At 32.9% G+C, this 57,671-nt stretch carries 50 protein-coding genes (2 of these 50 cut by a window edge); 18 read left to right on the forward strand and 32 right to left on the reverse strand.

Features of this window, described 5'->3' with window-relative positions; genetic code table 11:
• The 9 genes from ACFSX9_RS06740 to uvrC all read right to left on the reverse strand — a co-directional run.
• Positions 1-2,628, reverse strand: the 5' portion of a protein-coding gene (locus ACFSX9_RS06740) for a TonB-dependent receptor (protein ID WP_379805947.1). Its footprint begins 225 nt before the window's first position; only the first 2,628 of its 2,853 coding nucleotides appear in the window; its start codon is at positions 2,626-2,628; the stop codon falls past the left edge of the window.
• Between the two features lie 210 nt (positions 2,629-2,838).
• Complete coding sequence (pgi, locus tag ACFSX9_RS06745; RefSeq protein ID WP_379805949.1) at positions 2,839-4,476, reverse strand: glucose-6-phosphate isomerase; 1,638 nt, start codon at positions 4,474-4,476, stop codon at positions 2,839-2,841.
• Positions 4,476-5,720: a M23 family metallopeptidase gene (locus ACFSX9_RS06750; protein WP_379805951.1), complete on the reverse strand. Its 1,245-nt coding sequence runs from the start codon at positions 5,718-5,720 to the stop codon at positions 4,476-4,478. Before ACFSX9_RS06750 ends, pgi begins: the two co-directional genes overlap by 1 nt.
• Positions 5,721-5,744: 24 nt before the next feature.
• Entirely contained in the window at positions 5,745-6,671 is a 927-nt protein-coding gene (locus ACFSX9_RS06755; protein ID WP_379805953.1) for a tryptophan 2,3-dioxygenase family protein, read from the reverse strand.
• On the reverse strand, positions 6,671-7,447 hold the full coding sequence (locus tag ACFSX9_RS06760; protein ID WP_379805955.1) for a DUF3108 domain-containing protein: 777 nt from the start codon (positions 7,445-7,447) through the stop codon (positions 6,671-6,673). Before ACFSX9_RS06760 ends, ACFSX9_RS06755 begins: the two co-directional genes overlap by 1 nt.
• Before the next feature lie 287 nt (positions 7,448-7,734).
• Positions 7,735-8,895: a 4-hydroxyphenylpyruvate dioxygenase gene (gene hppD, locus ACFSX9_RS06765; RefSeq protein ID WP_379805957.1), complete on the reverse strand. Its 1,161-nt coding sequence runs from the start codon at positions 8,893-8,895 to the stop codon at positions 7,735-7,737.
• Between the two features lie 79 nt (positions 8,896-8,974).
• Entirely contained in the window at positions 8,975-10,135 is a 1,161-nt protein-coding gene (locus ACFSX9_RS06770; RefSeq protein ID WP_379805959.1) for a homogentisate 1,2-dioxygenase, read from the reverse strand.
• A gap of 176 nt (positions 10,136-10,311) precedes the next feature.
• The gene (locus ACFSX9_RS06775; RefSeq protein ID WP_379805961.1) at positions 10,312-12,513 is read right to left on the reverse strand and encodes a patatin-like phospholipase family protein; all 2,202 of its coding nucleotides are present in this window, start codon (positions 12,511-12,513) and stop codon (positions 10,312-10,314) included.
• Complete coding sequence (gene uvrC, locus ACFSX9_RS06780) at positions 12,513-14,318, reverse strand: excinuclease ABC subunit UvrC (RefSeq protein WP_379805963.1); 1,806 nt, start codon at positions 14,316-14,318, stop codon at positions 12,513-12,515. The genes ACFSX9_RS06775 and uvrC overlap by 1 nt, the downstream gene beginning before the upstream one ends.
• 229 nt (positions 14,319-14,547) lie before the next feature.
• On the opposite strand from uvrC, the gene ACFSX9_RS06785 reads away from it, so the two are divergent.
• From ACFSX9_RS06785 to ACFSX9_RS06800, 4 genes are all read left to right on the forward strand, one after another.
• Positions 14,548-15,522, forward strand: a complete 975-nt coding sequence (locus ACFSX9_RS06785) for a succinylglutamate desuccinylase/aspartoacylase family protein (protein WP_379805965.1) — start codon at positions 14,548-14,550, stop codon at positions 15,520-15,522.
• Between the two features lie 55 nt (positions 15,523-15,577).
• Positions 15,578-16,816, forward strand: a complete 1,239-nt coding sequence (locus tag ACFSX9_RS06790) for an aminotransferase class I/II-fold pyridoxal phosphate-dependent enzyme (protein WP_379805967.1) — start codon at positions 15,578-15,580, stop codon at positions 16,814-16,816.
• A 108-nt stretch (positions 16,817-16,924) separates the two neighbouring features.
• A complete protein-coding gene (locus tag ACFSX9_RS06795) occupies positions 16,925-17,503 on the forward strand; it encodes a chalcone isomerase family protein (RefSeq protein WP_379805969.1) in 579 nt (192 codons plus the stop codon).
• 113 nt (positions 17,504-17,616) lie between these two features.
• Complete coding sequence (locus ACFSX9_RS06800; RefSeq protein ID WP_379805971.1) at positions 17,617-18,180, forward strand: 5-formyltetrahydrofolate cyclo-ligase; 564 nt, start codon at positions 17,617-17,619, stop codon at positions 18,178-18,180.
• Here ACFSX9_RS06800 and ACFSX9_RS06805 read toward each other — a convergent pair whose 3' ends face one another.
• The 9 genes from ACFSX9_RS06805 to gdhA form a co-directional block, all read right to left on the reverse strand.
• A complete protein-coding gene (locus ACFSX9_RS06805; protein WP_379805973.1) occupies positions 18,181-18,804 on the reverse strand; it encodes a lipoprotein signal peptidase in 624 nt (207 codons plus the stop codon).
• A gap of 548 nt (positions 18,805-19,352) precedes the next feature.
• Positions 19,353-19,916: a LemA family protein gene (locus ACFSX9_RS06810; RefSeq protein ID WP_379805974.1), complete on the reverse strand. Its 564-nt coding sequence runs from the start codon at positions 19,914-19,916 to the stop codon at positions 19,353-19,355.
• Between the two features lie 6 nt (positions 19,917-19,922).
• The gene (locus ACFSX9_RS06815) at positions 19,923-20,456 is read right to left on the reverse strand and encodes a hypothetical protein (protein ID WP_379805976.1); all 534 of its coding nucleotides are present in this window, start codon (positions 20,454-20,456) and stop codon (positions 19,923-19,925) included.
• Positions 20,457-20,659: 203 nt separating this feature from the next.
• Positions 20,660-21,454, reverse strand: coding sequence for a leucine-rich repeat domain-containing protein (locus ACFSX9_RS06820; protein WP_379805978.1), 795 nt, complete (start codon positions 21,452-21,454; stop codon positions 20,660-20,662).
• A 45-nt stretch (positions 21,455-21,499) separates the two neighbouring features.
• A complete protein-coding gene (locus ACFSX9_RS06825) occupies positions 21,500-21,880 on the reverse strand; it encodes a TraR/DksA family transcriptional regulator (RefSeq protein WP_379805980.1) in 381 nt (126 codons plus the stop codon).
• Positions 21,881-21,887: 7 nt separating this feature from the next.
• Positions 21,888-25,289 (reverse strand): isoleucine--tRNA ligase, encoded by a 3,402-nt coding sequence (gene ileS, locus ACFSX9_RS06830; RefSeq protein WP_379805982.1) that lies wholly within the window; start codon positions 25,287-25,289, stop codon positions 21,888-21,890.
• Between the two features lie 110 nt (positions 25,290-25,399).
• Positions 25,400-26,113, reverse strand: a complete 714-nt coding sequence (recO, locus tag ACFSX9_RS06835; protein ID WP_379805984.1) for a DNA repair protein RecO — start codon at positions 26,111-26,113, stop codon at positions 25,400-25,402.
• Positions 26,114-26,138: 25 nt separating this feature from the next.
• Positions 26,139-28,421 (reverse strand): type IX secretion system anionic LPS delivery protein PorZ, encoded by a 2,283-nt coding sequence (gene porZ, locus ACFSX9_RS06840; RefSeq protein WP_379805986.1) that lies wholly within the window; start codon positions 28,419-28,421, stop codon positions 26,139-26,141.
• A 118-nt stretch (positions 28,422-28,539) separates the two neighbouring features.
• The gene (gdhA, locus tag ACFSX9_RS06845; protein ID WP_379807047.1) at positions 28,540-29,883 is read right to left on the reverse strand and encodes an NADP-specific glutamate dehydrogenase; all 1,344 of its coding nucleotides are present in this window, start codon (positions 29,881-29,883) and stop codon (positions 28,540-28,542) included.
• Between the two features lie 249 nt (positions 29,884-30,132).
• On the opposite strand from gdhA, the gene ACFSX9_RS06850 reads away from it, so the two are divergent.
• Positions 30,133-30,909 carry a THC0290_0291 family protein gene (locus ACFSX9_RS06850; RefSeq protein ID WP_379805988.1) on the forward strand — a complete coding sequence of 259 codons (777 nt, stop codon included), beginning with the start codon at positions 30,133-30,135 and terminating at the stop codon, positions 30,907-30,909.
• 71 nt (positions 30,910-30,980) lie between these two features.
• Here the strand turns inward: ACFSX9_RS06850 and ACFSX9_RS06855 are convergent, their stop codons facing one another.
• Complete coding sequence (locus ACFSX9_RS06855) at positions 30,981-32,123, reverse strand: cystathionine gamma-synthase (RefSeq protein WP_379805990.1); 1,143 nt, start codon at positions 32,121-32,123, stop codon at positions 30,981-30,983.
• A gap of 198 nt (positions 32,124-32,321) precedes the next feature.
• On the opposite strand from ACFSX9_RS06855, the gene ACFSX9_RS06860 reads away from it, so the two are divergent.
• The 5 genes from ACFSX9_RS06860 (at position 32,322) to nadD (ending at position 35,723) form a co-directional block, all read left to right on the forward strand.
• Positions 32,322-32,672: an arsenate reductase family protein gene (locus ACFSX9_RS06860; RefSeq protein ID WP_379805992.1), complete on the forward strand. Its 351-nt coding sequence runs from the start codon at positions 32,322-32,324 to the stop codon at positions 32,670-32,672.
• Positions 32,672-33,565: a DMT family transporter gene (locus tag ACFSX9_RS06865; protein ID WP_379805994.1), complete on the forward strand. Its 894-nt coding sequence runs from the start codon at positions 32,672-32,674 to the stop codon at positions 33,563-33,565. The genes ACFSX9_RS06860 and ACFSX9_RS06865 overlap by 1 nt, the downstream gene beginning before the upstream one ends.
• A 57-nt stretch (positions 33,566-33,622) precedes the next feature.
• Entirely contained in the window at positions 33,623-34,483 is an 861-nt protein-coding gene (locus ACFSX9_RS06870; RefSeq protein WP_379805996.1) for a YicC/YloC family endoribonuclease, read from the forward strand.
• Positions 34,484-34,567: 84 nt separating this feature from the next.
• Positions 34,568-35,140 (forward strand): guanylate kinase, encoded by a 573-nt coding sequence (gmk, locus tag ACFSX9_RS06875; protein WP_379805998.1) that lies wholly within the window; start codon positions 34,568-34,570, stop codon positions 35,138-35,140.
• Position 35,141: 1 nt separating this feature from the next.
• Positions 35,142-35,723, forward strand: a complete 582-nt coding sequence (gene nadD / locus ACFSX9_RS06880) for a nicotinate (nicotinamide) nucleotide adenylyltransferase (protein WP_379806000.1) — start codon at positions 35,142-35,144, stop codon at positions 35,721-35,723.
• A gap of 497 nt (positions 35,724-36,220) precedes the next feature.
• On the opposite strand, the gene ACFSX9_RS06885 is transcribed toward nadD, so the two are convergent.
• The gene (locus ACFSX9_RS06885) at positions 36,221-37,141 is read right to left on the reverse strand and encodes a LysR family transcriptional regulator (RefSeq protein ID WP_379806002.1); all 921 of its coding nucleotides are present in this window, start codon (positions 37,139-37,141) and stop codon (positions 36,221-36,223) included.
• Positions 37,142-37,203: 62 nt separating this feature from the next.
• Between ACFSX9_RS06885 and ACFSX9_RS06890 the strand changes: the two genes are divergently transcribed.
• The 7 genes from ACFSX9_RS06890 to ACFSX9_RS06920 all read left to right on the forward strand — a co-directional run bounded on the left by ACFSX9_RS06890 (position 37,204) and on the right by ACFSX9_RS06920 (position 44,085).
• Positions 37,204-37,986: a type 1 glutamine amidotransferase domain-containing protein gene (locus ACFSX9_RS06890; RefSeq protein WP_379806004.1), complete on the forward strand. Its 783-nt coding sequence runs from the start codon at positions 37,204-37,206 to the stop codon at positions 37,984-37,986.
• Positions 37,987-37,989: 3 nt separating this feature from the next.
• Positions 37,990-39,153, forward strand: coding sequence for an iron-containing alcohol dehydrogenase (locus tag ACFSX9_RS06895; protein ID WP_379806006.1), 1,164 nt, complete (start codon positions 37,990-37,992; stop codon positions 39,151-39,153).
• A gap of 297 nt (positions 39,154-39,450) precedes the next feature.
• Positions 39,451-40,446 carry an NAD(P)H-dependent glycerol-3-phosphate dehydrogenase gene (locus ACFSX9_RS06900; RefSeq protein WP_379806008.1) on the forward strand — a complete coding sequence of 332 codons (996 nt, stop codon included), beginning with the start codon at positions 39,451-39,453 and terminating at the stop codon, positions 40,444-40,446.
• Between the two features lie 174 nt (positions 40,447-40,620).
• Positions 40,621-41,598: a TerC/Alx family metal homeostasis membrane protein gene (locus ACFSX9_RS06905; protein ID WP_379806010.1), complete on the forward strand. Its 978-nt coding sequence runs from the start codon at positions 40,621-40,623 to the stop codon at positions 41,596-41,598.
• An 11-nt stretch (positions 41,599-41,609) separates the two neighbouring features.
• Complete coding sequence (locus tag ACFSX9_RS06910) at positions 41,610-42,176, forward strand: hypothetical protein (RefSeq protein ID WP_379806012.1); 567 nt, start codon at positions 41,610-41,612, stop codon at positions 42,174-42,176.
• A gap of 176 nt (positions 42,177-42,352) precedes the next feature.
• The gene (locus tag ACFSX9_RS06915) at positions 42,353-42,646 is read left to right on the forward strand and encodes a hypothetical protein (RefSeq protein ID WP_379806014.1); all 294 of its coding nucleotides are present in this window, start codon (positions 42,353-42,355) and stop codon (positions 42,644-42,646) included.
• Positions 42,647-42,744: 98 nt separating this feature from the next.
• Positions 42,745-44,085, forward strand: coding sequence for a sigma-54-dependent transcriptional regulator (locus tag ACFSX9_RS06920; protein WP_379806016.1), 1,341 nt, complete (start codon positions 42,745-42,747; stop codon positions 44,083-44,085).
• Here the strand turns inward: ACFSX9_RS06920 and ACFSX9_RS06925 are convergent.
• From ACFSX9_RS06925 to ACFSX9_RS06945, 5 genes are all read right to left on the reverse strand, one after another.
• Positions 44,060-46,444: a hybrid sensor histidine kinase/response regulator gene (locus tag ACFSX9_RS06925; RefSeq protein ID WP_379806018.1), complete on the reverse strand. Its 2,385-nt coding sequence runs from the start codon at positions 46,442-46,444 to the stop codon at positions 44,060-44,062. The genes ACFSX9_RS06920 and ACFSX9_RS06925 overlap by 26 nt on opposite strands.
• A 90-nt stretch (positions 46,445-46,534) precedes the next feature.
• The gene (locus ACFSX9_RS06930; protein WP_379806019.1) at positions 46,535-47,374 is read right to left on the reverse strand and encodes a thioredoxin family protein; all 840 of its coding nucleotides are present in this window, start codon (positions 47,372-47,374) and stop codon (positions 46,535-46,537) included.
• A gap of 186 nt (positions 47,375-47,560) precedes the next feature.
• Positions 47,561-47,968 carry a hypothetical protein gene (locus ACFSX9_RS06935; RefSeq protein ID WP_379806021.1) on the reverse strand — a complete coding sequence of 136 codons (408 nt, stop codon included), beginning with the start codon at positions 47,966-47,968 and terminating at the stop codon, positions 47,561-47,563.
• A 78-nt stretch (positions 47,969-48,046) separates the two neighbouring features.
• A complete protein-coding gene (gene pheS / locus ACFSX9_RS06940) occupies positions 48,047-49,066 on the reverse strand; it encodes a phenylalanine--tRNA ligase subunit alpha (protein WP_379806023.1) in 1,020 nt (339 codons plus the stop codon).
• 74 nt (positions 49,067-49,140) lie between these two features.
• Positions 49,141-49,497: a hypothetical protein gene (locus tag ACFSX9_RS06945; RefSeq protein ID WP_379806025.1), complete on the reverse strand. Its 357-nt coding sequence runs from the start codon at positions 49,495-49,497 to the stop codon at positions 49,141-49,143.
• 136 nt (positions 49,498-49,633) lie between these two features.
• On the opposite strand from ACFSX9_RS06945, the gene ACFSX9_RS06950 reads away from it, so the two are divergent.
• Complete coding sequence (locus ACFSX9_RS06950) at positions 49,634-50,197, forward strand: CvpA family protein (protein ID WP_379806027.1); 564 nt, start codon at positions 49,634-49,636, stop codon at positions 50,195-50,197.
• A gap of 10 nt (positions 50,198-50,207) precedes the next feature.
• On the opposite strand, the gene ACFSX9_RS06955 is transcribed toward ACFSX9_RS06950, so the two are convergent.
• From ACFSX9_RS06955 to ACFSX9_RS06985, 7 genes are all read right to left on the reverse strand, one after another.
• The gene (locus ACFSX9_RS06955; RefSeq protein WP_379806029.1) at positions 50,208-50,966 is read right to left on the reverse strand and encodes a tetratricopeptide repeat protein; all 759 of its coding nucleotides are present in this window, start codon (positions 50,964-50,966) and stop codon (positions 50,208-50,210) included.
• Positions 50,967-51,102: 136 nt separating this feature from the next.
• A complete protein-coding gene (locus ACFSX9_RS06960; RefSeq protein ID WP_379806031.1) occupies positions 51,103-51,483 on the reverse strand; it encodes a GxxExxY protein in 381 nt (126 codons plus the stop codon).
• A 45-nt stretch (positions 51,484-51,528) separates the two neighbouring features.
• On the reverse strand, positions 51,529-53,349 hold the full coding sequence (locus ACFSX9_RS06965; RefSeq protein ID WP_379806033.1) for a BatD family protein: 1,821 nt from the start codon (positions 53,347-53,349) through the stop codon (positions 51,529-51,531).
• Positions 53,350-53,352: 3 nt separating this feature from the next.
• Positions 53,353-54,099 (reverse strand): BatC protein, encoded by a 747-nt coding sequence (locus ACFSX9_RS06970; RefSeq protein WP_379806035.1) that lies wholly within the window; start codon positions 54,097-54,099, stop codon positions 53,353-53,355.
• A complete protein-coding gene (locus tag ACFSX9_RS06975) occupies positions 54,092-55,135 on the reverse strand; it encodes a vWA domain-containing protein (RefSeq protein ID WP_379806037.1) in 1,044 nt (347 codons plus the stop codon). The genes ACFSX9_RS06970 and ACFSX9_RS06975 overlap by 8 nt, the downstream gene beginning before the upstream one ends.
• An 11-nt stretch (positions 55,136-55,146) precedes the next feature.
• A complete protein-coding gene (locus ACFSX9_RS06980) occupies positions 55,147-56,151 on the reverse strand; it encodes a vWA domain-containing protein (RefSeq protein WP_379807049.1) in 1,005 nt (334 codons plus the stop codon).
• A protein-coding gene (locus ACFSX9_RS06985; protein ID WP_379806039.1) for a hypothetical protein crosses the window boundary here: on the reverse strand, positions 56,151-57,671 show its 3' portion. It continues 96 nt past the right edge of the window; only the last 1,521 of its 1,617 coding nucleotides appear in the window; the start codon falls outside the window, past its right edge; the stop codon is at positions 56,151-56,153. The genes ACFSX9_RS06980 and ACFSX9_RS06985 overlap by 1 nt, the downstream gene beginning before the upstream one ends.

Here is a 57,671-nt window from a genome sequence, read left to right on the forward strand (position 1 = left end):
ATTCACATTTAATCTCAAATTAACTGAATTCATTTTATCTTTTCCAACTAACATTTTATATGAAATTCCAGCATCTAAAAGACCGTAACCAGGTAATTGTAAAGAACCTTTATCATTAGCAGCTTGGTTTTTGAAGCTTGTTGGATCGATACTTGCGAATAAATTATCCACATATCTATAGTTACCATCAATTTTAAATCTTTCTAAAATTTCATAAGTTGCCCCGATAGCTGCAGTTGTTTGTGCTGCATCTCCAACTTTAACGTCTTTAATATAAAGCGTTTCTGTAAAAGGAGTTCCTGAAGGGTTCGTAACAACTACGTTGTTGTCATCTTGATAGTTTGCGGTAACACTGCTTCCATATTTCCAATCTCCAACGGATACCATACCATTAATTTGAAGCTTTTGGAATGGTTTATAGTTGAAATCAACTTCCACACCTGTATGAATTTGTTCCACACCTTGTAAAAATGCAGTTCCACGAACAGTAGGAGTTGCAATATTTAAATCGTCATCTATTTCAGTTGAAAGTCTAATAAATCTATCATTCCAAGATGTTCTGTATAAGTTAACGTTTGCGTTAAAAGTTCTTGAACGGAAACCGTAACCTAATTCAACACCTATAATTTTCTCGTTTGTTAAATTTTCATTTAAAACCGATGCATTGTTAGGATAAACCGCATTGAAGAACGGTTGTTTTGAATAATATCCAGCATTTGCAAAAATATTGTGATTATCATCAATATTATAATTTGCTCCACCTTTAATATTACCTCCTAATAAATTTTCGTAATCTGTAGAATACAACGGATCTGATTCTAAGTATTTAAAAAAGTCATCTCTTCTGTATCCTTGATTAGAAAGAGCTCCTTGAACAAAAGCAGTTAAATTTTCACCTGCATATTCCAATTGTGTGAATGCTCCATACCAATTTACAAGACCATCATTGTTATAATTGATTTTTTCTTTTTGATAATCTAAACTAAAAAACGGATTAAGATGTGGTCTCGCAGTGTATTCATAGCTTACAACATTTCCTGGATTATTAATATTTGAATTATCATAAAAATTATCAGCACCCATCAAGTCTGTTAATGTATTATAGTGAATACCTCTATAAGTTCTAGCATCGACTCCAAAATCTATTGTTACTTTGTCATTTAACTTTTTATTCAAGTTAATTACGCCACCGTACCAGTTGTGCGAGTTGATCTGTGCGATTTTAGAAATACCAGTTGTCGCATTATTGCTTGTAGAAGAAGTGTTTTGGTAAAAACCACCTGTTTGAGTTCTGGTTTGAGGAATTCCGTTAATTAGTACAGTTTCTCCTGAATTATAAGCTTGAATTAAATCAATATCAACTAATCCATCAGCTGTTCTTAAGTTATCAGAATCATATCTATTTCCTCTAATTCCCCCTGCTCCAAGTGTTCCTGCACCACGTCCCCAAGAACCGTAGAAAACAGATGAAAGTTTGGTTGTTTCATTAATTTTAAAATCCCAATTCAAAGACATTACTGGTTTGTGATAGTAGTTAGTTCTCATGCTGAATTCTTTTCCATCTGCATAACCCCAGTCAGAATTGTATCTTACATTTGGTTCAACTCCACCACCATATTTAATATACTGAGCAATTGTTGGTGCATTAGATCTTTGATTGTGCCATTGTGGAGCACCCGTAAAAGTTAACTGTACATCATGTTTTTCATTAATTGCGTAACCTAATGCTATGAAATAATTCCCACCTTCAAACTTAGTTCCATCAACATATCCGTCTCCTCTTGTTTGACTAAAAAGAATAGATGTTGAGAGTCCGTTTTTCATTTTTCCGGTAGAATAAGAAACTTGTGTTTTTAAATAATCATCATTTGCAACACCTGCAGATACTGCTCCGCCTTGTTTCATATCAGCACTTCTTGTAACAACATTAACTGTTCCTCCAACAGAAGAAATTGCTAATTTTGAAGAACCTAGACCTCTTTGTACTTGCATCGCCGAAGTAACATCAGATAATCCAGCCCAGTTACTCCAATATACAGAACTATTTTCCATATCATTAACAGGAACACCGTTAATCATTACGGCAATATTTTTTTGATCAAAACCACGGATATTAATTCTTGAATCTCCAAATCCACCTCCAGATTTTGTTACATAAACAGACGGTGTATTAGCTAACATTTCAGGAAACTCTTGGTTCCCTAATTTCTCTTGAATTTCAGCGGCTTTAATCGTAGAAACAGCTACTGGCGTTTTACGATCTTTTGCAATGTCAAGAACTCCTTGCCCTACTAATACCACCTCTTGAAGCTGATTAGCGTCTGGAAATAAAGTTACTCTTCCTAAATCAATCGAACTTCCAGAAACAGTAAACTTAACAGTCTTAGTTTCGAAACCTAAGTAGGAAATAACTATTTCCCCAACTTTAAGCGCAGAAGAAATTTCAAATTTACCATCAAAATCGGTAACAGATCCTGTTGTTGTTCCCTTCACAAGAACACTAGCTCCTGCTAACGGTTGATTCAACTCTTCATCTATCACCACTCCCGTGATTTTTGACTGTGAAAACACAGTTAAGCTCGATAAAAGCAAAAACCCGTAAAACAATACATTTTTAAAAATTTTCATTTGGTGCGTTTTTAAAATATTTTCTGCAAATTTCCTACAACATTTTGTTTCTAATGTTAAGCCAATGTTAACAAAGTGCTTCAAAGTGTTAAAAAACAATCATTTGCGCATTTAACGATATTTTTCGTGTTTAATTCGCAAAATCATAAATAAAAAATAAAATCCTCAGCTTTTCAACTAAGGGTTTAAATTATTTTGAATAACTACATGTTATTTTAAGTATTTTTTCAATAAAAATGAAGTGGAACCGTCATGCATGCCCACATTTTCGCTTTCTATTTCCGCTAAAATTGTACTGGCAGATTGCTTACCAAGCTCTACACCCCATTGATCAAAACTAAATATATTCCAAATAATACCTTGCACAAAAATCTTATGTTCGTACAATGCTAACAATGACCCTAAAGATTCTGGCGTTAATTTATCAATCAAAATTGTATTGGTTGGCTTGTTGCCTGCAAATAATTTAAAAGGTGTTAAAAAAGAGGCTTTTTCACTTGAAATATCCTGCTTTTTGAGATCAGCTTTTACTTGTTCTTCTGTTTTGCCCATTAACAAAGTTTCTGTTTGTGCAAAAAAGTTAGACATCAATATATCATGGTGTGCTTCATTACCGTGCAAACCTTCTTTAAAACCAATAAAATCGGTAGGAATCAATTTTGTTCCTTGATGAATTAATTGAAAAAATGCATGCTGCGAGTTTGACCCAGGTTCTCCCCAAATAATGGTTCCTGTCTGATAATTTACAGGCTTTCCATCTCTTGCAATACTTTTCCCGTTACTTTCCATTATACCTTGCTGCAGGTAAGGAACGAATTTGTCTAAATACTGCGTATATGGAATTATGGCTTCGCTTTCTGATCCAAAGAAATTATTATACCAAATGCTTAAAAAAGCCAAAATGACAGGCATGTTTTTATCGAAAGATTCGTTTTTAAAATGATCATCCATTTTATTTGCACCTTTCAATAAACCATCAAAATTTTCGAATCCTATTGCCAAACTAATGGATAATCCGACAGCACTCCAAAGTGAAAAACGTCCTCCAACCCAATCCCACATCGGAAAAACCGCATTTGCGTCAATCCCAAATTCTGCTACTTTTTCAATATTGGTGGAAACCGCTACAAAGTGCTCTGCAACAGCTTCTTCTGTTCCTGCTTGTAAAAACCAATTTTTAATTGTGGCTGCATTTAAAATTGTTTCTTGAGTACTGAAAGTTTTTGATACCACAACAAAAAGTGTGGTTTCTGGATTTAACTTCTTCAATACTTCAGTCACATGATCACCATCAATGTTTGAAACAAAATGAGTGGTTAAATGATTTTTATAAAACTGCAAAGCTTCTACAGCCATAGCAGGTCCTAAATCAGAACCTCCAATTCCAATGTTGACAATATCTGTAAACTTCTTTCCCGTAAAACCTTTTCTTTTACCTGATATTATTTCATCTGAAAAGACCTTTATTTTATTTTTTACCGTATAAACCTCGGGTATTACATTTACACCATCTACAAGTACGGTCGCATTTTCTGGAGCTCGCAATGCTGTATGTAAAACGCTCCTATTTTCGGTTTGATTGATTAAAGCTCCTTCAAAATATTTAGAAATAGCCTCTTTCAAATGCACTTCATTAGCAAGATCTAAAAACAGTTGCAATGTTTCTTCCGTAACAATATTTTTAGAATAATCCAACAGAAAGTCGCTCCATTCGATATGCATTTTTTCCGCCCTTTGCGAATCTTTTGAAAACAACTCCTTCATTTGAACGCTTTTCATAGCTTCAAAGTGCAATTGTATTTTCTGCCAAGAAGCAGTTTGTGACGGATTTATGTTTTTAAGTGCCATTATTCTTTGAATTTTACCGCAGTTATGCTATCCAATTCTTTTTTAAGAGGTTCGATGTGTTTTAAATATTTTTGTTTGTCGTTAGCTCCCATGGGTTCTGAATTTGGCAACATCATTCGTAAAGGATCTACCTGAACTCCATTTTTCCAAAAGCGATAACAAACGTGTGGTCCAGTTGCTAAACCAGTACTTCCTACTTTTCCAATAACTTGTCCTTGAGAAACACTTTGTCCATTTCGAACTAAAATTTTTGACATGTGAAGATACTGTGTTGAATAGGTTGAATTATGTCTAACCTTCACAAAGTTTCCATTTCCTGCCGTATAACCTGTTCGTTCTACAACACCAGTAGCGGTAGTTTTAATAGGCGTTCCATGTGGCGCCGCGTAATCAGTTCCATTATGTGCTTTGAAACGCATTTGAACCGGATGGAATCTTTTACCTGAAAAGCGAGAAGATATTCTAAAATAATCTAATGGCGCTTTTAAGAACATACTTTTTAATCCGTTTCCGTTTTCATCATAATAATCACCCGTCTTTTGATTTTCGTTTAATTTATATGGAAATGCAAATATCTTTTTTCCTTTATGTTCAAAGTACGAAGCTTCAATGCTTTCCACTCCAACATAAATAGAATCTTCAATATATTTTTCATTCAAAATAACAGCAAATTTATCACCTTTTTGAATTTTAAAAAAGTCAATTGAATACGCATAAACGCTTGCAATTTTTGGCGCTACTGAAGCACTTACACCCGCTTTATTTAAAGTTTCAGAGAAAGAACCATTTATTTCCGTCGCAAGAATTCTTCTTTTGATAGATGTTGGCTTTTGATTGTTTGAAACCTTAATAGAATCTCTAAAATCAACAACTGTGTAATTAATACGGTCTTCAATATAAACAATTGCTTGTACTGTATTTGGCTTTTTTTTATCCAGAAAGAAAAGATAAGGCTTTCCAGCTTTAATCTTTCTAACATTAAAAGAGCTTCTTATTGTTTCAATCACATTGTGAACTTTCAAGCTGTCTTTCAATGGATATTTTGACAAAATAGCACCAAAAGTATCACCAGATTTAATAGTGTCTTTAACTACTTCATAGTCATTAAAAGTAAACCCATATTCCTTTACAATAGGTTCTGGCTTCTCAATTGGTAGTTCGTTTTCTTTTTCTTTCTTATCTTCTTTCGAATTACAAGCTGTAAAAAAGCTTAGAAAAAAGATAGTTAGTATTAAATATCTCAAAGTTGTTGTTTTTATTCAGTGCTATTATTCTCCCCAGTTATCTAATTCTTCTTTTGACCATAGTTCTGGAAAGAAGATTCTTTTTTGATATTTTGGTAACATGTATTTTTTCCAATCACTTCCGCCAGTTGCTTCATGATTTCCTGGTACGCTTTCAATGTATTTTTTAGCTGCATAAAAATGCCCCATAACCCAAGTAATATTTACAGTTTTATCATAATGACGCATCGCTGCAACTAATTCTGGATTTTTCTGGTCATCTTCAGGCAATTGCTTAAATTTTCTCCAAAGATTTATGGTGTTATATTCTTCCATATACTCTAAGAGCTGTTTTTTATATTTCTTTTCGAATTCTAACAATAAATAAGATTTCTCACCTGTTTTATAATCTTTTCCTGCCGCTTGCCAATACAAATGCTCGAAAGCGTGCTCATAAGGCGTATTTCTATCAATCGACCCTCTAAATCTAAGGTCGATTAAGTTGATCAAATCAGTCGATGAAAACTCAATCAAACGGTACTGGGCAGACTGAAAGCCACTAGCTGGTGTCAGCGTATTTCTAAATTTCAAATATTGTTCTGGCTCCATTCCATCTTTCATAATATCGAAAGAAGTGGTAAGCATATCAAAATAACGACTAATTCTTCCTAACTTTTCAGAAAAATAAGCTGTTGATGGTTCTTCGGTATGACAAATTTGCCCCATTTCCCAAAGAATCATTTTAAACAACAATTCATTTACTTGATGATACATTATAAACACCATTTCATCAGGCAGTGTCGTTCGCTGTGTTTGTAAATTTAACACGGCATCAGTTTGAATATAATCCCAATAAGTCATTGGCTTCGCCCAAAGTAATCCTTCTAAATGTGTTGAAGTATTTTGATTGATAGCTTCGAACTTATCGTTTAACTGATTTAACTGCTCTTGAATCTGTGGCGTAACTTCCATTATTTTTTTGCTTTAATTTTAAATGAATGTTTCAATCCTTTAAAAGACTCGATATCTGCTTTTAAAGATCCGACCGCTAAATTAGCTTTTAGACGAATAGGAATTTTATTGTCATCATCTGATATCCAAACGGTTAAACTCTCCTCTTCTTTAAAAACTCTACCTGCTTGAACATATGGACGGAAGATCATACATGAAACTTTTCCAAATTTAGTACTTATATCTTCTCTACCTAAAAATTTTAACTTAAATTTTGTCGTTTCATCGTCAAAAAACATGTCCATTGAGATCGATTCCCCTGGATTCAGTTTGTCAATTTTTGGGTGATTCCTTAAATAGTAAAAAGAAGACATTATATCTTGAATTTCTCCAGGAACATTAAATGATTTTTCAGTATTATGTTTATAATCTTTAACTAAAACAGTATTGTTTGTTTGATTAAAAAATCCTTCTTGATTTTTAAAATGCCCGCCTTCGTCAATTTTTCTAATAAACTGATAAGGTCTACCCGTTTCTTTATCAAAAAAACTTTCATAATTATCTTCTACTTTAAAGAAGAATTTAGTCATACCTACGGTCCAGCCTTTCCCAACAACGTGATGTACTTTTTTATTATTTTTTACAGCTTCTTTAATTTCTAAAGTTGCGTAACCCGCGTTGACTAGTCCGTAATGGATTCTAAGTTTAACCCATTCGCCGGTTGTATAGGAATCTTCTCTCTGAACAAATGAATTTGTCAGGAAAAAAATAGACAGAAGTAATATAATCTTTTTCATAATTTATGCTTTTTTAGAAATGAAAATGCAATTTCCGTTCCAAAAATACAAAAACAAAAAAACCCAGTCAAAAATATGACTGAGTTTTTATGCTATTAACCAACCAAAAAACTATAAATTATGAAAATTTATTACAAAACAAAGCAAACTACCTCTCTGTTTTGCGAGTGCAAAGGTATGTATGTTTTTGAATTATCATCAGTAAAAGATAAACTTTAACTTATTTTCATCAAAATACGTACCGAAACAATACTATAGATTAAAGATTTGTTAATAATTTGTCATTTTTATAACGTTCCTCGCAAAGCTTGTTCTCTCTCAATAGATTCAAAAAGTGCTTTGAAGTTACCTGCACCGAAACCTTTTGCTCCCATTCTTTGAATAATTTCAAAGAAAAGAGTTGGTCTGTCTTCAATTGGCTTTGTAAAAATTTGTAATAAATAACCTTCTTCATCGGCATCAATCATGATACCTAACTTCTGAAGTTCATTAATATCTTCTTTAAATTTAGACATATGGTCTTTTAAACGCTCTGGAATAGCATCGTAATACGATTTTGGCGGTGTGCTTAAGAATTCAATTCCTCTAGCGCGCATTTCAGCAACCGTTTTAAGAATATCATCAGTAGCTACAGCAATATGTTGTACACCAGGACCTTCGTAAAAGTCTAAATATTCTTCAATTTGAGATTTTTTCTTTCCTTCGGCTGGTTCGTTGATTGGGAATTTAATTCTTCCATTACCATTACTCATTACTTTAGACATTAAAGCAGAATAATCTGTTGTAATTTGTTTATCATCAAAAGAAAGGAAGTTTACAAACCCCATAACATCTTCATACCATTTAACCCAAACATTCATTTCGTTCCAACCTACATTTCCAACCATATGGTCAATGTATTTTAGACCTACTGATGTAGGATTATAATCTGATTTCCATTCTTTATAACCTGGTAAGAAAGTTCCTTTGTAGTTTTTACGCTCTACAAACATGTGTACGGTTTCTCCATATGTGTAAATTCCGGCTCTTACTACTTCACCGTGCTCGTCTGTTTCCACAGTTGGCTCCATGTATGATTTAGCACCTCTACTCATAGTTTCTTCGTATGCAGAACGCGCATCTTCTACCCATAAAGCAACGATTTTCACACCATCACCATGTTTTTTAACGTGTTCTCCAATTGGCGAATCACTATTTAAAGCCGTTGTTAAAACTAAACGGATTTTATCTTGCTTTAAAACGTAAGAAGCTCTATCTCTTACACCAGTTTCTAAACCTGAATAAGCTAATGATTCAAATCCAAATGCTGTTTTGTAAAAATGCGCAGCTTGTTTTGCATTTCCAACATAGAATTCAACATAATCAGTTCCTAATAAAGGAAGGAAGTCTTGAGCTCCTTCAAAAATTTTCTCTAATCCGTATTCTACGTTTTTAATTTCTTGTGACATAATTAATTGTATTATTTAAAAGTGTTGTTATGTGTATGTTTTTAAAAACTGAAATAAATCAGCTTAACAAATTTTTATTTTATTTTTCTAACCAAGAAAGATAATAAGTATCATCCGCAATTTTCATCGCTTCTTCTGTCACCATCAAAGGTTTAAAAGTATCGACCATTACTGCTAATTCTAAAGTTTCTTTCTTACCAATACTTCTTTCTGCCGCACCCGGATGTGGTCCGTGCGCAATTCCTGCAGGATGCAATGAAATATTCCCCGGTTTTACATCATTTCTACTCATAAAATCACCATCTACGTAATACAAAACCTCATCGGCATCAATATTACTGTGATTATATGGAGCAGGAATAGACAATGGATGATAATCGTATAATCTAGGTACAAACGAGCAAATTACGAAAGCGCTAGATTCAAATGTTTGGTGAATTGGTGGTGGCAAATGAATTCTACCAGTAATCGGTTCAAAATCGTGAATTGAAAAAGCATAAGGATAATTGAAACCATCGTATCCAATTACATCAAAAGGATGCGAAGCATAAACGATTTCAAAAATTTCGTCTTTCTTTTTCACTTTCACTACAAACTCACCACTTTCATTATACGTCTCTAATTCTTCTGGACGACGAATATCTCTTTCGCAAAAAGGCGAATGTTCTAACAATTGTCCAAACCAGTTTCTGTATTGTTTTGGTGTATAAACAGGTGAATGTGATTCTACAATAAACAAACGATTGTCTTCATCATCAAAATCCATCTTGTAAATCATACCGCGCGGCACCACTAAATAATCGCCATACTGAAAATCTAAATTTCCAAGCATAGTTCTTAATTTTCCCGTTCCTTTGTGAATGAAAATTACTTCATCAGAATCGGTGTTTTTGTAGAAATAATCCGTCATCGATTTTCTAGGTGAAGCTAAAACGATATGACAATCTGAATTAGTCAATACAATTTTTCTACTTTCTAAATAATCATCTTGTGGCGCTACTTCAAACCCTCTAAGTTTATAAGACTTGATGTTATTTTCAATTGCGATTTTAGGCGCAACACTATATTGACTTCTGATTTCTTTGACTTGAGTTGGTCTTTGTTCATGATATGAATTGGTAGACATTCCATCAAATCCAACGGTTCCTATCAATTGTTCATAATACAAGTCTCCATTTGGTTTGCGAAACTGTGTATGACGTTTACGAGGAATTTCTCCTAATTTATGATATATTGGCATATTCTTTTTGTTTTTTAAAGTTTTAAAGCTTCCGGATTTTGCAAGAAACTTTAGGTATTAATCAAAAACAAATTAAACTCACTCAGGATTTCTCTTGATAAGGAATTTTAAATGGGCTAATAATTCGTTCCAATTTTTCATTACTACAAATATCGTAAATTTTTTTCAAACTAGTGTTAAAACCAAAAACCAACTGAAAACCAAGTGTAATGATTTCTAGTTTCTGGCGACCAAGAATGTTTTATTTCAATAGGACCAACAATTGTTTCCATTCCATAACCAACAGCATACCCTGTATAAGAAGGCTTGCTAAACCAACCTTTTGTGCCTTCGAAAATTCGATCACCGACATTAGCAAAATTAGCTGAAAAATTCACATGATGTTTTTTATAAAATTCGTAATCCGCAACAACAGTAGATTTAACATAACTATCGCCAGAAATACTAAGAAAATTATAGCCTAAGAAAGGTCTCAGATTATTTACGGTTTGAAAACCGTAACCTCCTAAAATAAAATCAAAGAACGACACACTTCTTTCCCCAAATGCAAACCCACCTTCTGTATGAGAGCGCAATGTTATTGTTTTATAAAATGTCTTAGCGATTCCAAAATCAGCTTTAGCCACTGAAAAACGCTCAAATGTATTTGTATGATTAGTAGAATATACAAATGATTTTATCTCACTTGTAAAATACAATCCTTTTCTTGGAAAATATTTCTGATCAAACGAATCATACTTCAGATAACCGTAAAGAGAGAAATACCCACTGTTATCAAAAACTGGTTCTGTATTCTCTATTGTTTCCGATTGTATTTTCAGATGCTTATATTCTATTCCAGCCCCGATCGACATTTTTTGAGCAAAAACTGTTTGAAAATAAGCTTGATTACTCACATCTAAAAAATCAATATTTACAGAATTTACACCCAATACTCCGAATAGATCACCACTGCCAAAATCCGTTGATACGTTTTTATTGAATGAAATCAATTTAGAATTAAACCCAAAACTCCAATAGAAGCCATTATCAATATAATAATCAAAATTGTAGCGTGTATTATCACCTAAAACTACATCGAGCGATAGCACATCATTTTTAGCAACGACTTTTTTCTTCGTAAAATTTAATAAAACGCCACTTTTATATAAATCATCATAATGCAAACCAAACTTTAAATAAGTCTTAATTTTATTTTCGCGCAATTCAAGGATTAATTTCTCACCATCGCCTAACTTCTCAAAGGAATAATTAAGGAAACTAAAATTTTGAGTAGCATTTAAATTTAAAATTCCTTTCTGAAATTGCTGAAATGAAATTTTACTATTTTTTTTGAATTTTAATTTTCCAATAATATAAGCTCGTGTATAATTGTCTAATTTATTGAAAGCAATTTCTTTTACATAAATAGAATCTTGATCTTTTATATACGGTTGTTTTATTTTCCCTTTTTGAGCTAACGGAAGTAAATCATCAATAAAAGTTTGTGCTTTTTCCTCTCCTTTTTTTATTATTCCTTGTCCTTTTTGAAAATCAACTACAGAAAAGCCTTTTATTTCAGGCTTGATATAAATAGAAGTCTCTATTCGTTTACCTTCCATCTTTTCAAGCATAGTGAAATTATTGATTTGGGCTAAAACAGAAGTAACATTTTTTAATTCGTCTCTCGTTTTTAAATCGTCTTGCACGTCGACACCAATAATAAAATCAATATTTCTGCTTTTTAATTCTTCAATAGGGTAATTATCAATAACACCGCCATCAATCAAAATACGACCATCAATAACCACGGGACTATACAACGTAGGAAGTGCACCACTTGCAAGCATAGCCTGAGCCAAAACACCTTTATTTAGCACCACTTTTTCACCCGTTTCTACATCCGTTGCAATACACAAAAAAGGAATAGGTAGTTTTGAAAAATCTCTTACATTACTTACGTGATGCGTTAATTTAGATAACAAGTTAAAATTATACAAGCCTTTTGACAAGCCCGAAGGCAAGCCCAATTTAAAATTATTAAACGGCAATGAAAGTGCGTAGATTTCGTCATTACGCTTCTCGTAAAATGTCTTAGATTCTCGAGGCGTATAATCTTGAAGCAACGCGTCAACGTCTATTCTTGAAAAAATGGAATCTAATTGATGTGCATTATATCCCGAAGCATATAAACCACCAATAATTGCACCCATGCTAGTACCGGCAACGTAATCAATTTTAATCCCTAATGAATCTATTACTTTTAGTACTCCTATGTGCGCCAGACCTTTAGCCCCACCGCCACTTAAAACAAGACCCACTTTTGGGCGTTGCTTTTCTTGTCCATAACTAGTTTGGATTAAAAATAGTAAGCACACAAACATGAATAGATTTTTCATTATTTTTTTTCAGGCGGATTTACTTTGTAAAAGTCGGTAATTTTTTTGGCTTTTGAAACTCCTACGACTTCAGCAATTGCCCGTTCATCGGCGATTTGTAACCGTTTAACGCTTTTAAAATGTTTCATTAGTGCAATCATTGTTTTCTCACCAATTCCTGGAATACTTTCTAAACTATTTGTCAGCGCAGCCTTACTTCTTTTATCGCGATGGTGCGTAATTCCAAAACGATGCGCTTCGTTTCGCAAAAACTGAATAATCTTTAAAGTCTCGGATTTTTTATCCAAATAGAGAGGCGCTGAATCACCTGGAAAAAACAGTTCTTCCAGACGTTCTGCAATACTAATAATCGCTATTTTTCCGCGTAAGCCTAAATCATCTAAACTTTTTAAGGCCGAAGACAATTGTCCTTTTCCTCCGTCGATAATAATCAATTGTGGCAAAGATTGCTGTTCGTCTAACATTCGCTTATATCTTCTATAAACAACTTCTTCCATTGAAGCGAAATCATTTGGACCTTCAACGCTTTTTATATTAAAATGGCGATAATCTCTCTTGCTGGGTTTTCCATCTTTAAAAACAACACAAGCAGCAACGGGATTAGTTCCTTGAATGTTAGAGTTGTCAAAACACTCAATATGTCTAGGTTCTACAGAAAGACGCAAATCTTTTTTCATTTGCGAAATAATACGGTTAGTATGGCGCTCTGGATCTACAATTTGAATTTGCTTCAATTGATCCATTCTATAAAACTTCGCATTTCTATGAGAAAGCTCTAAAATTTGCTTTTTATCCCCTAATTGAGGTACCGTTATTTTGATGTTTTCACCCAATTCTATTGGAAAAGGAACCACGACTTCTCTGGCATTTAAGTGGAAACGTTCGCGCAGTTCAACAACAGCTAATTCCAATAATTCTTCGTCCGTTTCATCTAATTTTTTCTTTAATTCTAACGTATGAGAACGCACAATTGCTCCGTGAGAAATCTGTAAGAAATTAACATAAGCCATCGCTTCGTCAGAAACAATTGAAAAAACATCTAAATTCGTGATTTTCGGATTTAAGATGGTGGAGCGTGATTGATAATTTTCTAAAACCTGAATCTTCTCTTTGATTTTCTGCGCTTCTTCAAACTTCATTTCGGAAGCCAAATCATTCATTAGTTTTTTGAAATCCTTCAAACTTTCTTTGAAATTTCCTTTTAAAATATGACGAATTTTATCAATTTGACTTTGATAATTTTCTAAGGTTTCAAATCCCTCACAAGGTCCTTTGCAATTCCCAATATGATATTCCAGACACACTTTAAATTTACCCGAATCTACATTTGCTTTGGACAAATCATAAGTACAAGTTCGTAACGGATATAACTCTTTGATTAAATCCAAAATCGTATGCACAGTTTTAAAACTTGTATAAGGTCCAAAATATTCAGAACCGTCTTTTATCATTTTTCGAGTTGAAAAAACGCGTGAAAAACGTTCGTTCTTAATACAAATCCATGGGTACGTTTTATCATCGCGAAGCAAAACATTATAACGCGGTTGCAGTTTTTTAATCAGATTGTTTTCTAATAACAAAGCATCGGTTTCCGTAGGAACAACAATATGCTTTACAGAAACAATTTTCTTTACTAATACTGAAGTTTTGTAATTATCGTGATTTTTTGTAAAGTACGATTGAACGCGCTTTTTTAGATTTTTTGCTTTTCCAACGTATAGTATTTTCCCTTCCTTATCATAATATTGATAAACACCCGGACTATCGGGTAATGTCTGAATTTGAAGTTCTAATGGTGTTTGCATTTGTATTGGAAAATGAAGAAAGAACAAAGATAATAGATTTGTTTTTGAATTCTTGAAGTTTTAACCACAAAGGCACGAAGCCCACAAAAGTTGTAGCTACTTTGAACAACATTGTGCCACTGATTTAACCTGAAAGCAGAAGAATATTATAGAATTCTAAAATTTCTCTAATCTGTGTTGCTAAACTATTTTTTGTTTTTGTAATTTTAACACATTAAGAAAGAAAAAAATGAAGGTTCCAAAACCCCTTGTTATCCTAAAAGAAACAATTTTAGCTGGTGAAAGCAAAACCCTTAATATGGAAATTGCGAAATTACACACCATGACTAAATTGAAAATTCCAGTTATAATTGAACGTTCTAAGCTAGAAGGTCCAACTATTTTATTTACCGCCTGTTTGCATGGCGACGAAATTAATGGAACTGAAATTGTGCGTCAGTTGATTATTCAGGATATCAACAAACCGAAACGAGGAACAATAATCTGCATTCCAATTGTGAATATCTTCGGATTTATCAATAAAACCCGTGAATTTCCGGATGGCAGAGATTTAAACAGGGTTTTTCCAGGAAGCAAAACTGGTTCTTTAGCGAGTCGGTTCGCTTTTAACTTGGTTACCGAAATTTTACCACATGTTGATTATGCAATTGATTTTCATGCAGGTGGCGCCAGTAGATTTAATGCACCACAAGTTCGAATTGTCCCTGACAACTTAGAATTAAAGCAACTTTCAGATGTATTCAATGCGCCTTTTACATTGTTTTCAAGAAATATCGCAGGTTCTTTCAGAAATTCATGCGATCGATTAGGCGTAAAAATGTTACTTTTCGAAGGAGGAAAGTCACTAGACTTAGACAACGAAATTACACACGAAGCGGTTGAAGGCACAAAGCGTGTTCTAAGTCACTTCGACATGTTAAATCACGAACTGCTTAGTGGCAGTAATGTTTCTTCCACATATTACATAGAAAAATCTAATTGGTTGCGCGCGAAATATTCAGGAATGTTCCATGGCTTAGTTAAGATTGGTTCCTTTGTGAAAAAAGGAGAATTTTTAGCCACAATCTCTGATCCTTATGGAAAAGTGGAACACAACGTAAAAGCACCTCATGCTGGTTATTTAATCAATGTAAATGATGCGCCATTTGTATATGAAGGCGATGCAATCTATCATATTTCAGACAATCCAAAACCTAAAACCTAACATTTATCATGTTTTAGTCCAATAACTTATAGTAATTTCGCTAAAATTTATAAGTATGCAATTCTGGAAGAAACTATCACAAGAAGAACGTAAAGAACGAATTCAATCGGCTTTAAACGAAAATGTAAACTTTTCAAAAGACGCTTCATTGGGTTATCCCGCATCAAAACTAGATGGTCGCGTATTCTATGACGATGCTCCATTTTTAAAAGACGCACCTACTTTACAAACTTATGTAGCGAATCCAAATAATATCGGTTGTCATACTTATGGCACTTCCGAAAAAGCATTTTCTGGAACACAAGAAATTGAGCGTGAAGTCTTAAATGCGCTTGCAATCGATATATTCAAAGCGAAAGAAAATGAATTTGATGGCTACATTGCACCCGGAGGAACAGAAGCGAATATTCAGGCTATTTGGGTTTTCAGAAACGAATTTCTACATAATTACAATGCTAAATTAGAGGAAATTGTAATTTTAACTTCAGAAGACACTCATTATTCTATACCTAAAGCATCAAATTTATTACAAATTGATTGGTTGAAAATTCCTGTTGGATTTGAAAATCGTGAAATTGACACCGTTGCTTTAGACCAAATTATAAAAAAGGCGCTTTCGGACGGAAAAAAATATTTTATCGCCATTTCGAATATGGGAACGACAATGTTTGGTTCTGTTGACAATCCGGACGACTACACTTCTACCTTGGAGCAAAACAACGCAACATATCGATTGCATGTTGATGCCGCCTATGGTGGGTTTGTATATCCTTTTAGCAATCAAAACTCTACTATAAACTTCGACAACCCAAAAATAAGTTCTATTACTATTGACGCGCATAAAATGCTTCAAGCACCTTATGGAACTGGTATTTTCGTTTGCCGCAAAGGTCTTATTGAAAACGTACTGACAAAAGAAGCTGCCTATGTTGAAGGAATGGACTTAACACTTTGTGGTAGCCGTTCTGGAGCAAATGCTGTTGCTGTTTGGATGATTTTATTTACTTATGGTGCCAATGGTTGGTTTGAAAAAGTAAGTATTTTACAAATGCGAACGCAATATTTGTGCACTGAATTAGATAAGTTAGATATTAAGTACTTCCGTGAACCATTTATGAATATAGTAACTATTCATGCGGAATGCATTCCTGCAGCAATTGCTGAAAAATACGATTTGGTACCACAACAACACAATGAAAATAACAGATGGTATAAAATTGTACTAATGGACCATGTGGAGGTAGAACATTTAACTAAATTCATTAATGAACTCAAACTAGTTAGCTCATTCTAAGTAAATTAACAAAAAAATTCAATTAAAGACAAAAACATCATTTTTATCTCTTTAGATGCTAAAAATTATGATGTGTTTTTGTAAATTTGCAAACTTAAATTATTTGATATGAAAAAGATTTTAATCGTACTTTTAGTACTTGTATTTAATTTCTCACATTCGCAAGATGAAAGAGAGTTCGATGGCGTAAAAATAAAAACATCAATTAGAGTTCAGGACGGTGATTCTAAAACTAAACTATACTTAAACGGAGCTGGTATTCGTGAAAAAATGTGGATTAACTTATATGTTCAGGCATTATATCTTACAGAAAGCTCAGATGATGCTCAAAAAATATTAGCTTCTGACGAAACTATTGCTACAAGACTTCATGTTACTTCTTCTCTTGTAACGAAAAAGAAACTGATCCAAGCTATGGAAGATGGAATTGAAAAATCATATAAAGGAGACATGGTTTTAATCAGAGAGCGTCTAGACACTTTTTTATCGTTTTTTGAAGTGACGGTTGCAAAAGATGGCTACGTAGATATGGTTTATTCTGCTAAGACAGAAAAAACAGCCGTTTACGTTAACAATAAATTTGTGGGAGAAGTTCCTGGTAAAGATTTCAGAACAGCTCTTTTTGGCATTTGGCTAGAAGACAAATGTGTTGATAAAACACTTAGAAAAAGACTCTTAGGAATGTAGATAAAAATAAAAACCAGAATTATGTTCTGGTTTTTTTATGCCTTTTGTTTTATACTACAATAGAAAATAGCTTATTTTTTACTAAATTTATAGACCAATAAACACTGCTGTAAATGGACAAGAAAGAATTACGCAAAAAATATAAAACATTACGACAAGCTCTTTCCGACAAGGAAATTGAAGATAAAAGTTTAGCAATCGCAAACCAATTAGTCCGCATGAATATTTGGGACAAATTATATTATCACTTGTTTCTGACTATTGAAGAACAGAAAGAAATTGATACTGAATTTATTCTTCAAGTTTTAGCAGGAAAAGATAAAGAAATCGTTATATCAAAGTGCGAATTTTCGAACTTGAGTATGATTCATTATTTACTAACGGATAATACCAAAATAAAGAAAAATAGTTATAATGTTCCTGAGCCGATTGATGGACTGGAAGTTCCCGACACCAAAATTGATGTGGTTTTCGTACCGCTTTTAGCATATGACAAAGCGGGGAATCGTGTAGGATACGGAAAGGGCTTCTACGATAATTTCTTAAGCAAGTGCAAGCCGGAAACCATCAAAATTGGACTGTCATTCTTTGCTCCCGAAGAAATTATTTACGGGATTTCAGAAAATGATGTGAAATTGGATTATTGCGTTACTCCTACAGAAGTAATTAAATTTTAATTAGTTTTGAATTAGAACTTCTTCCTTTTCTTCTACAACGAAAGCTCTTTTGTTAAATACAATTAAAATTCCGACACCTGTTGAAATAGCGACATCAGCGACGTTAAAAATAGCATTAAAGAAGGTAAAGTGCTTTCCGCCCCAGATAGGCAACCAAGACGGCAGAAAACCTTCCCACATAGGAAAGTAGAACATGTCAACAACTTCACCATGAAACCAAGTCCCGTAAGGATTTTCAGAAAATGCAGTAGCTACTTGATGGTAACTGTCATTAAACACAACTCCATAAAAAACGGAATCAATAATATTTCCTAAAGCACCGGTGAAAATCAAAGCTATAGCTACAATTAAATAATTTGAGCTATTTTTTCTTACAGAATCCCATAACCACCATGCGATACCGCCTACAGCAACAATTCTGAATAAAGTTAAAATTAATTTCCCATACTCACCAGGGATTTCTGCTCCCCAAGCCATTCCTTCATTTTCAATAAAATGAATCCGAAACCAATCAAAAACCTTAACTTCTTCATTAATAAAGAAATTAGTTTTTACATATATTTTTGATATTTGATCAATTAGCAAGATGCTAATAACTAACAAATAGGCTTTCTTTAACGACATTGACAATTAATTTCTGCAAAAATAGCAATTTATCCAACAATTTACGCCCTAAACTGGCCGTTTATGAAATTTTGTAAAAACATTAACTTTATACATCTATTTCAATTATAATCTGATGCAAATTTATTGATTTATAATTAGCTGTAAACACGTTTCAAAATAAAATAAATCCTTAGACTAATTTAATAAAAGGAACTAAAAAGAATTAACGCAACGTATAAAAATATTTCTTTATATTTTTATAATTAAATATGGAAAAATAAAACATACTAATTAAAATAGCTATCCAACAATAGAGTATTTTCACCCGTGTAATGTCATAAATTACATAATATAATAAAACAGTAACCAGCGTACCTATTAAAATTGTTAAGCCAAGTGTTAAAATTAGAATATTTAGTTGACTTCTAAAAAGTGATATTTTAAATTTTCTTAAATAGCCTGTTAGTACCAAAAGAAAAACCTGACTATACATAACTATAGCAAATAATACGAGCAACATTTTATCCTGCATAGTATTGATTTGCTCTTCGTAACCAAAGAAAAGATCAAAATTGAATTCCATCATATGCCTTTTGATTTTCTGAAATAGGAAATAATGTTTTACTAGAATAACCCAACGTTTTCGCAACTATCAAATTCGGAAATTCTTGTATTCCAATGTTGTACAAATTAATACTATCATTAAAAAACTCTCTTCTATCTGCAATTTTATCTTCCAAAACCGAAACCCTTTTTTGTAGTTCTACAAAATTATTATTTGAAGATAAGACTGGATAGTTTTCTGAAACAGCAAATAAAGATTTGATAGCTTTAGAAAACTCAATGGAATTATTGATTTTTTCATCCATAGAACTAGCATTTAAAAAATCGGTTCTGAGTTTAGTCAAATCCGTTAGTAGTGTGGTTTCGTGTTCTAGAAAACGTTGAGCAACTTTGACAATATTTGGAATTTCTTCGGCACGTTGCATCAAAATTACATCGATATTACCAAAAGCTTTTTCATAGTTATTCTTAAGGTTTACTAATTTATTAAAAATCCCTATTAAATAATTTCCGAAAATTAACGCTAATAACGAGCCTACGATTAATACTATATTTGAAGTTGACATAATAAATTAATTTAGTAAAATGAATAATATAAGTAAAGTGGTGATAAATAAAGTTATTAAAAACGAATTCAGCAAAGGAATACCTTTGTTATAATTCTCTATACTATATGGGTTGGCAATTATAAAAACATTCTTTCCTTCTTTCTGAATGATTGTTTTTCCTTCATCAGAACTAGCATATCCCATTAACATCATGTAATCATCCTGAAGCAAATAACCTTCGGAATGACGTATCGTTCCACCTTCATATCGATCTGCTTCTTTGTCATAAAATTCCAAGTCAGCCCCTATTACTTTTACAAAACCGGTTTCATCTAAAATATTGAAATCACCAATATTTTGTTCGAAATGAATAGTATGATAAGTTGTACGACCGTCCTTATCTGGCTTACTTTCTTTTTCAATCCTATAAAAATAACCAATGCAAGATTTACTAAAATAGGGTGAAACTAATGGTTCTATTTGTTCTAAATCACCAACTATTTCAACCATTCCCATAGCCACTGAATTCGCTTTGGAAGAAGGCAATATTGCTTGCATTTTTAAAAACTTCGAATTTTCGCTAGGGAAAAATATCCTTTTGATTATTATAACCACCGGAATTATCAAAAATAATAATTTCCACAAACCATACTCCATGATGTAATAAAAGGAAGAAAAAAACAGAATCATTGCACCAATCCCTAGTATCTTAAAGTACCAAGGTTTCTCTTTGATAACGACAGAATTAGTCCTACCCATATTTAAAAGTTTATCGAAATATTTGGAAATTCTCTTCTTAATCGAACTTTACTAGCTACACTTATGGGATTGTTTCTCAAATATAAATCTTGTAATTTATATAATTGCTTAATTTCAAGAGGAATATCAGTGATATTATTTTGACTAAGTTCTAAGTACTGAAGATTTGGCATTCTTAATACTTCCATTGGAAATTCGGTTAAATTACTCGCTTTTAAATCTAATCTTGTAACAATCTCCGGCTTTTTAAGCGCCTTATTTAAAGCATAGAAAGTACTAGCACCTTTCGGACCTTTTTCTATTAAAGGAAGCGATAACAAAATAAAAGTCAATACAGATGTAAAGAAAACACAAAGAAATCCAGCCCACAATTGAAAATCTGGTTCTTGGTTTGTAAAGATAATCTTGTAAACATAATAAAACATTCCAAAATACAAAATACAAAAAAGAACGAGGACAATTGTAAACAAAAAATATTTTAGAATCGTTAAAATAACACTCCAAAAGCTTTTTGTTTTATTACTAATTTTAGCGACTAAGTAAAATCCTATGAGTAAAATCCATGCAGAAGCAATTCCTATTTTAACTGGTTGTGAACCACTTTCATAAAAACTTATAGAAAATAGAACAGGAAACATTAGGATAAAAAACAGAATAACGGAAGTAATTCCCACAGACAAGCATCCCGGTTTTTTATCTGTATCCCTTTTTAGCCAATTATACGAAAGATAAAAAGAGAGCAGTAATAAACCGAAAACCGCATATCCAGTAAGTGTTATCGATAAAGGAAATATCATTTTAAAATTACAAAAAAACACCTAATAAATTAGGTGTTTTTTGTTTTAACGTTGCATATTCTTAGCTTCGATACTCATAGTAGCATGAGGCACTACTCTTAATCTATCTTTGCTAATTAATTTGCCTGTAACTTTGCAAAGCCCGTAGGTTTTGTTTTCGATACGAACTAAAGCATTTCTTAGATCTCTCATAAACTTTTCTTGACGAATTGCTAGTTGCGAATTCGCTTCTTTGCTCATAGTTTCGCTACCTTCTTCAAATGCTTTAAACGTTGGAGATGTATCATCTGTTCCGTTGTTTAAATCATTCATATATGCGCTTTTGATAAGCTCTAAATCGTTTTTTGCTTTTTCTAATTTTGCATTAATTAATGCTCTGAATTCAGCTAAATCTGCATCTGAATATCTTAATTGTTCTTCTATCATAATTCCCTTATTTTGAAATTAATATACTTGTTTTTATATCATCAAACTCAATTTCCGTACCATTATCTATACTTTCTTCAAAAAGCAATGTTTCAGTTAATGTTTCGGATTTAATATACGACAAATTAGCGGCAACTGCAACTTCTAATTGCTCGTTTTTCGTCATCTTAACTACAATTTTATCGGTAACTTCAAAACCAGAATCTTTTCTTATGTTTTGGATACGATTCACCAATTCTCTTGCAATACCTTCTTTTTTCAACTCTTCCGAGATTGTAATATCTAACGCAACAGTAATTCCATTAGAGTTTGCTACTAACCACCCTTCGATATCTTGAGAAGATATTTCAACATCTTCTAGTGTTAAAGATATACTTTTTTCTGACAATTCAATAGCAAGACTTCCATTCTGCTCTAATTCAGCAATTTGCTCTTGCGTAAAACCCTGTATCTCTTTGGCTATCAACCCCATATCCTTTCCAAAACGAGGACCAAGTGCTTTAAAGTTAGGCTTAATTTGCTTCACCAAAATACCCGAAGCATCGTCTAAAAGTTGTATTTCTTTAACGTTAACCTCAGCCATAATTAGATCAGAAACAGCCTCTATTTCAGCACGTTGATTCGCGTCAAGCACAGGAATCATTACCTTTTGTAACGGCTGACGTACTTTTATCATCTCCTTTTTACGAAGCGATAAAACTAGCGATGAAACTGTTTGCGCTTTCATCATTCTGCTTTCTAGCGATTTATCAACAAAGTTTTCAACCGAAACCGGGAATTCTGACAAGTGAATACTATCAAAATTCTCTTTATTTGTGGCGTTATTTAAATCTTTGTACAATCTGTCCATAAAGAACGGAGCAACCGGAGCAGAAAGCTTGGCAACAGTAACTAAACATGTATAAAGCGTTTGATAAGCTGCTATTTTATCTGTTCCATATTCGCCTTTCCAGAATCTTCTTCTGCACAAACGAACATACCAGTTACTTAAATTTTCTTGTACGAATTCCGAAATAGCACGACTCGCTCTCGTTGGTTCGTAATCGGCATAAGCTTCATCAACAAATTTGATTAACGAATGCAATTCAGATAAAATCCAACGGTCGATTTCTGGTCGTTCATTTAACGGAATTTCCGCTTCAGCATACGTAAATCCATCAATATTTGCATATAAAGAGAAGAACGAATACGTATTATATAAAGTTCCGAAGAATTTTCTTCTTACCTCAGCAACTCCTTCAATATCAAATTTTAAGTTGTCCCAAGGGTTCGCATTAGAAATCATATACCAACGTGTTGCATCTGGACCATATTCTGCCAAAGTAGTAAATGGATCAACTGCGTTTCCTAGACGTTTAGACATTTTTTGTCCGTCTTTATCTAAAACTAATCCGTTTGAAACTACATTTTTGTAGGCTACTTTATCAAAAACTAAAGTTGCGATGGCGTGTAATGTATAAAACCAGCCACGCGTTTGATCAACTCCTTCTGCAATAAAATCAGCTGGAAAGTCTTCATTTCCGTCAATTTTTTCTTTGTTTTCGAAAGGATAATGCCATTGTGCATAAGGCATCGAACCCGAATCAAACCAAACATCAATTAGATCTGATTCACGTTTCATTGGTTTTCCTGTCGGCGAAACTAAAACAATTGCATCGACAACATTCTTATGTAAATCAACCAAATCGTAATTTGATTCTGCCATATTTCCTATTTCGAAACCTTTAAAAGGATTTTCTTCTTGGAAACCAGCTGCGACTGATTTTTCTATTTCATTGTATAATTCTTCTATCGAACCTACTAATATTTCTTCTGTTCCTTCCTCATTTCTCCAAATTGGCAATGGAATTCCCCAATATCTTGAACGCGAAAGATTCCAGTCGTTGGCGTTTTTCAACCAATTTCCAAAACGACCTTCACCTGTTGATTTTGGCTTCCAGTTGATGGTTTCGTTCAAATCGAACATTCTATCTTTAATTTCAGTTACTTTAATGAACCAAGAATCTAATGGATAATATAAAATCGGCTTGTCTGTTCTCCAACAATGTGGATAACTGTGCACGTATTTTTCAACTTTAAAGGCTTTATTTTCTTCTTTTAACTGAATAGCAATTTCAACATCCGCAGAACGTTCTGGTGCTTCTCCGTCGTTGTAATATTCGTTTTTAACGTATTTTCCTGAATAATCGCCTAAACCTTGAATAAATCGTCCTTGTAAATCTACTAAAGGAACTAAATTATCATTCGCATCTAAAACTAACATCGGTGGCACTTCGGGCGTAGCTTCTTTAGCTACTTTTGCATCATCTGCTCCAAATGTTGGTGCGGTGTGAACAATTCCAGTTCCATCTTCCGTAGTAACGAAATCGCCAGAAATTATTCTGAAAGCATTTTCCGCATTTTCACTTGGCAACGCTAATTTCATTAATTGTTCGTAACGAATTCCAAATAAATCAGCACCTTTGAATTCTTTTACAACTTGAAAAGGAATTTTTTTGTCACCTTCTTTGAAATTCTCAAAATCCGATGGTTCAGTGCTTTCAAAAAATCCTTTAGTAAATTGTTTTCCAACTAAATTTTTAGCTAAAATTACTTTTGTTGGACGAAATGTATATTGATTAAACGTGTCAACCAAAACATAATCGATTTTTGGTCCAACTGTTAAAGCTGTGTTTGAAGGCAAAGTCCAAGGAGTTGTCGTCCAAGCTAAAATATGAATGTCTCCAAATCCAGTTAAGAATTCAGGTAAAGATTCATTTATTGCTTTAAATTGAGCTACAACAGTTGTGTCTGTAACATCTCTATAACTTCCTGGTTGATTTACTTCGTGCGAAGACAAACCTGTTCCTGCTTTTGGAGAATACGGTTGAATTGTGTAGCCTTTGTATAACAAACCTTTGTTGTAAATCTGTTTTAGCAACCACCAAACGGTTTCCATATATTTCGACTTATACGTCACATACGGATCTTCCATATCTACCCAATAGCCCATTTTTTCAGTTAAATCATTCCACACATCGGTGTAACGCATCACTGTTTTTTTACAAGCTTCGTTATATTCGGTCACGGAAATAGTTTTTCCGATATCTTCTTTAGTAATACCTAATTCTTTCTCAGTTCCTAATTCTACAGGTAAACCGTGTGTATCCCAACCCGCTTTACGCTTCACTTGGAATCCTTTTTGAGTTTTGTAACGACAAAAAATATCTTTAATTGCACGCGCCATTACGTGGTGAATCCCAGGCAAACCATTCGCAGATGGTGGTCCTTCAAAAAAAACGTAATGCGTAGCTCCTTCACGCGAAGTTACCGATTGTTCAAATATTTTATTTTTTTTCCAGAAATCAAGTACTTCTGATGCAACTGTTGGCAAGTCAAGTCCTTTGTATTCAGTAAATTTTGTGTTCATTTTGTCGCTTTCTTAAATCAATGTGCGAAAGTACTAAATAGTTTTCAGTTTTCAGTTTTCAGTTTTCAGTTTTTGTAGTTGTTTTGAAAAGAAACCGCATTTATTTACATTTAAGAAAAAACCTCCTTCAAAACCTCCAACGATTTTGGTTTTTTGAAGCCATCAAGGTGAATGGTATAATAATCTAAAAGAATTTTTAATAATATTTGACGTTCAATTCCAGCGAAAACCTTCTGATTGGCATCAAATTTCAACTCGATTAATTTTTTAAATAAATGAGTTTCGTGCTCGGTTAACGAATTCACACTTTGAAAAGGCGTAAAAAAACCTTCTTTGGTATCAAAAAATGAGAATTCTATTTCTGTGGTATCGGGATAAAATCCCAAATACTTCGTGACTTCAAGCATTAAAATTAAGTGAAAATTTGAAGTTTCTTGATGCGCATCTAACCATAAAAGTGCAGTTTCTAAAAAGGAAAATAAATTCTCGTTTTTTTCTTCTTCTTTAATTGCATGATGCAATATTTCAGACAGAAAAATCACAATTGTACTTTTAAAAATATCGGTATTAATCGAATGGTAACTGTGCGCTAATCGAATTTCCTTAAAATGTTCTAGTGTTCCTTTATTCTTATGATTCGCTTCGATTTCTATCATAGTCAAAGGTTGGAAGTACGCAATTTTTTGATTTGCTTTTTTGTTAGAATAGGCGCTTTGCACGAAATAACTCTTCAGTCCATCTGATTCAGTGAAGCATTTTACAATTAAGCTTTTCTCTTGAAACTTTAAGGAAGAAAGCACGATGGCTTTTGTTTTTACCAACATTTTAAATTGAAATTTTAGTTGGAAATTACCTGATTATCATTACTTTTTTAACTATAGTATCCGTTCCATCTTCAGACGAAACAAAAATCATATAAACACCCGAGGCTACTTTATGTTTTCCGAAAGCTTTCGTGTCCCATTCAATAGTTCCGCCAGAAGTTGTAGTTTCGTGAACCAAATTCCCTTCAATATCTGTGATTTTTACATTAGCCTTATCAGTCAATCCACTAATTTTAACAGTTCCAGAAAATTCTGGACGCACTGGATTTGGATAGACATAAGCATTTGCTAGATCTGAACTTGGTTTGGTAGAAATTCCTAAGAAAGAAACCATTCCCTTATCAGTAGCAAAGAAAACTTCGCCTGTTACTCCATCAATTTCAATATCATTGATATTATTACTAGGCAATGGCGAATTATTTTTAGCAAACTGATAAATTGTTTGTTGACCGTTTGCAGAAACTAGAAAAACCCCTCCATCTGCAATAGAAACCCATTTTCTATTGGCACCATCAACAGCAATGTCTAAAATTGTTTGCTGGTAAAATAATTCTTGCGCTAAATCGCCTTCTTGAATAATAATAGAATTTGAGGTTAATTGGTTTTCTGTAACAAATCTATCCACACTTGGAAGAACTCTTAAACCGGAATAAGTCCCAATCCATAATTGGTTTCTGTTATCAATGGCAACACAACGGACATCATTATTTGGTAAATTTCCGGTATTTGAATTTACAACAATAAATTTATTACTATAATTTTCGTTAAAAGCTAACAATCCATCATTAATAGTAGGAATCCATTTGGTGTTATTTTTATCAATTGCCATGGGACCATATCTTCCAAAAGGATCATTAGTTACATCCTCTACACTGTAGGATTGCCATTGTCCGTCCGTTCTTAATTTTTTAATAGCCTTTATTCCGTTCGCATTTGACACATTTGTCATCCATAAATTTCCTTCTTTGTCAAAAGCTGGACTATTTACTCGAATGTCTTTAAAAGTTGTCTCAAGTGATTCTAGACCATTTGGTCCCGTGTTTGTATTGTCGAAAATAGTTATATCTTCCCCTTCAAACTTTAGTAGTCCAGATAAATAAGAGGTTGCGAATATCTGATTTTGTTTTTTAGGGTTGAATACGATATCACTTATTGATTTTGCTTCAAAAAGATCTTCGTAAGGAATAAATTTCCATCCGGTTTGGTTTGAAAACTTACTAATTCCATATTCTTCAAGTGGATATGGATTATATTGACGGGAATAATCTCCATAAACAGCCCATAAAAAATTAGGAGCTTTTTTAACTCTAAAAATATAATTTCGAATAGGCCCATTTGGGGATATATTCTCAAAAATAGTTGGATTTGATAAAAGCGTCGAAAACAAACCATCTTTTTCCGTACCAATAAAAATAGAATTACCAACTACAGTTGCCGAAGTAAAATTAGCGCTATAGTCGGGAATAGTTGTAATGTTCGCAACCTGCGAAAAAGTTACATTTAAAACATAAACGTGATTTCGAGTCGTTACAATAAGTTCGGTTCCATTTGTTTTTAGCTTTAGACCAGGTTGCATATGATTCAATACTTCCTGAAAAGCTGCGCCAGTGTATCGGTAAGTTCTAGCATCAGTGTTTGTGGCAACTATTTGATTGTTAAATGTGACAATTGCTGCCCAATAACCACCATCAAAAGTTTGCCATTGGTTGAAATCGTACAAATTAGGATTCGTTAAATTCCCTTTTCTAATTCCGAAGTTTCTCGTTACAGCGAATAGTTCATCGCCTAAAACTGTTGTTTGTAAAACGGCTGTTTCTTCTCCGGAAGTTCCAATAAAATAAGTAGTTATAAATTCTGATGTTGCCAAGTCTAAAACCGAAATTCCGTAATCTGTAGCAACATACAAGCGTCCATTATGTTCGTAAAAATCATTAATTCTTTTTTTATTCGGAGGAACTGGCACATCTTCAATAATATCAACTTTAGTCGTAACAGAACCATCGGCATTTGCGATCAAGATCTGTCCATTTGAACTTCCGGCAATAGTTTTTTTGAAAGCATCCGAATGATGAATTGTAGTAATTGATTCAGGCTTAAAACCCGTTACCGAATTATAAATCGTTAAATCCGACGTGTTGAGTGCTTTAGAAAATATAAGATTTTGCGTTCCTGCAAAGACCTTACCAGTTGCACTTTCTACATCAACAATTTCATTATACGAAAAGTATCCCTTCCATAATTGATTATTTTGTTGCGAAAAAAGCAAGTGGCTAATAAAAAAAACAAGAATGTAAATCGACTTTGTCATTGCAGTTATTTGATACAAATATAGTATAAACGAATTAATTTTTGTTTTTGATATATAATGAAACAAAAAAAGGCTCTTTCAAGTTAATGAAAGAGCCTTCTAAAAAATTTAAATCTTATTAAACTACTCCTTGAGCAATCATTGCATCGGCAACTTTAACAAAGCCGGCAATATTTGCACCTTTTACGTAATTTATATAACCGTCAGAATCAGAACCGTATTTTTTACATTGGTTATGAATACCAACCATAATTTCTTTTAAACGCATATCTACTTCTTCACTTGTCCAATTTAAACGAATTGAATTTTGAGTCATTTCTAAACCAGATGCTGCTACGCCTCCAGCATTTGCCGCTTTTCCTGGCGCAAATAAAATTTTTGAATCTAAGAATAGCTTGATAGCTTCCAATGTACAAGGCATATTTGCTGCCTCGGTCACACATGAAACACCATTCGCAATTAATTGCTTAGCATCGTCTTCGTAAAGTTCGTTTTGTGTAGCTGCCGGAATAGCAATATCAACTTTAGTTTCCCAAGGTCTTTTCCCTTTGTGAAAAACAGCACTTGGAAATTTTTCCGCAAAAGCTTCCACTCTGTTGTCTCCACTCATTCTCATGTCAACCATAAAGTCGATTTTCTCACCAGAAATTCCATCAGCATCATAAACATATCCATCAGGACCCGAGATTGTTACTAATTTACCTCCTAATTCGTTTACTTTTAAAGCAACTCCCCAAGCTACGTTTCCAAAACCTGAAATAGCTACTGTTTTACCAGCAATTTTCTCTCCTTTAGTTTTCAACATTTGTTCTGTGAAGTAAACAACTCCATAACCTGTTGCTTCAGGACGAATTAATGAACCTCCATAAGCCAAACCTTTTCCAGTTAAAACTCCTGTAAATTCGTTTCTAATTCTTTTATATTGACCGAACATATAGCCAATTTCACGTGGTCCAACGCCAATATCTCCAGCTGGAACATCTAAATCTGGACCAATATGACGGCATAATTCTGTCATAAATGATTGACAAAAACGCATGATTTCACCGTCTGTTTTTCCTTGCGGATCAAAATCAGCTCCACCCTTACCACCGCCCATAGGAAGGGTTGTTAAACTGTTTTTAAAAACTTGTTCAAAAGCTAAAAATTTCAAAACGGATAAATTCACCGTTGGATGAAAACGAATTCCTCCTTTGTAAGGTCCAATTGCAGAATTCATCTGAATACGAAAACCTCTATTTACATGGATTTCTCCTTTATCATCAACCCAAGGCACTCTAAAAATAATAGAGCGTTCTGGTTCCGAAACTCTTAACAATAGGTTTTTACCATCATATTTCTTCTGCACAGCAATAAACGGTATAACTGTTTCTGCAAATTCTTTTACAGCTTGTAAAAACTCTGGTTCATTTGGATTTTTGGCTGCAACTTGCGCCATAAAATCATTTATTCTTTGTTCCATCATATAGTAAATCAATTATGAAAAAATTATTTTCTGTTTGAATGTAGCTTTTATTGAATGTTGAATTTATCAATCATACAAATATACATCTTTAATATTATTAGTTATATTTTTAGCATAATTTTATAATTAACCACAGAAATGTTTGAAAAACAGAAATTTTAAAACATTTCAAAAGAAGAAAAAGAATCTTTTCCTCTATGCATCTAGTTAGTTTTTATATATTTGTGAGATATATGCAACGCAATAATGACTAAAAAAATCAAATACCTACTAATTATTCTTCTAGGAGCACATTTCTCCATGCTAGCGCAATTTGGGTTTTCCCATGAAGTTGGAGCTTTTGTGGGTGGAGTTGCTATGCAATCAGATTTTGGAGTAAGACAAGATTTCAAAACAAATAGTGGAAATACTGGTTTTGCTGTTGGATTAGTTCATTATATGAATTTTTCTTACAGAGCAGATTGCAATTGCTATCGTCCAGAAACATATTTCAACGATCACTTTAAAGTTCGTTCAGAATTATCATACAACAGCACTCAATTACAACATTATGGTAAGTATGCTGAAAAAAACTCAATCACTGGTAATCAATTAAAAGCAATGAAAGGTGAGGCTAAAGTAACAGATATTGGAATGCAACTAGAGTATTATCCTCTAAGTATTCGTGAATTCTCAGCTACTGATGGTGCTTTTGCTCCTTTTCTTGGATTAGGTGCACATTTCACATTCTTTCAAAATGGAACATATTCGGAGTTAGGCCCAATGGACTCTGCCATTTCAACACCCACTAAATATATAGGAGCATGGTCTGATGAAGGAGGAAACACTTGGTCAATTGTGTCAAGTATTGGAACACGCTACAAACTAAATAGAATGTCTGATTTATTTCTTGAAGTAAGATGGCAGTACTATTTCACAGACTGGGTAGATGGTTTAAAACCTGATCCAAAAATCTACACTGAAAACAAATCCAATGATTGGAACTTATGGATGAATTTTGGATACATTTATTACTTAGATTAATCTAAAAAATACATCATAAAAAAATCCCGATTCTTTACGAATCGGGATTTTTTAGTTTCTATAATATGCTATTATTTTAAGGCTTGTTCAATATCCGCTAACAAATCTTCGATATCTTCAATTCCTACGCTTAATCGTACTAAATCATCAGTAATACCCACTTCTTTACGTTTATCTTCTGGAATAGAAGCGTGCGTCATTAAAGCCGGATGGTTTGCTAAAGATTCAACGCCTCCTAAAGATTCTGCTAAAGTGAATACCTTTAAATTTTCCAAGAATTTAATAGCATCTTCTTTTTTACCCGATTTGAAAGTAAAAGTTACCATTCCACCAAAACCACTCATTTGCTTTTTAGCAATTTCATGAAAAGGATGAGAAGCTAATCCTGGATAATAAACTCTTTCAACCAAAGGATGATTGTCTAAATATTCCGCTACTTTCCCACCGTTTTCACAATGACGTTGTACGCGTAAATGCAATGTTTTAATTCCTCTTAAAACCAAGAAAGCATCCATTGGTCCTAATGTCGCGCCAGTTGCAAATTGTTTGAAATGCAACTCATCACCTAAAGCTTTGTCTTTTATAACTAAAGCTCCAGCAATAACATCAGAATGGCCTCCCAAATATTTAGTGGCGGAGTGCATCACAATATCTGCCCCTAAATCTAAAGGTTTTTGCAAATATGGTGTTGCAAAAGTATTATCTACTGCGAAAAGAATATTGTGTTTTTTTGTGATTTTAGCGATTTCAGCAATATCTGCTAATTTCATTAATGGATTTGTTGGCGTTTCCACCCAAACCAATTTTGTATTTTCGTTGATTAACGATTGGAATTTTTCCATATCATTCATATCTACGAAATGAAACTTTATACCACTATCTTTATATAATCTGGTGAATAAGCGATACGTTCCTCCGTATAAATCGTCCATTGCAATGATTTCGTCACCCGCTTTGAACATACGTAACAAACAATCTGTTGCCGCTAATCCTGAAGAAAAGGCCAAACCTTTTGCTCCATTTTCGATACTTGCTAAAGATTCTTCTAAAGCGGTTCTTGTTGGGTTTGCTGCTCTACTATATTCATAATCGCCAATTGGTTTCCCAGGGCTGCTTTGAACAAAAGTTGATGTTAAAAAAACGGGAGGCATAACTGCTCCTGTTACTTCTTCATGATGTTGACCACCGTGTATTGTTTTCGTGTTGAATTTCATTGTACTAAGTTTTAAAGCGCAAAGATAAATAAAAGTTATTTGATGCTTCTTTTTGAATCGTTAACAATTATTTAAATATCCCTATTTTTAAACTTTAATCCCAAAAATTTTTATCAAAAAGGTTTTTTTTATAAAATTACTGAATTTTAGAATCCAAAAGGCTGTATTTTTGCACTTGAAAATTTTAATTCGAAAAAAATGAACAAAATATACTACATGGCTTCGTGTGATACTTGTAGAAAAATCATCAAGACATTACCAAATTCAAACAAATTAACATTTATTGATATTCGTGCAAATCCATTATCTGAAACTGATTTAGACGAAATGTATCAACTTTCCGGAAGTTATGAAGCACTTTTCAGTAAAAAAGCGCAACTCTATAAATCCATGGGTTTAAAAGATAAAAATTTGACTGAAGCCGATTTTAAAAAATATCTTTTAGAACATTATACCTTTTTGAGTCGTCCTGTTTTTATTATTGATGGGAAAATTTACATCGGAAACGGACAAAAAAACATTATCGAAGTAATTAATGCTTTAAAGTAATGTCAAAAAGGACTTGGGCTTTACTAGCCGCGACTTTAGTTTCAATAATTTATGGCGTAACATTCACAATTGCAAAAGATGTAATGCCCGAATATATTGACGCCTATGGATTTATTGTCCTTCGTGTTGGTGGTTCGGTAATTTTATTTTGGCTAATTTCCTTTTTTGGACCGACAGAAAAAATCGCTAAAGAAGATTTCCCCCGTATTGTTGCCGCTGCTTTTTTTGGAGTCGCGTTTAACATGTTGACATTTTTTAAAGGATTGAGTTACACTTCGCCTATTATGGGAGCCGTTTTGATGGTAACTACACCAATGATTGTACTTGTTTTATCTGCTTTTATGATGAAAGAGCGTATGGAAAACCGCAAGATTTTAGGGATATTCTTAGGCTTAGCCGGAACTGTAGCTCTGATTTTATACGGAAAATCTTTAGTGAATGCTACCAACGCCACTTTGGGGAATATTTTGGTTTTTGTGAATGCAATTTCTTATGGTTTTTACCTGATAATTGTTAAGAAATTAATGGATAAATACAATGCTTTTACCTTTGTAAAATGGATTTACACCTTTGGTTTCTTGATGGTTTTACCTTTTGGATGGAACGAATTTCAAGCGGTTGATTTTGCAACTTTACCAATCGACATTATTTATAAAGTAGTATTTGTAGTCATATTTTCAACTTTCTTAACCTATTTGCTGAATTTGATTTCAATGCGAGAATTAAAACCTACAACCGTAGCTGTTTTTATTTATTTACAACCATTATTTGCAACGATTTTTGCAATCAGTTTAGGAAAAGACGACTTGAGTTTGGTGAAAATACTTTCTGCCGTATTGATATTTATTGGCGTTTATTTAGTAACACAGAAAAAGAGTACGCAACCGCAGTAATCTGTATTTCAGTAACTGCACACTTTTTATTATCTTTGAAGACATTTATATAATTATATGATACAATCGATGACGGGTTTTGGGAAAGCATCTTTGCAACTACCAACCAAAAAAATTACCGTAGAAATAAAATCGCTAAACAGTAAAGGTTTAGATTTAAATACGCGTATGCCTTCTGTTTTTCGTGAAATGGAATTGGGTTTACGCAATCAAATTTCGCAACGATTAGAGCGTGGAAAAATTGATTTTTCACTTTATATCGAAGTTACAGGTGAAGAAACAACTTCAAAAATCAATGTACCGATTGTAAAAGGATACATCAACCAAATGAAGGCGGTGATTCCAAATGCAGATGAAACGGAATTAATGAAAATGGCAGTTCGTATGCCTGATGCTTTAAAAACAGAGCGCGACGAAATTGATCCAAATGAATGGAAACAAATTCAAACCGTAATTGATGAAGCTTTAAACAATATCGCTACTTTCAGAAAAGACGAAGGTGCTTCTTTAGATAAAGAATTCCAGTTGCGTATTGCAAATATCAAACGCTTGATGGATGAAGCCGTTTCTTATGATGCAGAACGTGTTGAAACTGTAAAAACAAGACTTCGCACCGCTTTAGACGAATTAAAAGCTACTGTAGATGAAAATCGTTTTGAACAAGAATTGATTTTCTATCTAGAGAAATATGATATTACCGAAGAAAAAGTTCGTTTAGGAAATCATTTGAAGTATTTCATTGAAACTGTAAACGGAAACGAAGCAAACGGTAGAAAATTAGGTTTCATTACACAAGAAATGGGTAGAGAAATTAATACGATGGGTTCCAAATCAAATCATACTGAAATGCAAAAACTAGTAGTGATGATGAAGGATGAATTAGAGAAAATTAAGGAACAAGTATTGAATGTATTGTAAGTCAATATTGTGATCCTGAACAGGTTTCAGGATCTGACTAAGTCACTCAAACTAGTTTAGTGTGACAAACCAAATATAATTAAAATGAACAAAGGAAAATTAATTGTTTTCTCAGCGCCTTCAGGATCAGGCAAAACAACTATAGTTAAACACTTATTAGCCCAACCCGATTTAGATTTAGAATTTTCTATTTCATGTACAACTCGCGAAGCTAGAGGCGAAGAAATAAATGGAACCGATTATTATTTCATTTCTTGGAACGAATTCAAAAAGCACATTAAAGCCGAAGAATTTGTCGAATGGGAAGAGGTTTATACCGATAATTTTTACGGAACTTTAAACGCAGAAGTAGAACGCATTTGGGCTTTAGGAAAACACGTTATTTTTGATATTGATGTGGCCGGAGGATTGCGCATTAAAAGTAAATTCCCAAATGAAACCTTAGCTGTTTTTGTGAAACCACCAAGTGTGGACGAATTAAAACGCCGATTGAAACAACGTTCAACTGAAAGTGAAGACAAAATCAATATGCGAATTGCAAAAGCTTCTGTTGAATTAGCAACAGCACCACAATTTGACACAATTATCAAAAATTACGATCTAGATGTTGCCAAAAACGACGCCTATCAATTGGTGAAGAATTTTATAAATAAATAATATGAAAATCGGATTGTATTTCGGAACATTTAATCCTATTCACATTGGCCATTTAATTATTGCCAACCATTTGGCCGAACATTCTGATTTGGATCAAATTTGGATGGTGGTTACGCCTCATAATCCGCTTAAAAAGAAAAGCACCTTGTTAGATGATTACCATCGCTTAGAAATGGTGCATTTAGCAACTGAGAATTATACGAAAATTCAGCCTTCGGACATTGAATTCAAATTACCTCAACCGAATTACACGGTGAATACTTTAGCTCATTTGCAAGAAAAATTCCCAAGCCACGAATTTTCTTTAATTATGGGCGAAGACAATTTGAACTCTTTGCACAAATGGAAAAACTATGATGTAATTCTTGAAAACCACAACATTATTGTTTACCCAAGATTACATTCGGGCGAAATTGATGCCCAATTTGTAAATCACCCAAAAATTCAAAAAATTGATGCACCAATCATCGAATTATCTTCTACTTTTATTCGCGAAAGCATAAAAAACAATAAAAATGTAATTCCGATGTTACCCAATAAAGTCTGGGAATATGTGGAACATAATTTATTTTATAAGAAGTAATAAAGCTTATAAACTTTTTGATGAGAAATTTTATTACTTGGGTTATAGCTTTTCTAATCTTTATTACTATAATTTATAATGAAGAAATTTCCATTTTATATAAAAACCAAGTTTTATCTTACTCATTAAATCTAATTCCTGTTTTTTTAATGATTCTTTCATTCGCTTATATCTTAAATTTAAATGGTATAGAGGAAAATTTGTGGGATGATTTTAAAAAAGGACGAGATTTTCATATCGATAAAATGATGAAATACCTCAAGTTCATTTTTCTTTTAATATTATCCTTTTCTCTTATTTGGTTGTTCCTTATTGTATACAGTTTAAACTACGAAAATTATTTAAAGTCCCTCCTAATAATTTCAATCCCAGTCATTATTATGGTAACATTTTCAAAACATTATTGCAAACTCCAGAAGGAATACAACGCTTAGCGGAAACGTTTACTTTATTTTCGTTATTATATTCACTTTATAAATCTGAAGAATTTTGAACATTTAACTCAAAATTAAACTTCTCAATTCTTCTTTCACCTCTTCTAAAATAGAATTTAAAGTATCATTTTTTCTTGCTAATAAATACACTTCGGTAGTTGGCATTTTTGAACTGTTCCAAACCAATTGAATTTTTTTTTCTTGTAATAATTGCTTGCTATTAATATCCCAAACCACAGCAACTCCTGAATTTTCAACTAAAGTGTTAAGCATATCATATTCAGATGGAATGATGTAATTAGAAACGATAGTTGGTCTTTTTTTATCGAAAACATTTAACCAAAACAACTTCACGTGTGGAATTCCAGCATCATAATTATACCATTTTTGTTGGTTTAGCCAAAGTTCAACATTTGTATAATTTTTATTTTTAATTTCTTTTTTAACTACTTTTAAATCTAAATCGTTACTACCAACAATTACTTGTTTAATCGTACCCAATTCTTTTTGAATCGTATCAAAAGTGTCGTATTTTTTAGAAACTATTGCAAAATCAATCTTCTTATTGTCAACCAAATTAAATAAGGCATCGTTTTCTTCGAAAGTAAAATCAATAAAATCAAATTTCGAAAGTAACTTGGAACCAATACTTCTAAATAGATGTTTAGAAATTCCTACCGAAACCAACTTATTTGCATTAAATGCTTTTTCCCTAAAACCACTTTCCACACTTTCTAATCGGTCAAGCGCTTCTATGATTAAATTATTTAGTAACTTAGCGTATTCTGTTGGTTCCACACCTTTTGATTTTCGTGTAAACAATTTGTAACCTACGTGAGCTTCTAACATTGAAATTTGCTGACTCACTGCAGGTTGACTAATGAATAGTTCTTTTGCAGCTTGCGAAAAATTTCCGTTTTTGTACACCGATTTAAAAGTTCTGTACCATTCTAAATTAACCATTGCTATAAATATATTTATCACAAACATAATTTAAATTATTTTTACTAATATCATTAATGTAGTAATTTTGTAAAAAATAAATTATGAAACACATCGCAATTGCTTTAATGGTTGTATTAAACTTTAGTTGTAAAGAAAATACACCAGAAACAGTTCAAGAAACACAGCTAATAAAAAAAGAAACTATGAAAAAAGTATTATTTGTTTTAACTAGTCACGAAGACTTAGGAAACACAGGAGAAAAAACAGGTTTTTGGATTGAAGAATTTGCGGCTCCTTATTATGAATTGATTGATCAAGGAATTGAAGTTACGATTGCATCACCTTTAGGCGGACAACCTCCAATTGACCCTAAAAGTGCTGATCCGAGTTCGGCAACTGAAGACACCAAGAGATTTGATAATGATAAAGCCTTACAAGAAAAACTAGCAAATTCCGTTAAGTTAGCAACGATTAATCAAGCGGATTTTGATGCTGTATTTTACCCAGGCGGTCACGGTCCTTTATGGGATTTAGCATCCGATGAAAATTCGATTGCTTTAATTGAATCTTTTTACACAAACAATAAACCAGTTGCGTTTGTTTGTCATGCTCCAGGAGCTTTGAAAAACGTGAAAGTAAATGGCGATTTTTTAGTTAAAGGTAAAAAAGTTACTGGTTTTACAAATGAAGAGGAAGAAGCTGTTGGCTTGACTAAAGTTGTTCCGTTTTTATTAGAAGATGCATTAATTGCTAATGGAGCGGTTTATAGCAAAGAAGCAAATTGGGAGCCCTATGCAGTTGAAGATGGTTTACTGATTACAGGTCAAAATCCAGCATCCTCAAAATTAGTAGCTCAAAAGTTAGTACAACATTTAAAAAAATAAAAAATGAATAATTTCGATTTATATAATCCGGTTAATTATGTCTTTGGAAAAGGGCAAATTGCAAAACTTTCAGATTTAACGCCAAAAAACACTAAAATTCTCTTCGCTTATGGTGGTGGAAGTATTTTCAAAAATGGCGTTTACCAACAAGTAAAAGCGGCTCTAGAAAATTATGAAATTGTAGAATTTGGAGGTATCGAACCCAATCCAAAGTATGAAACCTTAATGAAAGCTGTTGAAGTAATTCGATCTGAAAAAATTGAATTTATTTTAGCTGTTGGTGGTGGAAGTGTAATTGATGGTGTGAAATTTATTTCTGCTGCTGTGAATTATGAAGGCGATGCTGCGGATATCTTAAGAAAGAAGATACTTTTCAAAGAAGGTGCAAATGTGATTCCTTTTGGAACCGTTTTAACTTTGCCTGCAACTGGTTCGGAAATGAATTCGGGCGCTGTTGTTACTATTAATGCAACGCAAGAAAAATTGACTTTAGGCGGAAGCGCTCTGTTTCCAAAATTCTCAATTGTAGATCCAACTGTTATTGTTTCTTTACCAAAAAGACAATTGCAAAACGGTGTTGTGGATGCATTTACGCACGTTATGGAGCAATATTTAACTTATCCGCATGATGCTTTATTGCAAGATCGTTTTTCGGAAAGTATTTTACAAACGTTGATTGAAATTGGTCCGGAAGTAGTTGAAAATCCATCAGACTATAAATTGGCTTCGAACTTTGTATGGAGCGCAACAATGGCTTTAAATGGCTTGATTCAAAAAGGAGTTCCTTCGGACTGGGCAACACATATGATTGGTCACGAATTAACAGCTTTATACGAGATTGATCACGCAAGAACGTTGGCAATCATCGCGCCAAGCTTATACCGAGTAATGTTTGAAACCAAAAAAGATAAATTAGCACAATACGGTAAACGTGTTTGGAATTTAACCGGTTCAACGGAAGAAGTGGCTGAAAAAGCTATTGAGAAAACAGTAGAATTCTTCCATACGATGGGAATGAAAACTAAACTTTCAGAAAACGCAGACAATTACGAAAAAACGGCTGATTTTATCGTTAATCGTTTCGAAGAAAGAGGTTGGAAAGCTTTAGGTGAAAAACAAAATATTACTTTAGAAAAAGTAAAAGAAATTGTAGAAATGAGCTATTAAATTAGATATTCAGAAATTCAGATTTTCGATTTTCGGATGAAATCGTTATCGTTTTCTTAATGAATTCAAAAGCGTTCTTGTTTAATTACTTGAACGTTTTTTTTATGTCCTTAAATTATATTTCACCACCAATAAAATTATCTATCCGTATTATAATCAATATACTAGATTTTTAAAAATGGTAATTTTCCGTATAAATTGTACTATTATTAGCTAATTTTAATTCAACAGTTTTCACAATTAGATTTGATAATGTATTTTAAATCGTTAATTTTGACTTTCTAATTAGATTTATAAATGGAAATAAAGCCAAAATTTGCAGTCATAGGAGGAGGAAGCTGGGCAACTGCAATTGCAAAGATGCTTTGTGAAAATCAAGAAGAAATAGCTTGGTACATGCGAAGCACCGCGGCAATTGAGCATTTAAGACTTCAAAAACACAATCCAAACTACTTGAGTTCGGTTGCGTTCGATACTACTAAATTAAAACTTACAAATGATATCAATGAAGCAGTTGCTTATGCTGATTATATCATTTTTGTAGTTCCTTCCGCTTTTTTGAGCAAAGAATTAGAAAGCTTAACCGAAAGTCTAGAAGGAAAGGTTATTTTCTCTGCAATTAAAGGAATTGTTCCTGAATCAAGCTTAATTGTTGGTGAACATTTTCACACAAAATACAATATTCCATTCGAAAATATTGGTGTAATCACCGGACCTTGCCACGCAGAAGAAGTAGCAATGGAGCGTTTGTCATATCTAACGATTGCTTGCAGCGACAAAGCAAAAGCAAAGGTGGTTGCTAAGAACTTGAGCTCACATTACATCAAAGCAAAAACGTCTGATGACATTATTGGAACTGAATATGCTGCCGTCTTAAAGAACATTTACGCAATTGCTGCAGGAATGGCACATGGTTTAGGTTACGGAGATAATTTCCAAGCTGTTTTAATGAGTAATGGAATTCGCGAAATGAAAAAATTCATTAGTAAAGTCCACAAAATGAAACGCAATATTAATAATTCAGCTTATTTAGGTGATTTATTGGTTACTGGCTATTCTCTTTTTTCTAGAAATAGAATGTTTGGGAACATGATTGGAAAAGGCTACACTGTTAAATCAGCACAAATGGAAATGAGTATGGTAGCCGAAGGTTATTATGCGGTGAAAAGTGCTTACAAATTAAATAAAGAATACAAAGCTGACACACCAATTATTGATGCTGTGTATCATATTTTATACGAAAACAAAGACGCAAAGACTGTTTTTAAAGAATTAACAGATAAACTGAATTAATTTTCAAATTTTCTCGTTATTAAAACAACAAGGCGTAAATATTTGATTATCATTTATTTACGCCTTTTTTTATATTACGCATATTTCTACAAAGCGCTAACTGACAATAAGTTGACATCGTTTTCCTTGGTGCAAAATAGAAGTATTATTTTCGCAAACTAAATAAAGAAACAAATGGATCATCTTATCAATCACCCTGTAATTATTACGGTCTTTAGTGTCACAATTTTGGCAATGCTTATTTTAGATTTAGGTGTCTTAAACAAAAAGAGTCATGCTATTTCTAATCGAGAAGCTGCTATTTGGTCGGTTATTTGGATCTCCCTTTCAATGGGATTTAGTGGAATAATTTACAAATTTATGGGAGCCGAAAAATTCATGCAATTTCAAGGCGCCTATTGGATTGAAAAGGCACTTTCGGTTGATAACTTATTTGTATTTATATTAGTTTTTGGTTATTTTAATGTGGCTAAAGAAGCCCAACATAAAGTATTGTTTTGGGGCGTAATTGGCGCTTTGGTATTTAGAGCCATCTTCATCTTTACAGGAGTTTGGTTACTAAACTACACTTATTTACCCGAAATGGAGCTTTTTGGAAGAATGGTTGAAGTCAACTATTTACTAACCATTTTTGGGGTAATCTTAATTGTCGCTGGAATAAAATCAGGCTTTAGCAAAGAAGCAGATGACGGAAGTCAAGACTTCACTAAAAGTCCAGGTGCGCGCTTTGTTCATAAATTCTTTAAGGTCACAGACCAATTTGATGGTGATAAGTTTTTTACTGTTAAAAACGGAATTAAAATGGCTACTCCTTTATTTGTAGTAGTAGCGATTGTAGAATTCACAGATATTTTATTTGCAGTTGATAGCATTCCGGCAATTTTTGCAATTGCTCCAGATGATCCTTTTATTCTTTATACTTCAAACATTTTTGCGATCTTAGGATTGCGTTCCCTTTACTTTTTGCTGGCAAACTTTATGTATATGTTTAGTAAATTAAAGTTTGGCTTGGCATTTATACTAGCTTTTATAGGGATTAAAATGATTATAGCACCTTTTTATCACGTTTCCACTCCTTTATCTTTAGGAGTTGTTGGCGGTGTGCTAATATTGTCCGTAATTGCCTCTTTAGTATTTCCTAGCAAGGATTAATTTAAACAATTATGAAGAAGCCTTTTTTATTACTAGTATTAGTTGCCTTTCAATTCAGCTTTTCTCAAACTGAGACGGGTTCAAAACAATTTTGGGATAAGTTAAAAACCTATTGTGGTCAATCTTTCGAAGGAAAAATAACTGCTGGAGCAACAGCAGACGATCCATTCTCAGGAAAAAAATTAGTAATGCACGTGCGAAGTTGTGAAGAAAATCGAATTCGAATTCCCTTTTTTGTTGGAGATGACAAATCAAGAACTTGGATTTTAACATCTCATGACAATGTAATTACATTAAAACACGACCATAGGTTAGAAGATGGAACTCCTGATAAAGTAACACAATATGGAGGAACTTCAAGTAATTCAGGTTTGTCAGATATTCAGTTCTTTCCTGCTGATCAAGAAACCTGCGATTTGATTGCCTATGCTTCTACAAATGTTTGGTGGATTACAGTTGATGAAAAATCATTCACTTACAACCTGAAACGAATTGGTTCCGACCGAGTTTTTAGCGTAAGTTTTGACACTACAAAGCCAATTAAAACTCCGGAAGCTCCTTGGGGATGGAAACAATAAAAAAGGTGGGTAATGAGTACACAAAATAAATTAAATAATCTACAATTTACACAATCAATTTCTAAGTTAAAAAACATTAATCGTTGATTTACAAACACTTAACAAAAAAACTTCGCTCAAAATTGAACTGGTACGCTTTTTACATATATCATAGTATAACTTTAAAAAACAATATTATGAAAAAGGTAATTTTAATGGCAGTATTTGCTTTTGCAACTTTATCAGCCACAGCTACAACAACAGAGATGAACGCAACAACTATAAGTACTTCAATTGAAAATGAATTCAAAGAAATTGCGGTTACAGAAGTGGCTAAGCCCGTTTTACAAGCTGTGCTAAAAGATTATGAAGGAGCTACAATAAAGCAAGCATTCGTAAACGAAAAGAACGAATACAAATTGGAGTTAACCATTGGTGAAGTTGTAAAAACAGTATATGCTGATGCAGAAGGAAATTGGATTGAAAAATAAAATAATACAGCTGTAAAAAAAAAGACCAAATTGAATTTGATCTTTTTTTTTAGCTTAAAATTAAGACACCTCTTCCAAAAATTATGTATTTTTAGGTCATGAAAAAGAATACTATCTTAATTATTGAAGACGACAATGCTTTCAATACAATGCTGTCTCATTTCCTAAAAAGGAATGAATATGTTGTGCACCAGGCTTTTTCGGCTAAAGAAGGAATGACTTTGTTAGCAGAAAATGAAATTGACATCATTATTTCAGATTTAAGATTGCCGGATATAGATGGAATAACACTGCTGAAAAACCTGCGTTCAGAAGGAAATAATACTGAATTTGTGTTGATGACTGCATATTCTGATGTTCAAACTGCAGTAAGCGCAATGAAAATTGGCGCAGCTGATTATGTTTCTAAACCTTTCGTGCCAGAAGAGGTTTTACTTATTTTGAAAAAAATTAGCAATCAAAAAGTAGGCAAGAAAGAAGAGAAGATTGAAAAGAAAGAAGAAAATTCCTTTCGTCCTAATAACTTTCATTGGGGCAAAAGTACTGCTTCGCTGCAATTAAAAAAACATATCGAACTAGTTGCACCTACACCTCTAACTATATTAATTACAGGTGAAAGTGGAACGGGAAAAGAAGTAGTTGCAAAAACAATTCATGACAATAGCGATCAAAAAAATGGCGTATTTATAGCTGTGGATTGTGGTGCAATTCCAAAAGACATTGCAGGAAGCGAATTTTTCGGACACGTCAAAGGTTCTTTTACGGGCGCAATCAATGATAAAGTCGGCTGTTTTGAAGCGGCGAATGGTGGCACTTTATTTTTAGATGAAGTAGGAAATTTAAGTTATGAAAACCAAATTTTACTATTGAGAGCAATCCAAGAACGCAAAATTAAACGCATTGGTAGTAATAAAGAAATTTCTGTTGATGTTCGAATTGTATCCGCAACGAATGAAGATTTAAAAAAGGCGGTACAAGAAGGAACTTTTAGAGAAGATTTATTTCATCGTTTAAATGAATTTTCTATTATTTCTCCCGCATTAAGAGATCGAAAGGAAGACATTGAAGACTTTGCTTTACTCTTTCTAAAAAACGCCTCTCATCAATTGAAAAAAGACGTTACGGCTATAAGTTCGGAAGTAATGATTGCATTTTTTAAACACAACTGGTCTGGGAATTTAAGAGAATTACAAAACGTCATCAAAAGAGCAACTTTACTAAACAGTTCAGAAAAGCTTGAAATAAGTAGTTTACCTGTAGAGTTTCAAACTGAAAACACTAATGAAAGTCAGAAAAATCTAAAAGGCGAAGCTGAAAAAACAGCCATTTTAGATGCGCTTTCTTTAGCTAAAGGGAATAAATGCAGGGCAGCAGAATTGTTAGGTGTTTCAAGAAAAACACTTTACAATAAAATTAATCTGTTTGAACTAGACGTTTAATCTTTATGTGGAATTCTTTTAATGCGAGCTCTAATTGATTCAGTTCCGTAGAAATTTCATTTATCGTTGCTACACGTTTAGTCTTTTCTTCTAAATCTTTTAGCATCGTTAACAACTCTTGCTCCTGAAACTGACTAATCATCGTCTGCATTTTATGAACTGTACTCCCAATCGATTGTAAATCTGATTGTTCTATGGCTAAATTAAATACCAATTTATCTTGCTCAAAATCAGTTAGATAATTAGCTAAAAATTCATTTATCTTTTGCGTATCATTTCCAATAAAATCCATTAAAAAAGCAGGAATGGAAGTGTTCCTTTTCTCAACAATTTCTAAATCTTGATGCGACAATTCTGAAATAATATCCAATAATTGAGCACTGGAATAAGGTTTTGCTAAAAAGTAATCAAAACGGTCAGAAGTTAAAAATTCTTCATCATTTAACAAAGCGCCAGTGATAGCAACTATTGGGGTTTTGCTAAGATGTGGATTTGACTTGACTGCTTTCAAAAACTCAAAACCGCTTAGAAAAGGCATTTGAATATCAGTAATTAACAATGAAACTTGTTCTTTGTCCAGAAATTGAATTGCTTTTTTTCCATTCGTAAAAGTAAAAATCTCTTTAAAGTGCGGTGCTAAAAGTGATTTAGTAAGGGCCAATTGATTCTCATCGTCATCTAAAAGCAAACAACTTTTTAGATCAATTTTTTGTCTTTTCTCTTTAATTGGTACTAATTTAATTGGCAATGAAATATGAAATTTCGAACCGAAATTGAGCTGACTTTCCAATTCGATCTTACCTCCTAAAAGCTGAATCAAACGGTTACAGATAGACAATCCTAAGCCTGTTCCACCATAAAGCAGTTCAATTTCACTATTGGCTTGTGAGAAAGGTTTAAATAGTTTAGAAATTTCATCTTTAGAAATCCCAATTCCTGTATCTTGAATAATTATTTCTAACTGATTATCAAGAATTGTGGTTTCAATAGTTACACTTCCATTTTCAGTAAATTTAAAAGCATTTCCAATTAAATTGTAAAATATTTGTTGGATTTTACTATAATCTCCATAATACAAAAAGCCCTCAGTAGCATCAATTTTATAGTTTAACTCTACATCCTTTTCCTGATTTAAGTCAGCTATATTTTGTGCAATTTCTTCAATCAAAATGTTTAATTCGAAAGCAGATTCCATTATTGCCACTTTCCCTTTCTCCATTCGCACATAATCTAACAAGCCAGAAACCAATTGTTGAATATAATTAGTGGCTGATTTAATTTTAATTAATGCATCTCTGTTTTCAACTTGACTTTCAGAAGCTAATAATTTCTCGCTATATCCTAATAAAGATTGCAAAGGAGTTTTAATATCATGACTAACCATTGTCATTAACTGCTCGCGTGATTCTAGTAATTGATCAGTCTTTTGCTGTTCTAATTCAAGCCGCTGGCGGTAAGTTTTATTTCTAAAAAAATCAGAAGAAAGCAATATAAAAAAGAACAGTACAACAGCAACGCAAGCAATTGCTCCTTTCTGCAACAATGCCAGAGTTTCTTTTTGATTATTAGTTTTTATAGCATGAATTTTAGCTGCTTCTTGTTCGGCTACATTTCGTAATTGTAAAATGATATCCGATAATTTCTGAGTAATTCGCAACTCATTCTGTAGCAATTCAATTTCCTTGTTTTTTATGGTAACTGAACGTTTGTTGATCTTTTTCTGAGCATCTTCAAGCAACCTTTTTGAAACTGACACAATAGAATCTGCCTCAGCCACAGAAATTGTATTAGAAGAATCCCTGGGCACATTATTATTCAGATAGTTGATGTAATCCTGGGCCACGTTTCTCTCATAAGAAGATAATTCTTTGGGATTTTGAATAAAACTATCAAGTGTTAATTTGCCTTTGACATTTTCAAGATTTCTAATCTTGTTTAAAACTTCGCCAATAGGTGATTCTTCAACATGTGCCTGCAATTTTCTTATATTGAGAACGTTTTGCTCTTTGTCTTTCAAATAGATTTTTAAAGTATCTAAAATATTTTTGTCGGCACTTAATTCAGTGGATTGCAAATTTTCAATTTTGGCAACAACAGATGCGTTTTTAGTTAAAAATAGCTTCTTAGATTTGTCATCATCCATTTGTAATGCCACACGAGCATAATTATCAGATTCATATAAATCACGAATTAACTCGGTGTAAATGAGTTGCTTTTTATCGGTATTTTGCACTGAAATCTGCTTGTCTAAATTAGATTGTTGCTGGAATAAAAACCAAACAGCACCAGCCATCAAGCCCAATAAAAGGAAATAACTAATTAATAATTTTAACGAAGAATACTTAGAAAATTGTGCCATTTTATAAAAATAAAAAAAGGAATTATAAACTTCACAATTTTAACTATTAATTATAATTCTAAAGAAAATTTAAGTTGGTAAAGATTTCTGTTACTCAAAGAAAACCTCTGGATTATCAGTGATTTTCAATTTTAAAATATATTGTTTGAATTTATTTTTCTTAGTAAGATCCCATTTTTTTACATTTGGATCACTTAATTCTTTCAGGACAATCTTTTCTAAACTTAAAATTTCTGTACCAGCTTTTTGACCCGTTTCAAAATCTTTTAACTTATCTACATTATTAATCCAATATTGAAAAAAACCATTGTCTGAAGAATTAACAACTTGTTTAAGAATAACATAACTCTTATTCGTTGGTAATTCTTCTTTTTTAAAGGATTCAAAAAGATCTTGTGCCACTTTAGTAAGCATGATGTCATTTTTATTCACCTTTAACATATCGCAATAAGCGTAAAGCGTACGAACCGAGCGATCTCCTGCATCGTATTTGGCTTTTAAGCCTGATGTGTTATAATCAGGGAGAATTGCTTTCTTAGCTTCGTTAATCACGTGTTCAGAAGTAACCGTTACACCACTATGATGCAAGAAATTTTGATTCTTGTCGAAATATAAAAGTATTGGAACACTTTCAAAATGAAGATTTGCTTTGGTAATGAAATTATTGTCTTCTTCCGAAAGTGACTCGTTTGAATTCATAGCGTAATTGATAAATCGCTTGTTGTAAAAAGTCGAAACTTCTTGATCAGTTCGAAGTAAATCGCCCAAACGCTTACAAACCGAACAATCTGAATTATAATATTCAATAAAAACTTGCTTGTTTTGTTCTTTTGCTTTTTTAAACGCTTCTGAAAGTGAAGATTCAAAGACAACTTGTGCATTTAGAATCACACTCATTAAAACTAAAAAACTAAAATAAACTTTTTTCATGGCTTTAAATTTTTAAACGCAATTATACACGAAAACCCCAAAGTTCTCGTATTACTTAATTAAATTATATGATTAGTTCATCAAAAAGCACACCAACTTTCTAATTTATCGCTCTGTAAAAAATAAAGTGTTGCTTCAAAAAATGTGTTTGTCGAAAAATACTCAGTCAATATAGCGAAAAATTGGTTATTTACCGATTAAACCTTTTTTATTGATAATTGGTAAATCTACAGAAGATTCATCGTTATAAGAATTTGCTTCAAGAACAAAAGTTTTATCGAACATTGTATTGCCAATAAAGTAGGCAACCATAAATTCGTTATTTAATTGCAATACATTATTTTCCAATAATTCCACTTTAGTAGCGGTTCTTGGTTCTACTTTTGCATAGGCATGACGAAAATTACTTGTTTTACGTTCTTCACCATTAATTAAACCATAAGCACGAGAAACAACAGTAGCCATTTCTAGTAAATTATCAGTGTCGTTTACTAAATAAGCGTACCAAGAATTTTCTAAAAAATCATCATTCCATTCTTTAAATGCAACAACGTGAACTCCTTCTACTATTGGGATTATAATGTCTTTTTTCATTTCGCCACTAAGCCACAAAGGCTCTCTGTTTTAGTTAAAAAAGACCTGACAGTTTTTGAAATTTGTCAGGTCTATTACTTATATATTTGATTTAAATTGCTCTAAGAAACGCACATCGTTTTCATAAAACATTCGAATATCACCAATTTGATACAACAACATGGCAATACGTTCTACTCCCATTCCGAAAGCAAAACCAGTATGTTCGTCTGGATTAATTCCACAGTTTTTCAAAACATTTGGATCAACCATTCCGCAACCACCAATTTCTAACCAACCGGTTCCTTTGGTAATACGGTAATCGGTTTCGGTTTTTAAACCCCAATAAATATCAATTTCTGCACTTGGTTCCGTGAAAGGAAAATAAGAAGGTCTTAAACGAATTTTAGACTTTCCGAACATTTCTTTCGTGAAATATAATAGGGTTTGTTTTAAATCGGCAAACGAAACATTTTTATCAATGTACAAACCTTCCACTTGATGGAAAATACAATGAGAACGTGATGAAACGGCTTCATTACGGAAAACTCTTCCTGGAGAAATCGTACGAATCGGTGGTTTATTATTTTCCATATAACGCACCTGAACGGATGAAGTGTGTGTTCTCAACAACACATCAGGATTGGTTTGGATGAAAAATGTATCCTGCATATCTCTTGCCGGATGATATTCTGGTAAATTCAAAGCAGTGAAATTGTGCCAATCGTCTTCGATTTCCGGACCTTCTGATACATTAAATCCGATGGTTGAAAAAATATCAATCATTTGGTTTTTCACAATCGAAATTGGATGACGAGAACCCATATGCATAGTTTCTCCCGGACGCGTTGTATCGCCGTAAATTCCTTTTGCTTCTTCTTTATTTTCTAAAGCGTCTTGAATGGTTTTTACCTTTTCTTCTGCCGTCGTTTTAAGCTCATTTATAATTTGCCCAAATTCTTTCTTTTGTTCGTTAGGAACATTCTTAAATTCGGCAAAAAACTCTTTCAACAAACCTTTGCTTCCCAAATACTTAATTCGGAAAACCTCTAATTGTTCTTTGTTATCAGTTTGAAAAGCTTTTGCTTCTTCAATATGGGCTTTAATCGTTTGTATCATCAGACTTGTTGTAAAGGTGCAAATTTAGTGAATTTATTTGAAGAGACAATTCGATACATTGTCTGAACGATAAATTAATCTATCAATTCTTTTTCTAAAAAATAACTTACAATCGCTTCTTTCATCAATACCGATTGTTCTCCTGCTTTCAAAGGTGGTAATTCTTCCTTAGCGATATAATGAGGCCAACCATCGTTATCAAAATACTCGAATTCGTAATAACCATAAGGTTCTAACAAACGACAAATAGCAATGTGCATTAAGTTTAATTTTTCGTCTTTTTTGAATTCATCGTGAATTTTTCCTAATTCTTGCACACCAATTAAGTAGATGATTCCTTCTAAATCAAGATCTTCACCTTCCGAAAAGCGATTTGATAATTTTGTGACAACGCTTTCCCAACGTTCTTTTAATTGTATATCTCTGGACATTATTTTTAAATGAAAGAAAAAAGAGAAAAGAAAAAAGATTAATCTCAACTTTCTATATTAGTTTTGCAAAGATAATCGATGATTTTGTTATTATACTATCAAATCTTTGTTCTTTAGTCTTTAATCTATTTCTGAAATGAGTTTTATTGATATTATTTTTGCTGTTTTATTGAGTTTTGCCGTTTACAAAGGTTTGAAAAACGGACTTTTCGTGGAAGTTGCCTCGTTTTTCGCTTTGATTGCAGGAATTTACTCAGCTATTAAGTTTTCGCACTTGATGGGAGCAATTCTTGGCGACACTTTTGCATCATGGAATCCAAAATATGTTGAAATTATAGCCTTTGTGATAACATTTTTAATTGTTGTTGTTGGAATTTATTTATCGGCAAAAATATTAACTAAAATAGCCGATTTCGCGTTTTTAGGTTGGATCAATAAATTAGCTGGAGTCGTTTTTAGTTTATTAAAAATGATTTTAATACTAAGCGTAGTGCTTTTTATCTTTGAAAAAATCAACGTAAATAACATGTTACTATCTGAAGAAAAACAGGAAGATTCTATTTTTTACAATCCGATAAAAGAAATTTCTACACTGATTTATCCAAGTATTGAAGAATGGTATTCGAGTATTAAGTCGGAAGTAGTTGGCGAAGAGGAGAATTTAGAAAATTCACCTTCACAACAGAAAACCGACAACTAAGAACAGACAACTATTTTTTCAGTTCCTTAATAGCGTCTTTCGCAATCCAAGCTTTCGTTTTATCTGATAATTCAACTTGTTTCCAATTTCCTAAAGTTTCTAACACCAGTACTTTTGTGCCTTCGTGTAATGTTACGACGTCTTCCGAACTATTTTTAGGTTCTGATTTCAAGGTTGTAGCTTCTGCAAAAACAATTGCTGGATTGTAATTGGCATCGTATTTCTTTTGTAAAAATGCAGAAAAAACGGTAACGCCGATTCCGATTAAAGACAAAAGAAATAGTGTGAAAAATAAGCGTTTCATTAACACTGTATTTCCAAAATAATAGCCTAAAAACGCTAGTAAACTTAAGAAAGCAATTCCAACCGCACTCCAGGCCCAACCATCATAATGTGATTTGGCCGTAAAGTCTTTCACAAGCCTCTTAAACCCAACTTCTGGAACGATTTTAATGTCGTCTATTCGCATCTTTTGAGCAAAAGACAGATTGGTTTGAATGGCTTCGTCGTCAGGGTTTAAAAGCAATGCTTTTTCGTAATTATAAATAGAAGGAGCAATTTTTCCCAACTTATAATAGCAATTTCCAATGTTGAAATACAAATCGGCCGAAACGTTCCCTGCTTTAGCGATTTTTTCAAAACCAATTAATGCTTCTTCGTAGCTTTCTTTGTTGTACGAATCATTTGCTTTTTTAAAAATAGCATCAATTGACTCGTTGGCTAAGACGAATTGAAAGGCTAGTAAAAAAAGTAAAATATATTTTTTCATTTTGTTTTTTGTTTAACCACTAAGGACACAATGAAGGCACAGAGGTCACAAAGCTTTTTATTTCTAAATTGTGTTTTTTATAGTTTTGCTTTGTAACTATTTGCTATTTATAAAAAGCACACAATATATTATATTTCTATAATTGTCCGTTTATTACTCTACGAACTCCATCTTTTAATAGTTTTACGTTGAAATTTATTAAAAAACCCAACTTACAATCTGTCAATTTCAAATAAGTTAATAATTGTGCTAAATGAACTTCATTTAAAGATTCTACAGCTTTAATTTCAACAATAAACTTATCTTCAATAATTATATCAATTCTATAACCGATATCTAATTTTACTTCTTCATAAACTAAAGGCAATGCCTTCTGTTTTTCAACTTTAAGATTTGACTTTTTTAACTCATAAAACAAACATTCTTCATAAGCACTTTCTAACAATCCCGGACCTAATACTTTATGAACCTTTAAAGCACTATCAAATACCAATTTAGAAATTTCTTGCTCCGTCATATTTGAATTTTTGTGTTCTTTGTGCCTTCTTCGTGCCCTTTGTGGTTATTTTATCTGCTTTTCAAGTTCAGTAATTATTTCAATTGCTCGATCAAAATCATTAGTCATTGCTGTGTCGGTTGCTGGTGCATAACGTGCATATTCGCAATCGTTCATTAACGCAATAAAGTGCGAAATACTGTCTTCTGTAGCATTTCTTTGTTGTAACAATTCGATGATATTTTCTTTACTCATTTCCACCGTTTCGATATGTAATTTAGCTTTCAAGAAATTGTGCAATGCTTTTTCCATCGCCATATAAAACGGAACTTTATCGCCCATTTGTCTTTTGGCATCGGAAAGATATTTCTTCACTAATTTGTTGTTTCTTCTTATTTTATTTCCAAAAGCATCGGCATCTTTCGCTTCTTTTTGTTTTTTAGCCACCATTATTACTGGAATTAACAATAATGGTGCAAACAATAAGGAATAGAACATTCCCGAACCTAAGAAATCGTCTTTTGAAGCCGAAACAAAACTTGTTTTCAACTTATTATATTGGAAAACTTCTTTCTTCTGAATGGTATTTTTATTACCAGTTCCTGTAGTTGAAGCTACAACATTATCTCCTTCCGCAACATCAATTGTGATTTCGTCCGAAGCAATAGTTTTATACGATTTACTCGCCAAATCATAATACGAAAATTCAATAGGTTTAATAGTGTACTTTCCTTTAAATTGAGGAATTATCGTGTATTTATCTGAGATATTTCCGACCATTCCGGTTAATGGCGTTTGCACATTTTCGGTATGAGCCGGATCGAACATTTCCAATGAATTTGGTAAAACCGGTTTTGGAAGGGTGAATAATTTTAAATTCCCTTTTCCAGCAACACTAACTTCTAAATCAAAAGATTCGCCAGCTTTCAAACTTGTTTTTGAAGGTTTTACTTTAAAATCAAATTGTCCAACAGCTCCAGAGAAACTAGCTGGTTTACCATTTTCAGGAAGTGGTTTTACATTTATAGTTTGCGTTCCGGTATTCAATGATTTTTCAACCGACTTTAATTCTAATTGTCCGAAAAAGTCACTTCTTCCAGTTGGCAACTCAGCATCAACATCAATTTTAAAAGGTTCGATGATTTTCGCTCCAGCTTCTAACGGATAAAGCGTCACTTTTCGCAACACCACCATACTATAATCTTTACCGTTGTATTTTCCTTTTTCGGCACGAAGTTGTTTTATATCAACGTATTGACTCCAGAAGTTTTCGTATTTTGGAGCTTGAAAATTTCTGAAATTGGAAACCGAACTATTATAAGGAAAATACAATTTATAAACCACCGTAACGGGTTCGTTCACAAAAGGATTTCTTGATGAAACTTCTCCCACCAAATGAATGCCTTCGCCAAAATCATAATTCTGCTGTTGCTGTTGTTGTTGCTGTTGCTGTTGCTGTTGCTGACGCGAATATTGTCCAGGATAAGTTGGCAATTGAACCGGATCTGTAATCGTGATTTTAATAGGTTGCGATTTATAAACCGTTCCATTAAATTCAATCGAAGCTGAACCAATCGTAAAAGTTCCTTTTTTTGTTGGTGTTAAATAGTAAATAACTTGGGTAGAAATCTCTCTTTTCTGCGTCATTCTTCCATTCACAATAGTAATAGAAGTCTGATTTCCTTTATTGATAAAAGGTCCTTCCGTTTTAAAACCAGCAATTTTTGGTGCTTGAAAATTATCACCTTCGTTATTAATAGAAAAAGCTAATGGAAATCGTTCATTTAATCCATAAGAATCTCGTTCAACTTGTGCTTCAAATTTTACTTGAGCAGAAATTGAGCTAGCGAAAAATGAAATAAATAAAACTAAAAATATCTTTTTCATAAATTACCAATCTTTTTCATTTGTAGTAGCTCGAGGCTTTACTTTCTTTTCGTTAATCTTATCTTGTAATTTCTTTTCAGCGTTGTTAACCGCGTCTAAGATATTATCGATTCTTTGCTTATCAGCTCCGGAAGGTTTTGGTGCTTCATTTCTATCTTCTTTTTTCTCCCCTTCGCCTTTCTCTTCTTTTTTATCTTTATCGCCCTTTTCTTTTTCAGGCTCTTTATTCTCGTCTCCTTTATCGTTTTTGTTATTTTCGGGTTGCGGTTGTTTGTCTTTCCCGCCGTCTTTTTTCTTATCGTCGTATCCTTTTGGTGGCGGATTTTCTTTTTTCTTTTTCTTCGCTAAAGCGTAATTATAACGCGTTTCTTCATCTAACGGATTATTGCGTAAAGCATCTTCATAAGCCTTAGTTGCCGAATCATAATTTTTTTCCAACATAAAGGTATTTCCTAAATTATGGAAGATACGGTGTTTTTCTTCTTTCGTTTTAGCTGATTCTAAAGCTTGAATATATTTGATTTGGGCTTCACCAGGCTGATTTTGACGGTAAATACTATTTCCTAAATTATAACCTGCAACGGCTTTTTTAGGCGATTTCTTCGATTCGGTAACGCGATAATCTGCTTCCGCTTTGGTATAACTTTTCTGTTGAAAAGACTGATTTCCTTCAAACAGATTCTTGTCTTTTTCTTGACCAAAAAGCACTCCGCTTACTAACAAAACGATGGTATAAACTATTTTATTCATTTTTCTTCTCGTTAAATAAGTTCAACTTTTGTACCCAAGCCGTTTTTTTCTCTAAAAGGAAAATATCTACTAAAAGCAATAGAAATCCTAAAGCCAAAAACCATTGATATTGGGATTCAAAATCGGCAATTTGTTGCGATTCAAATTCTGTTTTTTCTATTTTATCCAATTGCGATTTTACAGCTTCAACTACTTCTTTCGTATTCGCACCATTGATATACTTAGACTTGGTTTTATCTGAAATACTTTTTAATGTTTTCGGATACATTTTCGTAATGACATTATCGCCATTTTGATCTTTTTTGTACGAAATAATATTGCCTCGATTGTCTTTTATAGGAATCATAGCTCCTTTTTCAGTTCCCATTCCAATACTGAAGATTCGGACACCTTTGTCTTTCGCCAAACCGATTGCTTCATCGGCACCAACACCGTGATCTTCTCCATCGGAAACCAAAATAATCAACTTACTCGTGTCTTTAATGTCAAAATAATCGACTGATAATTTCAAAGCATCGTTAATCGCGGTTCCTTGTGAAGAAACCATATCGGTATTCATACTTTGCAAATACATTTTCGCTAATCCGTAGTCGGTAGTCATTGGCAAAACTGGATAAGCACTTCCGGCATAACCAACAATTCCAACTCTGTCATTTCCCAATTCATTGATGATTTGCGAAACCAATTGCTTCGTTTTTTCCAAACGACTTGGTGCAATATCTTCAGCTAGCATACTTTTTGAAATGTCCACAGCAAATACAATATCAATTCCTTGACGTTTTACCGTTTCCATCTTAGTTCCCATTTTTGGGTTGACCAAAGCAATTACCAAACAAGCAAATGCCAAAGACAAAACCGCAATTTTTAAAACCGGTTTAAACGTTGATTTTTCGGGACTTAGCTTTTTGAACAATTCCAAATCTGAAAATTGGGATTGCTTTTTTCTTTTCCAAACTAAATTGAATAGAAAAAGAACCACAAGAATTGGAATCAGTGCTAATAAATAAAAATATTTCGGGTTTTCTAATTCAAACATTTTTTTTCTTTCTAAACAATTCCTCTAAAAAACGAATTTCGTAATAAAACCTCAACTCCTAATAACAGGAAGGCCATCAATAAAAACGATCTGTATTTTTCATCGTAATTATAGAACTTCTTCTCGTCGATTTCTGTAGTTTCTAACTTATTGATATCGTCGTATATTTCTTTTAATTTCTCTGTCGATGTTGCTCTGTAATATTTTCCATCGGTTGTTTTTGCAATTTCTTGCATTAATTTTTCGTCAATTTCAACTGGCATCATTTTGAAAACTAATTTCCCATTGGCGTCTTTTGCTACTGGAAACATTGCTTTTCCATTCGTACCAATTCCTATCGTGTACACTTTTAAACCATATTGTTTTGCAATATCCGAAGCCATTCTTGGATCAATTGTTCCCGAGTTATTTACTCCATCGGTTAATAGAATAATGATTCTGCTCTTTGCTTTACTGTCTTTAATTCGGTTGATGGCTGTTGCTAATCCGACACCAATTGCGGTTCCATCGGCAATAATTGCATCATTATATTCAATCTTTTTTAGAGATTGCAAAATAATTGCTTTGTCTGACGTAATTGGCGTTAACGTATAACTTTCGGATGCATAAACTACTAATCCAATTCGGTCATTGACTCTTTCTTGCACAAAGGTTGAAGCTACTCGTTTCAAAGCTTCTAATCGATTTGGTTTAAAATCCGTTGCCAACATACTACTCGAAACGTCAATTGCCATTACAATATCAATTCCTTTTGTTGTTTTCGATTTTGAAGTTACATCTACGCTTCTTGGTCGAGCTAAAGCGATAATGATTAAACTCAAAGCCAACAATCTCAATACATATAAAAATGGTTTCGCTTTGGCTAAAAAGGTCTGATTTTGTTTAAACACCGAAACCGAAGGCATTTTTACAGAGGCCGAAAGCTGATTTCGCTTATAAAACAACCAAGCAATTGCGATTGGAATTAGTAAAAACAACCAAAAAAATTCCGGATTTAAAAAGGTTACTTTTCCCATCATTTCTTAGCTTTTCTTAGTTCAATTGAATTCTGAATTTTCTCCATAATTTGTTGGGCATACTCATCATCTTCCCTAGAAATTAAGAAAAATTCTTGAGCTCCTCCTGCTTGTGCAAAAACCACAATTTCATAACTCATCTTTTGGTCTTCCTGTTTGATTTCGTTGAAAGTTGTAAACGTTCCAAATGCTTTTTTACCCGAAAGTCCTTTTACATTTTCAAAATCTACTGTTTTCACGATGATATTTTTCGCACCTAAGCGCTCCAATTCTTTTAAATCCGCTTCAAGAGCAACTTCAATATCAATTTGAGTGGTGTCCTTAAATGCTGTTGTAATTAAAACCGTTGAAAAGTCGTCAATAATGCTTCCGTAAGCAAAGCGATTGATTGCTTTTACGTTTTCCGGAAGGTTATTTTGAATCTTCTCGTCGTTATTTCGAACTAATACTTTTGGTGTTTCGATTACAATTGCGGGTTCTCCGTATTCAGAAGTAATCCATTCTTTTTGTAATAATTCTTTGGTTGAATAACCGATGTAATTTTCTTTCAAATAATCTAATCCGAAGGTAAAAGCGAAAATTCCGACTGAAATCGCAAACAAGATTACGGCAATTCCAACAGAAAAAGCAGTTCTTAAAAATTTCTGTTTTTTCAATTCTTTCAGACGTAATTCTTCCGCAAATAATGCTTCCGATTCTTCTTCAGATCTTGGTAAAGCTTTGTCAATAATTAATAAAAACTTATCAATTACGCCTTTATCTTTTTCAATTTCGAATTGCATCGGTTGTGATTTCGCAAATTTCACTAAATCCGAATTTTCTAAAACGGTTTTAAATTTGGCCAAATCTTCCTTACTAACAAACATTTTCTTCTGGGAAATTGCTTTTCTTAAGGCCGTTAATAATTCGCTCGAAGTACTTTCCATTGCTGGAATATCAACAGATTCTTCGATATAAGTTCGAGCAATATCGGTCATTTCGGAATAGTATTCTTTTACTTCTCCTCTTTGAACCAGTTGTTTTTTATCTAAATTTTGAAGGTAATTAATCGCTTTTTCAATTGGTGATGCAAATAGCTCTTCTTTATTAGCTTTCGCTTTTTGTAAACGTTTAATTATGAAATACGATCCAAAGCCTGAAGCTATAATTAACGCTAGTAAAACTAACAATTTCCACCATTCGCTACTTGGTTCTTCTTCCGTAGCGATGATGTTTTTGATGTCATACATTTGTTGTTTGGTCGTATCAACTTTTACAGCATTCACCAAAATGGAAAGTGAATCGGTAGTAAATTCTTTTTGGTTGATTTTCACAACTAATTTCGGAATCGAATAACGACCCGAATCAAATTGGGTTAACCCATATCTTTTAATTAATTCGTATTGTGAATTGTTTTTTATGGTATCAATTGGATACGATTCCAATACTTCTAAATAACCAAAGTTCTTCGAATTAGGGAAAACTACTTTGTCCTTTTCGTTAACCGAAGCTTTGATGATTAAGTTAAACTGTGATCCAAT

The organism is Flavobacterium ardleyense (assembly GCF_042686085.1).
GTDB classification, from domain to species: domain Bacteria; phylum Bacteroidota; class Bacteroidia; order Flavobacteriales; family Flavobacteriaceae; genus Flavobacterium; species Flavobacterium ardleyense.

Excerpts from the sequence above, each read along its gene's own strand:
- pgi (WP_379805949.1), bottom strand. The coding sequence starts at position 4,476 with ATGGCACTTAAAAACATAAATCCGTCACAAACTGCTTCTTGGCAGAAA.
- ACFSX9_RS06755 (WP_379805953.1), bottom strand. The coding sequence starts at position 6,671 with ATGGAAGTTACGCCACAGATTCAAGAGCAGTTAAATCAGTTAAACGAT.
- ACFSX9_RS06760 (WP_379805955.1), bottom strand. The coding sequence starts at position 7,447 with ATGAAAAAGATTATATTACTTCTGTCTATTTTTTTCCTGACAAATTCA.
- hppD (WP_379805957.1), bottom strand. The coding sequence starts at position 8,895 with ATGTCACAAGAAATTAAAAACGTAGAATACGGATTAGAGAAAATTTTT.
- ACFSX9_RS06770 (WP_379805959.1), bottom strand. The coding sequence starts at position 10,135 with ATGCCAATATATCATAAATTAGGAGAAATTCCTCGTAAACGTCATACA.
- ACFSX9_RS06775 (WP_379805961.1), bottom strand. The coding sequence starts at position 12,513 with ATGAAAAATCTATTCATGTTTGTGTGCTTACTATTTTTAATCCAAACT.
- uvrC (WP_379805963.1), bottom strand. The coding sequence starts at position 14,318 with ATGCAAACACCATTAGAACTTCAAATTCAGACATTACCCGATAGTCCG.
- ACFSX9_RS06785 (WP_379805965.1), top strand. The coding sequence starts at position 14,548 with ATGAAGGTTCCAAAACCCCTTGTTATCCTAAAAGAAACAATTTTAGCT.
- ACFSX9_RS06790 (WP_379805967.1), top strand. The coding sequence starts at position 15,578 with ATGCAATTCTGGAAGAAACTATCACAAGAAGAACGTAAAGAACGAATT.
- ACFSX9_RS06795 (WP_379805969.1), top strand. The coding sequence starts at position 16,925 with ATGAAAAAGATTTTAATCGTACTTTTAGTACTTGTATTTAATTTCTCA.
- ACFSX9_RS06800 (WP_379805971.1), top strand. The coding sequence starts at position 17,617 with ATGGACAAGAAAGAATTACGCAAAAAATATAAAACATTACGACAAGCT.
- ACFSX9_RS06805 (WP_379805973.1), bottom strand. The coding sequence starts at position 18,804 with ATGTCGTTAAAGAAAGCCTATTTGTTAGTTATTAGCATCTTGCTAATT.
- ACFSX9_RS06810 (WP_379805974.1), bottom strand. The coding sequence starts at position 19,916 with ATGTCAACTTCAAATATAGTATTAATCGTAGGCTCGTTATTAGCGTTA.
- ACFSX9_RS06815 (WP_379805976.1), bottom strand. The coding sequence starts at position 20,456 with ATGCAAGCAATATTGCCTTCTTCCAAAGCGAATTCAGTGGCTATGGGA.
- ACFSX9_RS06820 (WP_379805978.1), bottom strand. The coding sequence starts at position 21,454 with ATGATATTTCCTTTATCGATAACACTTACTGGATATGCGGTTTTCGGT.
- ACFSX9_RS06825 (WP_379805980.1), bottom strand. The coding sequence starts at position 21,880 with ATGATAGAAGAACAATTAAGATATTCAGATGCAGATTTAGCTGAATTC.
- ileS (WP_379805982.1), bottom strand. The coding sequence starts at position 25,289 with ATGAACACAAAATTTACTGAATACAAAGGACTTGACTTGCCAACAGTT.
- recO (WP_379805984.1), bottom strand. The coding sequence starts at position 26,113 with ATGTTGGTAAAAACAAAAGCCATCGTGCTTTCTTCCTTAAAGTTTCAA.
- porZ (WP_379805986.1), bottom strand. The coding sequence starts at position 28,421 with ATGACAAAGTCGATTTACATTCTTGTTTTTTTTATTAGCCACTTGCTT.
- gdhA (WP_379807047.1), bottom strand. The coding sequence starts at position 29,883 with ATGGAACAAAGAATAAATGATTTTATGGCGCAAGTTGCAGCCAAAAAT.
- ACFSX9_RS06850 (WP_379805988.1), top strand. The coding sequence starts at position 30,133 with ATGACTAAAAAAATCAAATACCTACTAATTATTCTTCTAGGAGCACAT.
- ACFSX9_RS06855 (WP_379805990.1), bottom strand. The coding sequence starts at position 32,123 with ATGAAATTCAACACGAAAACAATACACGGTGGTCAACATCATGAAGAA.
- ACFSX9_RS06860 (WP_379805992.1), top strand. The coding sequence starts at position 32,322 with ATGAACAAAATATACTACATGGCTTCGTGTGATACTTGTAGAAAAATC.
- ACFSX9_RS06865 (WP_379805994.1), top strand. The coding sequence starts at position 32,672 with ATGTCAAAAAGGACTTGGGCTTTACTAGCCGCGACTTTAGTTTCAATA.
- ACFSX9_RS06870 (WP_379805996.1), top strand. The coding sequence starts at position 33,623 with ATGATACAATCGATGACGGGTTTTGGGAAAGCATCTTTGCAACTACCA.
- gmk (WP_379805998.1), top strand. The coding sequence starts at position 34,568 with ATGAACAAAGGAAAATTAATTGTTTTCTCAGCGCCTTCAGGATCAGGC.
- nadD (WP_379806000.1), top strand. The coding sequence starts at position 35,142 with ATGAAAATCGGATTGTATTTCGGAACATTTAATCCTATTCACATTGGC.
- ACFSX9_RS06890 (WP_379806004.1), top strand. The coding sequence starts at position 37,204 with ATGAAACACATCGCAATTGCTTTAATGGTTGTATTAAACTTTAGTTGT.
- ACFSX9_RS06895 (WP_379806006.1), top strand. The coding sequence starts at position 37,990 with ATGAATAATTTCGATTTATATAATCCGGTTAATTATGTCTTTGGAAAA.
- ACFSX9_RS06900 (WP_379806008.1), top strand. The coding sequence starts at position 39,451 with ATGGAAATAAAGCCAAAATTTGCAGTCATAGGAGGAGGAAGCTGGGCA.
- ACFSX9_RS06905 (WP_379806010.1), top strand. The coding sequence starts at position 40,621 with ATGGATCATCTTATCAATCACCCTGTAATTATTACGGTCTTTAGTGTC.
- ACFSX9_RS06910 (WP_379806012.1), top strand. The coding sequence starts at position 41,610 with ATGAAGAAGCCTTTTTTATTACTAGTATTAGTTGCCTTTCAATTCAGC.
- ACFSX9_RS06915 (WP_379806014.1), top strand. The coding sequence starts at position 42,353 with ATGAAAAAGGTAATTTTAATGGCAGTATTTGCTTTTGCAACTTTATCA.
- ACFSX9_RS06920 (WP_379806016.1), top strand. The coding sequence starts at position 42,745 with ATGAAAAAGAATACTATCTTAATTATTGAAGACGACAATGCTTTCAAT.
- ACFSX9_RS06925 (WP_379806018.1), bottom strand. The coding sequence starts at position 46,444 with ATGGCACAATTTTCTAAGTATTCTTCGTTAAAATTATTAATTAGTTAT.
- ACFSX9_RS06930 (WP_379806019.1), bottom strand. The coding sequence starts at position 47,374 with ATGAAAAAAGTTTATTTTAGTTTTTTAGTTTTAATGAGTGTGATTCTA.
- ACFSX9_RS06935 (WP_379806021.1), bottom strand. The coding sequence starts at position 47,968 with ATGAAAAAAGACATTATAATCCCAATAGTAGAAGGAGTTCACGTTGTT.
- pheS (WP_379806023.1), bottom strand. The coding sequence starts at position 49,066 with ATGATACAAACGATTAAAGCCCATATTGAAGAAGCAAAAGCTTTTCAA.
- ACFSX9_RS06945 (WP_379806025.1), bottom strand. The coding sequence starts at position 49,497 with ATGTCCAGAGATATACAATTAAAAGAACGTTGGGAAAGCGTTGTCACA.
- ACFSX9_RS06950 (WP_379806027.1), top strand. The coding sequence starts at position 49,634 with ATGAGTTTTATTGATATTATTTTTGCTGTTTTATTGAGTTTTGCCGTT.
- ACFSX9_RS06955 (WP_379806029.1), bottom strand. The coding sequence starts at position 50,966 with ATGAAAAAATATATTTTACTTTTTTTACTAGCCTTTCAATTCGTCTTA.
- ACFSX9_RS06960 (WP_379806031.1), bottom strand. The coding sequence starts at position 51,483 with ATGACGGAGCAAGAAATTTCTAAATTGGTATTTGATAGTGCTTTAAAG.
- ACFSX9_RS06965 (WP_379806033.1), bottom strand. The coding sequence starts at position 53,349 with ATGAAAAAGATATTTTTAGTTTTATTTATTTCATTTTTCGCTAGCTCA.
- ACFSX9_RS06970 (WP_379806035.1), bottom strand. The coding sequence starts at position 54,099 with ATGAATAAAATAGTTTATACCATCGTTTTGTTAGTAAGCGGAGTGCTT.
- ACFSX9_RS06975 (WP_379806037.1), bottom strand. The coding sequence starts at position 55,135 with ATGTTTGAATTAGAAAACCCGAAATATTTTTATTTATTAGCACTGATT.
- ACFSX9_RS06980 (WP_379807049.1), bottom strand. The coding sequence starts at position 56,151 with ATGGGAAAAGTAACCTTTTTAAATCCGGAATTTTTTTGGTTGTTTTTA.